The 56123-nt window shown below is 63.3% G+C and carries 57 protein-coding genes, 1 tRNA gene and 1 riboswitch (2 of these 59 running past the window's edge); of the genes, 37 read left to right on the plus strand and 21 right to left on the minus strand.

All coding sequences use genetic code 11. The features are described 5' to 3' along the window. Together FPZ08_RS11300 and FPZ08_RS11305 are read right to left on the minus strand one after the other, a co-directional pair. Positions 1 to 292, minus strand: the start of a protein-coding gene (locus FPZ08_RS11300; protein WP_146290116.1) for a substrate-binding periplasmic protein. Its footprint begins 542 nt before the window's first position; the window shows 292 of its 834 coding nt (coding positions 1-292); the start codon lies at positions 290 to 292; its stop codon lies beyond the left edge, outside the window. A 96-nt stretch (positions 293 to 388) separates the two neighbouring features. Beyond that, a complete protein-coding gene (locus FPZ08_RS11305) occupies positions 389 to 2116 on the minus strand; it encodes a pyrroloquinoline quinone-dependent dehydrogenase (protein WP_146290117.1) in 1728 nt (575 codons plus the stop codon). 315 nt (positions 2117 to 2431) lie between these two features. Here FPZ08_RS11305 and FPZ08_RS11310 point away from each other — a divergent pair, with 315 nt between their 5' ends. The 3 genes from FPZ08_RS11310 (at position 2432) to FPZ08_RS21960 (ending at position 4678) form a co-directional block, all read left to right on the plus strand. Continuing rightward, positions 2432 to 2893: a pseudoazurin gene (locus tag FPZ08_RS11310; RefSeq protein ID WP_146290118.1), complete on the plus strand. Its 462-nt coding sequence runs from the start codon at positions 2432 to 2434 to the stop codon at positions 2891 to 2893. A gap of 250 nt (positions 2894 to 3143) precedes the next feature. Beyond that, a complete protein-coding gene (locus FPZ08_RS11315; RefSeq protein ID WP_146290119.1) occupies positions 3144 to 4229 on the plus strand; it encodes a helix-turn-helix domain-containing protein in 1086 nt (361 codons plus the stop codon). Between the two features lie 299 nt (positions 4230 to 4528). Next, positions 4529 to 4678, plus strand: coding sequence for a hypothetical protein (locus tag FPZ08_RS21960; protein WP_186766952.1), 150 nt, complete (start codon positions 4529 to 4531; stop codon positions 4676 to 4678). A gap of 366 nt (positions 4679 to 5044) precedes the next feature. On the opposite strand, the gene FPZ08_RS11320 is transcribed toward FPZ08_RS21960, so the two are convergent. After that, positions 5045 to 5121, minus strand: a tRNA-Met gene (locus FPZ08_RS11320). 271 nt (positions 5122 to 5392) lie between these two features. Here FPZ08_RS11320 and FPZ08_RS11325 point away from each other — a divergent pair. Further along, positions 5393 to 6343, plus strand: coding sequence for a ring-cleaving dioxygenase (locus FPZ08_RS11325; RefSeq protein WP_146290120.1), 951 nt, complete (start codon positions 5393 to 5395; stop codon positions 6341 to 6343). Positions 6344 to 6484: 141 nt separating this feature from the next. Here the strand turns inward: FPZ08_RS11325 and FPZ08_RS11330 are convergent, their stop codons facing one another. Then, the gene (locus FPZ08_RS11330) at positions 6485 to 8356 is read right to left on the minus strand and encodes a YfbK domain-containing protein (RefSeq protein WP_342780126.1); all 1872 of its coding nucleotides are present in this window, start codon (positions 8354 to 8356) and stop codon (positions 6485 to 6487) included. A gap of 206 nt (positions 8357 to 8562) precedes the next feature. Continuing rightward, complete coding sequence (locus FPZ08_RS11335; protein ID WP_146290122.1) at positions 8563 to 9117, minus strand: RNA polymerase sigma factor; 555 nt, start codon at positions 9115 to 9117, stop codon at positions 8563 to 8565. A gap of 108 nt (positions 9118 to 9225) precedes the next feature. On the opposite strand from FPZ08_RS11335, the gene FPZ08_RS21965 reads away from it, so the two are divergent. Beyond that, entirely contained in the window at positions 9226 to 9402 is a 177-nt protein-coding gene (locus FPZ08_RS21965) for a hypothetical protein (RefSeq protein ID WP_186766953.1), read from the plus strand. A 136-nt stretch (positions 9403 to 9538) separates the two neighbouring features. Here FPZ08_RS21965 and mnmA read toward each other — a convergent pair whose 3' ends face one another. Beyond that, a complete protein-coding gene (mnmA, locus tag FPZ08_RS11340; protein WP_186766954.1) occupies positions 9539 to 10690 on the minus strand; it encodes a tRNA 2-thiouridine(34) synthase MnmA in 1152 nt (383 codons plus the stop codon). Between the two features lie 244 nt (positions 10691 to 10934). Between mnmA and FPZ08_RS11345 the strand changes: the two genes are divergently transcribed. From FPZ08_RS11345 to FPZ08_RS11370, 6 genes are all read left to right on the plus strand, one after another. After that, positions 10935 to 12449 (plus strand): flagellar hook-length control protein FliK, encoded by a 1515-nt coding sequence (locus tag FPZ08_RS11345; RefSeq protein ID WP_146290123.1) that lies wholly within the window; start codon positions 10935 to 10937, stop codon positions 12447 to 12449. A gap of 12 nt (positions 12450 to 12461) precedes the next feature. Further along, a complete protein-coding gene (locus FPZ08_RS11350) occupies positions 12462 to 13187 on the plus strand; it encodes a flagellar hook assembly protein FlgD (protein ID WP_146290124.1) in 726 nt (241 codons plus the stop codon). Between the two features lie 177 nt (positions 13188 to 13364). Next, positions 13365 to 13643, plus strand: coding sequence for a CtrA inhibitor SciP (gene sciP / locus FPZ08_RS11355; RefSeq protein WP_035102845.1), 279 nt, complete (start codon positions 13365 to 13367; stop codon positions 13641 to 13643). Between the two features lie 411 nt (positions 13644 to 14054). Next, the gene (locus tag FPZ08_RS11360) at positions 14055 to 15248 is read left to right on the plus strand and encodes a multidrug effflux MFS transporter (protein WP_146293101.1); all 1194 of its coding nucleotides are present in this window, start codon (positions 14055 to 14057) and stop codon (positions 15246 to 15248) included. Positions 15249 to 15713: 465 nt separating this feature from the next. Next, the gene (locus tag FPZ08_RS11365; protein ID WP_146290125.1) at positions 15714 to 16055 is read left to right on the plus strand and encodes a hypothetical protein; all 342 of its coding nucleotides are present in this window, start codon (positions 15714 to 15716) and stop codon (positions 16053 to 16055) included. A 10-nt stretch (positions 16056 to 16065) separates the two neighbouring features. After that, entirely contained in the window at positions 16066 to 17655 is a 1590-nt protein-coding gene (locus tag FPZ08_RS11370; protein ID WP_146290126.1) for a hypothetical protein, read from the plus strand. A gap of 133 nt (positions 17656 to 17788) precedes the next feature. On the opposite strand, the gene FPZ08_RS11375 is transcribed toward FPZ08_RS11370, so the two are convergent. Continuing rightward, positions 17789 to 18406: a glutathione S-transferase family protein gene (locus tag FPZ08_RS11375; RefSeq protein WP_146290127.1), complete on the minus strand. Its 618-nt coding sequence runs from the start codon at positions 18404 to 18406 to the stop codon at positions 17789 to 17791. Between the two features lie 157 nt (positions 18407 to 18563). Here FPZ08_RS11375 and fliF point away from each other — a divergent pair, with 157 nt between their 5' ends. The 9 genes from fliF (at position 18564) to FPZ08_RS11415 (ending at position 27246) form a co-directional block, all read left to right on the plus strand. Then, a complete protein-coding gene (gene fliF, locus FPZ08_RS22790) occupies positions 18564 to 19265 on the plus strand; it encodes a flagellar basal-body MS-ring/collar protein FliF (RefSeq protein WP_342780128.1) in 702 nt (233 codons plus the stop codon). 28 nt (positions 19266 to 19293) lie between these two features. Further along, the gene (locus FPZ08_RS22795; RefSeq protein ID WP_342780129.1) at positions 19294 to 20196 is read left to right on the plus strand and encodes a flagellar M-ring protein FliF C-terminal domain-containing protein; all 903 of its coding nucleotides are present in this window, start codon (positions 19294 to 19296) and stop codon (positions 20194 to 20196) included. A 5-nt stretch (positions 20197 to 20201) separates the two neighbouring features. Beyond that, positions 20202 to 21290 carry a flagellar motor switch protein FliG gene (gene fliG / locus FPZ08_RS11385; protein ID WP_146290128.1) on the plus strand — a complete coding sequence of 363 codons (1089 nt, stop codon included), beginning with the start codon at positions 20202 to 20204 and terminating at the stop codon, positions 21288 to 21290. 3 nt (positions 21291 to 21293) lie between these two features. Then, on the plus strand, positions 21294 to 21947 hold the full coding sequence (locus FPZ08_RS11390; protein WP_146290129.1) for a FliH/SctL family protein: 654 nt from the start codon (positions 21294 to 21296) through the stop codon (positions 21945 to 21947). Between the two features lie 59 nt (positions 21948 to 22006). After that, a complete protein-coding gene (gene fliN / locus FPZ08_RS11395) occupies positions 22007 to 22297 on the plus strand; it encodes a flagellar motor switch protein FliN (protein ID WP_246132904.1) in 291 nt (96 codons plus the stop codon). 11 nt (positions 22298 to 22308) lie between these two features. Further along, the gene (gene flbD, locus FPZ08_RS11400) at positions 22309 to 23676 is read left to right on the plus strand and encodes a sigma-54-dependent transcriptional regulator FlbD (RefSeq protein ID WP_146290131.1); all 1368 of its coding nucleotides are present in this window, start codon (positions 22309 to 22311) and stop codon (positions 23674 to 23676) included. Between the two features lie 205 nt (positions 23677 to 23881). Continuing rightward, the gene (gene flhA, locus FPZ08_RS11405) at positions 23882 to 26011 is read left to right on the plus strand and encodes a flagellar biosynthesis protein FlhA (protein ID WP_146290132.1); all 2130 of its coding nucleotides are present in this window, start codon (positions 23882 to 23884) and stop codon (positions 26009 to 26011) included. A 1-nt stretch (position 26012) separates the two neighbouring features. Beyond that, positions 26013 to 26960, plus strand: a complete 948-nt coding sequence (locus tag FPZ08_RS11410; RefSeq protein WP_146290133.1) for an aminoglycoside phosphotransferase family protein — start codon at positions 26013 to 26015, stop codon at positions 26958 to 26960. Between the two features lies 1 nt (position 26961). Next, the gene (locus FPZ08_RS11415) at positions 26962 to 27246 is read left to right on the plus strand and encodes a putative quinol monooxygenase (RefSeq protein ID WP_246132632.1); all 285 of its coding nucleotides are present in this window, start codon (positions 26962 to 26964) and stop codon (positions 27244 to 27246) included. 42 nt (positions 27247 to 27288) lie between these two features. Here the strand turns inward: FPZ08_RS11415 and FPZ08_RS11420 are convergent, their stop codons facing one another. Continuing rightward, positions 27289 to 27486, minus strand: a complete 198-nt coding sequence (locus tag FPZ08_RS11420; protein WP_146290134.1) for a DUF2934 domain-containing protein — start codon at positions 27484 to 27486, stop codon at positions 27289 to 27291. A gap of 101 nt (positions 27487 to 27587) precedes the next feature. On the opposite strand from FPZ08_RS11420, the gene FPZ08_RS11425 reads away from it, so the two are divergent. Then, on the plus strand, positions 27588 to 27971 hold the full coding sequence (locus tag FPZ08_RS11425; RefSeq protein ID WP_146290135.1) for a VOC family protein: 384 nt from the start codon (positions 27588 to 27590) through the stop codon (positions 27969 to 27971). 29 nt (positions 27972 to 28000) lie between these two features. Here the strand turns inward: FPZ08_RS11425 and FPZ08_RS11430 are convergent, their stop codons facing one another. Beyond that, positions 28001 to 28702, minus strand: coding sequence for a glutathione S-transferase N-terminal domain-containing protein (locus tag FPZ08_RS11430; protein ID WP_146290136.1), 702 nt, complete (start codon positions 28700 to 28702; stop codon positions 28001 to 28003). A 4-nt stretch (positions 28703 to 28706) separates the two neighbouring features. Beyond that, the gene (locus tag FPZ08_RS11435; RefSeq protein WP_146290137.1) at positions 28707 to 29318 is read right to left on the minus strand and encodes a LysE family translocator; all 612 of its coding nucleotides are present in this window, start codon (positions 29316 to 29318) and stop codon (positions 28707 to 28709) included. Positions 29319 to 29478: 160 nt separating this feature from the next. On the opposite strand from FPZ08_RS11435, the gene FPZ08_RS11440 reads away from it, so the two are divergent. The 5 genes from FPZ08_RS11440 (at position 29479) to FPZ08_RS11465 (ending at position 32322) form a co-directional block, all read left to right on the plus strand. Beyond that, positions 29479 to 29697 carry a BrnT family toxin gene (locus FPZ08_RS11440; RefSeq protein ID WP_342780130.1) on the plus strand — a complete coding sequence of 73 codons (219 nt, stop codon included), beginning with the start codon at positions 29479 to 29481 and terminating at the stop codon, positions 29695 to 29697. Beyond that, positions 29657 to 29914 (plus strand): BrnA antitoxin family protein, encoded by a 258-nt coding sequence (locus tag FPZ08_RS11445; RefSeq protein WP_146290139.1) that lies wholly within the window; start codon positions 29657 to 29659, stop codon positions 29912 to 29914. The genes FPZ08_RS11440 and FPZ08_RS11445 overlap by 41 nt, the downstream gene beginning before the upstream one ends. Next, positions 29911 to 30369: a GNAT family N-acetyltransferase gene (locus FPZ08_RS11450; RefSeq protein ID WP_146290140.1), complete on the plus strand. Its 459-nt coding sequence runs from the start codon at positions 29911 to 29913 to the stop codon at positions 30367 to 30369. The genes FPZ08_RS11445 and FPZ08_RS11450 overlap by 4 nt, the downstream gene beginning before the upstream one ends. A gap of 300 nt (positions 30370 to 30669) precedes the next feature. Then, positions 30670 to 31338, plus strand: a complete 669-nt coding sequence (locus FPZ08_RS21970) for a PRC-barrel domain-containing protein (protein ID WP_186766955.1) — start codon at positions 30670 to 30672, stop codon at positions 31336 to 31338. 66 nt (positions 31339 to 31404) lie between these two features. Next, the gene (locus tag FPZ08_RS11465; protein WP_146290143.1) at positions 31405 to 32322 is read left to right on the plus strand and encodes a PRC-barrel domain-containing protein; all 918 of its coding nucleotides are present in this window, start codon (positions 31405 to 31407) and stop codon (positions 32320 to 32322) included. 5 nt (positions 32323 to 32327) lie between these two features. Here the strand turns inward: FPZ08_RS11465 and FPZ08_RS11470 are convergent, their stop codons facing one another. The 3 genes from FPZ08_RS11470 to fliI all read right to left on the minus strand — a co-directional run bounded on the left by FPZ08_RS11470 (position 32328) and on the right by fliI (position 36841). After that, complete coding sequence (locus FPZ08_RS11470; RefSeq protein WP_146290144.1) at positions 32328 to 34952, minus strand: DUF2339 domain-containing protein; 2625 nt, start codon at positions 34950 to 34952, stop codon at positions 32328 to 32330. Between the two features lie 94 nt (positions 34953 to 35046). After that, positions 35047 to 35460, minus strand: a complete 414-nt coding sequence (gene fliJ, locus FPZ08_RS11475; RefSeq protein WP_146290145.1) for a flagellar export protein FliJ — start codon at positions 35458 to 35460, stop codon at positions 35047 to 35049. A gap of 52 nt (positions 35461 to 35512) precedes the next feature. After that, entirely contained in the window at positions 35513 to 36841 is a 1329-nt protein-coding gene (gene fliI / locus FPZ08_RS11480; protein WP_146290146.1) for a flagellar protein export ATPase FliI, read from the minus strand. A 432-nt stretch (positions 36842 to 37273) separates the two neighbouring features. Here fliI and ctrA point away from each other — a divergent pair, with 432 nt between their 5' ends. The 3 genes from ctrA (at position 37274) to FPZ08_RS11495 (ending at position 40493) form a co-directional block, all read left to right on the plus strand. Further along, positions 37274 to 37981: a response regulator transcription factor CtrA gene (gene ctrA, locus FPZ08_RS11485; RefSeq protein ID WP_146290147.1), complete on the plus strand. Its 708-nt coding sequence runs from the start codon at positions 37274 to 37276 to the stop codon at positions 37979 to 37981. A 332-nt stretch (positions 37982 to 38313) separates the two neighbouring features. Next, positions 38314 to 39180 carry an alpha/beta fold hydrolase gene (locus FPZ08_RS11490; protein ID WP_146290148.1) on the plus strand — a complete coding sequence of 289 codons (867 nt, stop codon included), beginning with the start codon at positions 38314 to 38316 and terminating at the stop codon, positions 39178 to 39180. A 29-nt stretch (positions 39181 to 39209) separates the two neighbouring features. Continuing rightward, entirely contained in the window at positions 39210 to 40493 is a 1284-nt protein-coding gene (locus FPZ08_RS11495; RefSeq protein ID WP_246132634.1) for an RNA polymerase sigma factor, read from the plus strand. A 55-nt stretch (positions 40494 to 40548) separates the two neighbouring features. On the opposite strand, the gene FPZ08_RS11500 is transcribed toward FPZ08_RS11495, so the two are convergent. The 3 genes from FPZ08_RS11500 to FPZ08_RS11510 all read right to left on the minus strand — a co-directional run bounded on the left by FPZ08_RS11500 (position 40549) and on the right by FPZ08_RS11510 (position 42632). After that, on the minus strand, positions 40549 to 40920 hold the full coding sequence (locus tag FPZ08_RS11500; protein WP_146290149.1) for a response regulator: 372 nt from the start codon (positions 40918 to 40920) through the stop codon (positions 40549 to 40551). Between the two features lie 103 nt (positions 40921 to 41023). Beyond that, on the minus strand, positions 41024 to 41692 hold the full coding sequence (gene chpT, locus FPZ08_RS11505; protein ID WP_146290150.1) for a histidine phosphotransferase ChpT: 669 nt from the start codon (positions 41690 to 41692) through the stop codon (positions 41024 to 41026). Between the two features lie 73 nt (positions 41693 to 41765). Next, entirely contained in the window at positions 41766 to 42632 is an 867-nt protein-coding gene (locus tag FPZ08_RS11510; RefSeq protein WP_146290151.1) for a sigma-70 family RNA polymerase sigma factor, read from the minus strand. Between the two features lie 106 nt (positions 42633 to 42738). Here FPZ08_RS11510 and FPZ08_RS11515 point away from each other — a divergent pair, with 106 nt between their 5' ends. Beyond that, positions 42739 to 43218, plus strand: a complete 480-nt coding sequence (locus FPZ08_RS11515; protein ID WP_146290152.1) for a carboxymuconolactone decarboxylase family protein — start codon at positions 42739 to 42741, stop codon at positions 43216 to 43218. Positions 43219 to 43404: 186 nt separating this feature from the next. On the opposite strand, the gene FPZ08_RS11520 is transcribed toward FPZ08_RS11515, so the two are convergent. Further along, the gene (locus tag FPZ08_RS11520) at positions 43405 to 43872 is read right to left on the minus strand and encodes a YHS domain-containing (seleno)protein (protein ID WP_146290153.1); all 468 of its coding nucleotides are present in this window, start codon (positions 43870 to 43872) and stop codon (positions 43405 to 43407) included. Between the two features lie 140 nt (positions 43873 to 44012). On the opposite strand from FPZ08_RS11520, the gene FPZ08_RS11525 reads away from it, so the two are divergent. After that, complete coding sequence (locus FPZ08_RS11525; protein ID WP_146290154.1) at positions 44013 to 44582, plus strand: DUF1134 domain-containing protein; 570 nt, start codon at positions 44013 to 44015, stop codon at positions 44580 to 44582. A gap of 283 nt (positions 44583 to 44865) precedes the next feature. Next, a complete protein-coding gene (locus tag FPZ08_RS11530; RefSeq protein WP_146290155.1) occupies positions 44866 to 46044 on the plus strand; it encodes a coiled-coil domain-containing protein in 1179 nt (392 codons plus the stop codon). A gap of 217 nt (positions 46045 to 46261) precedes the next feature. On the opposite strand, the gene FPZ08_RS11535 is transcribed toward FPZ08_RS11530, so the two are convergent. Next, positions 46262 to 46606 (minus strand): DUF6476 family protein, encoded by a 345-nt coding sequence (locus tag FPZ08_RS11535; RefSeq protein ID WP_146290156.1) that lies wholly within the window; start codon positions 46604 to 46606, stop codon positions 46262 to 46264. Here FPZ08_RS11535 and FPZ08_RS11540 point away from each other — a divergent pair. After that, on the plus strand, positions 46605 to 47645 hold the full coding sequence (locus FPZ08_RS11540; RefSeq protein ID WP_146290157.1) for an RluA family pseudouridine synthase: 1041 nt from the start codon (positions 46605 to 46607) through the stop codon (positions 47643 to 47645). The two genes, FPZ08_RS11535 and FPZ08_RS11540, sit on opposite strands and share 2 nt — an antisense overlap. A gap of 161 nt (positions 47646 to 47806) precedes the next feature. After that, the gene (gene rpoH, locus FPZ08_RS11545) at positions 47807 to 48676 is read left to right on the plus strand and encodes an RNA polymerase sigma factor RpoH (protein WP_146290158.1); all 870 of its coding nucleotides are present in this window, start codon (positions 47807 to 47809) and stop codon (positions 48674 to 48676) included. Between the two features lie 202 nt (positions 48677 to 48878). On the opposite strand, the gene FPZ08_RS11550 is transcribed toward rpoH, so the two are convergent. Further along, complete coding sequence (locus tag FPZ08_RS11550) at positions 48879 to 49559, minus strand: thiamine diphosphokinase (RefSeq protein ID WP_146290159.1); 681 nt, start codon at positions 49557 to 49559, stop codon at positions 48879 to 48881. A 62-nt stretch (positions 49560 to 49621) separates the two neighbouring features. Then, positions 49622 to 49720, plus strand: a riboswitch (TPP riboswitch). A gap of 65 nt (positions 49721 to 49785) precedes the next feature. Between FPZ08_RS11550 and thiB the strand changes: the two genes are divergently transcribed. From thiB to FPZ08_RS11565, 3 genes are all read left to right on the plus strand, one after another. Further along, the gene (gene thiB, locus FPZ08_RS11555; RefSeq protein WP_146290160.1) at positions 49786 to 50790 is read left to right on the plus strand and encodes a thiamine ABC transporter substrate binding subunit; all 1005 of its coding nucleotides are present in this window, start codon (positions 49786 to 49788) and stop codon (positions 50788 to 50790) included. 176 nt (positions 50791 to 50966) lie between these two features. After that, positions 50967 to 52559, plus strand: coding sequence for an ABC transporter permease family protein (locus FPZ08_RS11560; protein WP_146290161.1), 1593 nt, complete (start codon positions 50967 to 50969; stop codon positions 52557 to 52559). Next, positions 52546 to 53184, plus strand: coding sequence for an ATP-binding cassette domain-containing protein (locus FPZ08_RS11565; RefSeq protein WP_186766956.1), 639 nt, complete (start codon positions 52546 to 52548; stop codon positions 53182 to 53184). Before FPZ08_RS11560 ends, FPZ08_RS11565 begins: the two co-directional genes overlap by 14 nt. 206 nt (positions 53185 to 53390) lie before the next feature. Here FPZ08_RS11565 and FPZ08_RS11570 read toward each other — a convergent pair whose 3' ends face one another. Continuing rightward, a complete protein-coding gene (locus FPZ08_RS11570; protein WP_146290163.1) occupies positions 53391 to 55337 on the minus strand; it encodes a hypothetical protein in 1947 nt (648 codons plus the stop codon). A gap of 48 nt (positions 55338 to 55385) precedes the next feature. Next, positions 55386 to 56123, minus strand: partial view of an adenylosuccinate synthase gene (locus FPZ08_RS11575; RefSeq protein ID WP_146290164.1) — the 3' portion only. 552 nt of this gene lie beyond the right edge of the window; only the last 738 of its 1290 coding nucleotides appear in the window; the start codon falls outside the window, past its right edge; its stop codon occupies positions 55386 to 55388.

A 56123-nucleotide genomic window follows, 5' to 3' on the forward strand; every position in this document is an offset into this window, starting at 1 on the left:
GCATCACGGCGTAGATTTTGGTGATGTCCTCGACGACGATCTCGCTTTCCACCACATAGCGCTGCGGTTCGAGCAGCAGGGCGGCGGCAATCGTATCGGCAATGGTGCCGGCCACTTCCCAGTCGGGGTCGCGCTTGTCGATACAGTAGCGAAGCTGGGATTCGTCCAGTCGTCGGCCGATATTCCATTGCCCGGGGGCAAACGGCACATCGTCGAATTCCGCCTCCTGGGCAACAACCGGCGCTGCCAGCGCGAATACCAGCACAGTGACCGCCAGGCGCAAAAGAACCAAACTATTCCGCAAGTTCGGACCTCACCGGAAAAGGCAACCGGGCGGACTGGAAGGTTCCAGGTCCGCCCGGGCCGGTGTCAGGATGCGCTCAGCCGATTATTCGGCGTCGGGCAGCGCGAAGACATAGAGCGTCACCGGATTGTTCGGCGGCAGCTTCACGTCCGGGGTCAGTGACTGCAGGCGACCAAGGCCGTTACCGAAGTTGGCCACGACGGCGATATACTGCTTGCCATCGGCTTCGTAGCTGATCGGGAACGACTCGAGCGAATTGCTCAGCGTCGGGCTGGTCCACAGCACATCGCCGGTTTCGTCGTCGAACGCGATGAGCTTGCGGTCGAGCGTGCCCACGAACACGACGCCGCCAGCGGTCGGCAGGGTCGAGGTGGTGACCGGAGCATACTGCCGGTACTGCCACAGTTCGGACTGGTCATCCACATTGAAGGCACGGACCTGGCCGATATTGCCGTCGCCATCCGGCCGCGGCACCCGCGAGTAGGTCTGCAGGCCGCCGCCGGTATAGATCTGGCCCGGATCGAGCGGGTTGACCGTGGTATTCGAGCAGAATTCCACCGTCGGCAGGTAGATGGCGCCGGTCTTGGGGCTATAGGACGTAGCCTGCCAAGCCTTGCTGCCCGGGTCGGCTGGGCAGTTGAAGGTAGTCTCCCCGATCACCGGAATGACCTCGGGATTGATCTCCTTGGCCCCGGTTTCCGGGTCGATCGACAGCACCACATTCTGCGGCACGGTTTCCTTGGCCCACAGCCATTCGCCGGTATTGCGATCGACCGCTTCCATGATGCCGAGCTTGCCTGTCGTCACCACCATGTCGTCGATGATCAGGCGTTCATAGACATAGTCGAGATCGAGCGAGTCGGTCGGCAGGTACTGGTGGTACCACTTCAGCTCGCCGCTGGTCGCATCGATGGCGAGCGTCGAGTTGGTGTAGAGCGCCTCATTGGTGACGTTGGGGTCCGAGCTCTTGGGCGTGAGGCCCGCGATCTCGACGTTCCACGGATAAGGCTGGCCGACGCCGGCAAAGATCAGGTTCTGCTCGGGATCATAGGAGCCGGTGATCCAGGCCGAAGCGCCGTGGCGGCTTTCGAGCGGAATACCGTTCCAGCTGTTGCCTTCGGGCGTATCGCCGCGGGCAATGGTGTTGACGCGCCAGATTTCCTCGCCGGTCTCGGCATTGTGGCCGGTGAAGAAGCAGCCGCCCGGCTGGGCATTGCTGCAATTGGTCATGCCCTGGATGACGACGCCATTGGCCACCAGCGGACCCGAAGAATAGGCAAAGCCCTTCTTGTAGTCGGCAACCTGCTGATCCCAGACCAGTTCGCCGGTCTTGATGTCGAGCGCGATGATATGGGCGTCGCGCGTGGCGACGATCAGGTTGTTGCCATAGATGGCCTTGGAGCGCTCGCCGCCGGGGCTGACTTCATCGGGCAGCTCATACTGGTATTCCCAGATGAGATCGCCCGTCGCCGCGTTCAGTGCCTGGATACGGTGATCCGAATTCTGGATGAACATGACGCCGTCATGCACCAGCGGCGTTTCCTGAGTGCGGCCGCCCGGGCTCATGCCCCACGACCAGACCAGCTGTAGGTCGCCGACATTTTCCTTGGAAATCTGCTCGAGCGGACTATAGCCCCAGCCATTGAACGTGCGACGCCACATCAACCAGTCGGCATCGGGCGGGTTGAGCAGCATCTCGTCCGTGACGGGCGTGATCGAGTCGATCGGTGCGTCCTGGGCAATTGCGGTATGGACGGCGATCAGCGAGACTGCGACCGCAACGAGCGCAGTTAGTTTCGGACTACTCTTCATGAGCGTCTCCTCTCCTCCAAAAATGCTTGCTAGCGCTCGGGCTGGTCGTTGCCAGGGAATTGTCTTGCCGCAAAATTGTACGCTAGCTTACTATCAGCTAAGCCGATGCGGCGAGGAACGTCAACACGACGCAGACGTTTCAATGTCGATTTTGGGCGAAGCCCGGAATTTTCAGCGCGCTGAGGATTTTGCGCAGGCGCCGCTATTCCAGCGGTGACGTTGCCTATCGGAGATTTGCCCCTCTCTTCGCCCCGCGAAGGAGGGCAGGTATGGAACAACAGGGACGCATTGCGCGTCGATATGAGGAGAAGAATTATGCCCGCAATTTCAAGGCGCAAGTTCGTTGCCGGATCGGTCGCGGCACTGGCCATCCCGGCTGTGCTGACCAGCCGGGCCTTCGCGGCCGAGCACGAAGTCCATATGCTCAACAAGGGCGAGGCGGGCGCCATGGTGTTCGAACCGGCGCTGATCCGGGTTGCCGCCGGCGACACCGTCAAGTTCATTCCCACCGATCCGGGCCACAATGCTGAGACCGTCCGGGGCATGGCGCCCGAAGGGTCCGAACCGTTCAAGGGCGCCATCGGCAAGGAGGTCGATGTGACCTTCACCGTCCCGGGCGTCTATGGCGTGAAGTGCCTGCCGCACTTTGCCATGGGCATGGTGGCGCTGGTGGTGGTGGATGACCCCGCAGCCAATCTCGAAGAAGCCAAGGCCGTCCGCAACCCGCCCAAGGCCAAGGAACGCTTCGACGCCATCTTTGCCGAACTCGAAGGCTGATCCTGCCAATCAGGACCCGTGGGGCAATCGCCCCCGGGTCCGCCGTCGACCGCCTGCCAGCACATCTGGCCGGTCACGGCGCCTTATGCCCCTCGCCCACATGAGTTTTTGTCTTACCGCCGTAGCGCCGGGCGCTCACTGCGGTGTGCGCTCGACATTATGGCATCCATAACCATAGCCATGGTGTGCCTGATGCGGTGATTTGACAAAACAACGAACCTAGGTCGAAATATTGAGCGTTGATCGGTGTTTGGCGATCATCGTTGATGGGTCTGGGGGCCTTGTGAACAGTAACGACCGCAGTGACGCTCAAACAGGCCCGGCACTTCAGTCGTTCCGCATCGACACCGGCAATCTGGCCGGGAAGGCAGGGTTTGAGCTCTGGCAGGAGGAGCTCGTTCCATACTGGGACTCCCAGCCATGCGGTGATGTCCGGGAACATTTTCGAAGCGTGTTCGAAAGCCATCTTTGCGGCGCGGTCATGATCGGCAGGGTGGGTACGCCCGCCCAACGCATCGATCGTTCCCGTTATCGGATCGCCCGCGACGGCTTTTCCCAATATGGCTTGAAGATCGTTCTGCGAGGAACAATCGGGAAGCGGGGCGGCGATCGTGAGTCACGGGCCGATGCGCCTGGAGATGTGTTCATTACAGACCTGTCCCAACCCCAAACGGTTGAATCCGGCGATCTGGACGTCCTGTTTGTAATCATGCAGCGGGATCTGCTGGCGCCGCTGCTCACGCTGCCCGATGAGCATAACCAGCGGGCCATCTCCGGCCAGAACCCGCTTGCACAATTGCTTCGCACGCATCTGACATCGGTCTATCACCTTGCCCCGAGCCTGAATGCCGTCCAGGCCGAAGCCATCATGAAGCCGACACTCGAACTGGCGGCCGCGGCCATCAATGCGCAGGTTTCGGAAACGAATGTCGGGGCAGTCCGTGTTGCGGTAACTCAGGAAATCCGCAGGCATATCGAGAACCAGATTCGCAATCCCCGCCTTCATGCGGAAACGGTAGCCGCGCACTTTGGCCTGTCGCGCCGCAAACTCTATTATCTTTTCCAGCCATTCGGCGGATTTGCCACCTACGTCCAGCAGAGACGACTGCACAGCATTCGTGCCGACATCATCAATCCCGCCCTGCAGAACAGAAGCGTTGCCAGCATTGCCGAGGGTTATGGCTTCGATAACTATCCGAGCTTCGTTCGCGCGTTCCGGCGCACCCACGAGATGAGCCCGCGCGAGGTCCGGACGCTCGGCCTTGAGCGTTGCTCCACCATAGGGGCAAAGCTCACCGCTAATAGCTGGCATAGCTGGTTTTTCCAGACCCGATAGCGCTGCGCCCAAGCCAATGCACTCCCCGGATGATGGCTCCGGCCTCGGGCTGGGGCCTTTTTCGTTTGCGCACAAATCCGGCGGGATGGCGTAGTTCGAATCGGCTGGCTCCGGGTTGAAATCACTGGGTGACCATGGCGCCGCCTTGGCTGAAACGCCTGTCGTCCCAACGTCAAATTTGCACCCACGGAAAACATAATTGCACGCAGGGCGATATTGTCGACCGCAAGCCCGTTTACCTTTGACAGCGACACCCCGTTGCCCGTTCCCTCCCGAATTCTCAACCAAGGGAGTAAAACATGAAGACGTTTCGTGCATTCGCCGTTGCCGCCTTGCTCGGCGCTACAATTCTCGCGCCGACGGTTGCAAATGCAAAGGATGACAGGAGCCCAATTGGCGACCTGTTCTGCTGGATTTTCCCAGAAATCTGCGGCCCGCTGGACCTGTGAGAATGGTCGGAATGAAGAAGCTTCGTACAATCGCCGTCGCAACTATGCTCAGCATGTCAGTTTTTGCGACGTCGAATGCAATGGCAATGCCTCCGCAAGAGCTGGATGATTACATTTGCATAAAAATTCCTTATTCGACTGAATGGATTTGCATCCAATGGCCTTTATGGTGAAGTCTTTCCCTCTATTTTTGGCATAATGAAACGGTGGGCCGGATGTTCTGTCTGGCCCACTTTTTTATTTCCACCTCATGACCTGGGTGGCGTTTTGCCTCCCACCGATCCTGGGGATTTTGCAAACGGGTGAAAATGCCTTGTTGCAGCACTCTAAAATGCAAAAAACCCCCGGTTTCCCGGGGGTTTTGATTGGTAGCGAAGCCCAGATTTGAACTGGGGACACACGGATTATGATTCCGCTGCTCTAACCAACTGAGCTACTCCGCCCCAAGGGGCAGCGCGGGTTTCCCCGAGCGACGCGCACTAACTAAGTTTAGCACGGCGCGGTGTCAAGTCACTCCCAATCGCGCTGACGACAGGGGCGATTGCGTTAGCGTACTGTTAGCATTGACGAAGGCAATCGGTGAATCCCGGCTGCTGCATCGTTCAAAAATCGACACCAGTCTGTCGGAATTGCAGCGCTGCCAAAGCGGCGCCGGGTCCATTACATGTTGGTCAACGCAAGGCGCGATGTCAGCGCCATCAAGGAGACACGATCATGACCATCGAACTCGGAGGCATCCATCACCTCACGGCAGTAACAGCAGAGGCAAAGCAGAACCTGGCCTTCTATACCAAGACCCTGGGCATGCGGCTGATCAAGAAGACGGTCAACCAGGACGATACCACCGCCTATCACCTGTTCTATGGCGACGGCGTGGCCTCGCCCGGCGCCGACTTGACCTTCTTCGATTTCCCCGCCGCCCGCGAACAGCGCGGCAATCACACGGTGGGCCGTACGGGTCTGCGCGTCGATAGCGAGGATAGCCTCGTTTGGTGGAAGGCCCATCTGCAGGAACACGGTGTCGGCACGTCAGCCATCAAGGAGCGCAATGGCCAGCTCTCGCTCGATTTCGAGGATTTCGAAGGCCAGCGCTTCCGCATGGTGATCGACAGCGCCAACAAGGTCGTGCCCTGGGCCAAGTCGCCGGTGCCGGCGGAGCGGCAGATCATCGGGCTGGGACCGATCACCCTGTCGGTGCCGCGGCTCGACCGTACGGAAAAGGTGCTGACCGAGGTCATGAACATGCGCAAGGTGCGCGAATATGCCATGACCAGCCATACGCCCGAGACCCATGTTTATGAAATGGGTCCCGGTGGCCCCGGCGCCGAACTGCATGTGGCGGTCGACCCCACCCTGCCCCCGGCCCGTCCAGGCGCCGGCGGTGTGCACCACGTCGCTTTCCGCACGCCGGACCAGGATGGGCTGCGCCAGTGGATCGAGCGGGTTGGCCGCGCCGGCCTGCGCAATAGCGGGGAAGTGGAGCGCTTCTACTTCACCTCGCTTTATTTCCGCGAGCCCAACGGCATCCTGTTCGAGATCGCCACCGACGTGCCGGGATTTGCCGCGGATGAGCCGATGGAGACGTTGGGGGAAAGCCTGGCTTTGCCGCCGTTCCTGGAGGGTCGTCGGGCCAGCATTGAGGCGGGTTTGAAGCCGCTGGTTTAGATGCATGTGGGTGGGGCAGCATCTGCCCCACCCTAACCGCCGGCCGTCACCCTCGGGCTTGACCCGAGGGCGTTGCACTTACCGGAGCTTGCACAAGTGAAGAGCCCTCGGGTCAAGCCCGAGGGTGACGATCTGTGGGTGTTACTCACAAACCTCGTCACTCGCACTGATATCGCACGGATCGCTGTCGGTATTGGGCTTCAGCAGGCTGGCGGTCTGCACCAGTTGGATGAACTCGGCGCGATAGCCGCTTTCGTCGCTGCCCTTGCCCGAGCGGGCCAAAGCTTCGATTTCGTCCCAATCGATATCAGAGCCGTAATTGGACCCCTTGAGCTTCTGGCCGAAGGCCGCCACGGCTGCGGCGAAGCGCATGTCGTCGCTGACTTCGCCGATATCGCCATAGACCAGATCGGGCGTTACCGGCTGTTCGATCAACTGGCTGACATCGCTTTCCGGCAGCTTGTAGCGCATGCGGAGGAACGCGATCTCGTCATCGCTGCCGGTCTCGGCCTGGGCGCCGTAGCGCAGCGGATCGATCAACTCGCCACCCGAGCCGACCGGGGTGATTTCATAGATCGCGGTCACGGTATGGCCGGCGCCGATATCGCCGGCATCGACCGCGTCATTGTTGAAATCCTCGCGGTTGAGCGCGCGGGTCTCATAGCCGATCAACCGGTATTCGCTGACCACGGCCGGGTTGAACTCGACCTGGATCTTCACATCCTTGGCGATCATGTCGAGCGTGCCGCCCATTTCCTCGACCAGCACCTTCTGGGCCTCGCGGAAGCTGGAAATATAGCTGGCATTGCCATTGCCGTTCTGCGCCAGCGCCTGCATCGTCGCATCATCGAGATTGCCGCGGCCGAACCCCAGCACCGACAAAGTGGTCCCGCTATCGCGCTTGGCCTTGATGAAGGTCTCGAGGTCATCAGGGTTGTCGATGCCGACATTGAAATCGCCATCGGTCGCCAGGATCACGCGATTGGTGCCCCCGGAAACCCGGCCTTGCTCCGCCAGCCGATAGGCCAGTTCGATCCCATCAGCGCCCGCCGTGCTGCCGCCGGCCGCAAGCTGGTCCAGCGCCCCGAGGATTTTGGCCTTTTCGGTCGCCACCGTCGGCTCCAGCACCACGCCGGCCGAACCGGCATAGACCACGATGGACACCGTATCATTGGCCGAGAGCTGGTCGACCAAGAGGCCAAAGGCGCGCTTGAGCAGCGGCAGCTTGTCCGCCTCGTCCATCGAGCCCGACGTATCAATCAGGAACACCAGATTAGCAGGCTTGTCCTCGCCGGCATCGGGCACATAGCCCTTGATGCCGATCTGCAAGAGCTGCGTCTTCGGATTCCACGGCGTCGGATAGACCGCCATTGTCGGCTTGAACGGCACCGAAGCGCTATCGGCAGAAGGATAGTCATAGGGGAAATAGTTGATCATCTCCTCGATGCGCACTGCATCGGGCTCGGGCACATAGCCGTCTTCCAGTATGCGGCGCACATAGGAATAGCTGGCCGTATCCACATCGATCGAGAAGGTCGAAACCGGCTCCTCCGCCACCGCCTTGAGGCGCTGTTCGTCGAAGCTGGTAAAGGCATCCCCGCTCGGCTCGGTGGGCTGCAGGGCGATCGAGGGCATCGGCGCGGGCGACGGCATGTAGAGCGCCTCGCTTTCCGCCATCCGGGCGGCGGGAGCCACACCAACGGACATCTGCTGCTTGGGAACGATGGCGGCATTGCCGCCCGACTGGGGCGCAGCCGCATCCCGCGCCATATCGCTATCGGCAAGACTGTCATTCAGCGGCGCCGGTTCCGGCGCGGCAGCGGTCGTGCTGGTCGCCGGGGGCGGCGCCTGCTCTTCGGTCGCGGCCAGTTCGGGCGGCGGCTCGACCACCACCGGCTGCTGCACGGCAACACCGGTCGGCGCCGTCATCGAGGTGGTCGAATAGAGCTGGTAGCCGAGCGGCAGGATCAGCAGGGCAATGGCTGCAGTGCCGATGGGGAGACGCATGTCCATGATCGTTTTCCCTTTCCAGGAAGTGATGATGGACGTGAGACGCTGGCCCCAATGATTTCCTTGGGGGCGGGTTTCAGTTTTTTTCTGCGCCGCTTCGAAGGCCGCCATGCCAGCCGCCAGCGCGCGCTGCTTCGCTTCGGCACGCGGATCGGGCGCGGATGCCCCTTTGAGCCTCTTCAGTGGATCGTCATGCATATTGTCATCGCTCATAGCAGCCCCCTCAGGGTCTTGCGCGCCTCATGCACATGCCAGGAGACCGTGGCCTCGCGCACGCCCATGATTTCGGCCGCCGCCGCATGGCTCAATTCCTCCGCATAGACCAGCAGCACCGCGTCGCGCTGCTTTTCCGGCAAGGTCCGCACCGCTGCCCAGAGTTGCCGGCTGGTGGCCGCTTCTTCCTGCTCGGCCGGTTGGTCCTCGGGCGCTATTTCGGCATAGGCATCGGCATATTTGCCCCGCCTCTTGCCCGCCCGCTGCATGTCGCGCACCGCATTGAGCGTGATGCGATAGACCCAGCTCGAAAAGGCGCTGCGCCCGTCAAAGCCCGCTATGGCGCCGCCCAGCTTCACGCAGACATCCTGCGCCACATCCTCGGCATCGGCGCGATTGCCGCACCATTTCCAGGCCGTGCGATGGATCAGGTCATAGTGATCCTCGATCAGCTCGGCGAAGGCTTCGGCATCGCCATTCTGCGCGCGCACGACCAGCGCCCGCGTTACCGCCTGCGCCGCCTCGATCGGAGCTGCGGCAGTCAGTCCCATCACCAAGCCATGCACCCCGTGCCTACCTTTGGCGCTATTGTAATGGTAAGACGGCGCCCGAAACGCGATCCTTGGGTCGTATGCGCAGATTTATTTTTGAGGCCGATCATGGACGAACCCAAGCTGAGCCCTTTCGCACTGACCCGCTCGCGCATCGTCCTGCTGGTGCTTGGCGCCATCCTGGTGCTGATCGCCATCTCGACCGCCATGGGCGGGCTGACGTCGTATCAGGAACTCAAGGAAGCCAGCGCCGCGGCAGCGCAGGCGGAGACGCCGGCACAATAGTGCCACGCCCTCGTGGTTCGAGGCTCGCGAAGAGCTCGCACCTCACCATGAGGGCTACTGGGAACTCGGCGTATCAACAGCCCTCATGGTGAGGTGCGCTTCTTCAGCGCCTCGAACCACGAGGGCGTGGCACCAGCTAAGCCGCAAAGACCTGCGGCACGGCCTCGGCGATGAAGCCGCCGCCCCAGACTTCGGACGTGGCGGTATCGTCGGCATAGAATACGCAGGCCTGGCCCGGCGAAATGCCGTATTCGCCACTGACCAGCGTCACATAGACCTCGCCATCCCGGCTCTGGATCACCGCCGGCTGCGGGCCGCGCGTCGAGCGCACCTTGACCTCGACCGGGGCGCCATTGCCTTTGCTCATCTCGCCAAGCGGCCTGGCGCCCAGCCAGTTCACGTCGCGCAGGCGCACCGTATGGGTCTTGAGCGCCTCGCGCGGGCCGACGATGACGCGGCCTGTCTTGTGTTCGAGCTTGATGACATAGAGCGGCTCGCCCGCGGCCACGCCCAGCCCCTTGCGCTGGCCAATCGTGTAGTTGACGATGCCCTCATGCGTGCCCAGCACGCGGCCATCGAGATGCACGATCTCGCCCTGCGCCACCGCTTCGGGATGCATCTTGCGGATGATGTCGGCATACTTGCCCTGCGGCACGAAGCAGATGTCCTGGCTGTCATGCTTGTCGGCGATTTCGAGGCCCATGTCGCGGGCCAGTTCGCGCACTTCGGCCTTGCCCATGCCGCCCAGCGGGAAGCGCAGGAAATCGAGCTGGCTCTGCGTGGTGGCAAACAGGAAATAGGTCTGATCGCGCTCGGCATCGACCGGCCGGAACAGCTGCCGCCGTCCGTCTTCGCCAAGCCGGGACTGGACATAATGGCCGGTGGCCAGAACATCGGCGCCGAGATCGCGCGCCACTTCCATCAGGTCGACGAACTTGACCGACTGGTTGCAGGCGATGCACGGCACCGGCGTCTCGCCCTGCTGATAGGCATTGGCGAAAGGCGCGATCACGCTCTTCTTGAAGCGCTCTTCATAGTCCAGCACATAATGGGGAATGCCCAGAGCCGCCGCCACGCGGCGCGCATCGTGGATATCCTGCCCGGCACAGCACGCGCCCTTGCGATGGGTGGCTTCGCCATGATCGTAAAGCTGCAGGGTAACGCCGACGACGTCATAGCCCTGGCGGGCGAGGAGGCCCGCGACGACCGAGGAATCCACGCCCCCCGACATCGCGACGACGACGCGCGTGTCTTCGGGACGCTTGGCAATATCAAGCGAGTTCAGCATCTTTCCAGTATCCGGTTGGGTTCAAGGGCCAGCGGACGAATTGAATTCGGGCTTCTACGCCTTTCCCCCGCCCCTCGCAACATTTGCCCGGCAGCTTTTGCCGCCTGCGCCATCCGGATGCCTGGCCGATGGCCTTGGATTAGAGTCAACCTATTGAATCAGAACATCTTTTCGTTTCGGCCCGACTTGGCATCCCGCTTGCATCGTCCTTGTCGGATTAGTCTCTTTGCATGGGGCCGCCTTCGTGGCATCACATCTGACCGTTACGACCAGCACTGCCGGCGTCAGCAACAGCAAAAGCCTGAGCGCCCCTGCGGGTGCCGAAGGCCCCATGGATGTCTTTGCGGCTTTGCTCGGCACGGCCGCCCCCAAGACGAATACGGATACGTCGAAATCGTCCGAAGCCGGGCTTGGGCCCGGCAACCTGGTCAACCTGTCGCTCGGCTTCGGTGAAAAGGGCAGCCAGGAGAACGAGACCACCGACGCCGTGGCAGCCGCCATCGACGCGGTCGTGCCCTTCCCGGGGGCGGCGGAGGCCGTGCCTGTTCTCGCCGATATCGCCGACACGCTGGCCGATCTGCAGGCCAGGCTCGATGCGGGCGAGCCGCTTGATCCCGAAACGCTGAAACAGCTCGAAGCCGCGCTGGCCGACCTGGCGACGGCGCTGGATATCGACCTCGATGCCCTGCCCTCGCTCGATGACCTCACCGCGCTCGTCACCGACATCCAGCCCGACGACACCAGCTTTGCCGCCCGCCTGACCGCCGCATTCGGTCCCATGGCCGAGACCCTGTTCAGCGGCTCGGCCGCGCCCGAGGCCGATGCGGACCTGTCGGCGCTGATCAAATCGATCGGCGAAAAGCTCGCGGCTTTGCTCTCCGCGCTCAACAATGGCGAGCTTGAGGCGGACCAGCTGGCGCAGCTCGAACGCGTCGCCAATGCCGATACCAACCTCGAAGCCGCCCTGGCGCGGCTGCTCAAGCCCACGCTCGCCGTCGATGCCAGCGCTGCGGCGCCGGCTTTCGCGACGCCCGAGCTCAAGCTGACCGAACCCGCGCTGACCGGCAAGGCCAGCGCCACCCCGGACACTGCCGAAACGCCTGACGCACCGAAGCCGGCAACCCCAATTGCCGATGCCAGTGGCAAGACCCCCGATCGCGGCAATGACACCGCGGCAAACGACAAGAAGCCGGTCGATCATCGTCCGCTCGCCGCCGCGGTCGACAAGCAGCCCGACGCCCAGACCGCCCCGCAGCCGGCCCAGGCCGCCCGCGTCGATATTGTGGCGGCGCCGCGCGTGGTGCAGGCCGGCTACCAGACCAGCCAGCAGCAGCTCAACCTGCCGCAACTGGCCTTCGAGATCGTCCGCCAGGCCAATGACGGCAATACCCGCTTCCAGATCCGCCTCGATCCGCCCGAACTGGGCCGCATCGACGTCAAGCTGGACATCGACAAGGGCGGCCAGGTGCATGCAAGGCTGACCGTGGAAAAGGCCGAAACGCTCGACCTGATGCAGCGCGACCAGCGCGGCCTGGAACGCGCTTTGCAGCAGGCCGGCCTCGATGGCGCCAAGACCAATCTCGAATTCTCGCTCAAGCAGAACCCGTTCAGCGGCGGGCAACAGGGGCAGGACGGCAGCGATGGCCGCCACTCGCTCTTCGGCGACGAGGTCTCGGCCGATGCCGATGACACACCACCGCCCACAGTCAACCTCTACCGCGGCAGCCTCAGCGCCAGCGGCGTCAACATTATCGCGTAAGGAGCAGGTGCCATGGCAGTCAGCGGCGTCTCCGGGAATTCCACCAGCCAGATGGCGAGCTCGCGCTCGACCATTGCGGACAATTTCGACACGTTCCTGAACATCCTGACCACCCAGCTCAAGAACCAGAACCCGCTGGATCCGCTGGATACCAACCAGTTCACCGCCCAGCTGGTGCAGTTCACCGGCGTCGAGCAGCAGCTCAAGACCAACGAGTTCCTCGAAACGCTGATGCTGTCGAGCCAGAATACCGCCAAATCCGACGCCGTCTCCTATATCGGCAAGGAAGTGACCTCGTCGGGCAAGACCGGCGAACTGACCGACGCCAATGCCGTGTTCTGGGCCTATAGCGCCGCCGCCAACGCCGCCAATGCCACGGTCACCATCAAGGATGCCAAGGGCCAGGTGGTCTATACCGAAACCGGCCCGCTCGCCGCCGGCCCGGGCACGTTCCGCTGGGATGGCATGGGCAGCGACGGCAATCTGAAGCCGAACGGCGTCTATTCCATCGACATCCAGGGCAAGGATGCCAATGGCCAGATCGTCAAGATCAGCACCGCCTCGATCGGCATCGTGACCGCGGTCGACTTTACCGGCGACGTGCCGCTGCTGACCGTGGGCACCCGCCGTGTGGCGATCACCGACGTGACCGACGTTCGCATCCCCGATGTGACCGCGCCGCCCGACCCGACCCCGGAGGAGCCGGCCCCCGAGGAGCCGGAAGAAGACGCGGCCTGACCGCAGGTCTTTTCATCAGACACCCTCGCCTGGCGGGGGTGTCCGCATTTCCGGCATCTGAATCAATGCCTTGAAATCCCAGACCATTCTTAACCTGTTGTAAGTTTCCCCTTAGTCGAATTTTAAGGCCGTTGGCCTACTCTCTTCCTCATATGGTCAGGTTGAGTAGAGAGTAAAATGACCGTACAGATGCGACCTCGCGTTAAGTACGTTATCGGACCGGACGGTAGTCCGCTCACGATTGCAGACCTTCCCCCCGCCAATACGCGGAGGTGGGTCATCCGCCGGAAAGCCGAAGTCGTCGCTGCTGTGCGCGGCGGGCTGCTCAGCCTCGAAGAGGCGTGCGACCGCTATACGCTCAGCGTCGACGAATTCCTCAACTGGCAGGCCGCCATCGACAAACATGGCCTCGCTGGTTTGCGGACCACCTGGATTCAGCACTACCGAGAGGGGTGAGGCGCGACCCGTAGGGACAAATCGTTCCGGTGGAACGATTTGAGCGTCGAACGCCCTGAGCCTTGCGAAGGGTCGGTAGCTGGATTCAGTACAGTTTCAAAGCCCGCCGGGGAAACTCGGCGGGCTTTGTGTTTTGAACATTGGACTGGCGGTATGGGGGTGGAAGGGGACTGTCTGGTTCTGGCGTAAATGAGCCATAGCCTGCCCTTGTCGCCAAAAGCCTATATTGACCAGATACAGGTGACGGCCTACCAATTGCTGCATGACGATTGAACAAGGCTTTGTTGTAGTAGGTGGGCGCATGGGCATGGCAGCGTAGCTGTCAAGCGAAAGCACCCATGCGCGGTCAATCCAGCCCCAAACGGGGCTTTTTTATTGCCCGTCCACTCTTCAAGTTTAGCGGTCATCATTGTGCGAACTGCATCATCCAAGCCCCGTCTTTCGACACTGATCCTGTTGTCGGCCCTCGCCATTCTACCGATCAATTTCTTTCTCCCATCCCTGCCAGGCATGGCCACCGAGTTCGATGTCCCCTACGGGATCATGGGCCTGTCCCTGGCAGCCTATGCTGGGGTGTCGGCATGCCTTCAACTTGTTCTTGGTCCGCTTTCTGACCGGCTCGGTCGCCGCCCGGTGATCCTTTGGGCACTGGCGATTTTCATCGTCGCGACGATCGGATGCGCCATGGCTCCCGATGCCTGGACCTTCCTCGCCTGCCGGATGGTCCAGGCCATAATTGCCCCGACATATGCGGTGTCGCTTGCCACCATCCGCGACACCACCAGCAGGGAGCAGGCCGCAGGTCAGTTTGGCTATCTGGCCATGGCGTGGGCCATAGCGCCCATGCTCGGGCCAACGGTTGGTGGACTACTGGATCAGGCGTTCGGTTGGAGAGCCAGCTTCTATATGCTCGCATTCTTCGGAGCTGCGGTTCTGCTCCTGTGCTGGAGCGATCTGAACGAAACGAACCGCACGCCGTCGAACACGATAGCCGAACAGTATCGGGCCTATCCTGAACTTCTCGGCTCGAAGCGCTTCTGGGCATACTGCATCTGCATGGCCTTCTCGGTTGGTGCCTTCTACGCCTTCCTTGCCGGTGCCCCGCTGGCTGCCTCGGCCTTTGATCTGTCGCCAGCGGTTCTGGGTCTTTACATGGGCTCGATTACCGGTGGCTTCATGGCCGGCAGCTTTCTCGCCGGGCGGCTTGCCGGCAGGATACCCGTGACCACCATATTGGTTGCCGGACGGATCGTAGCCTGCGCCGGCCTTCTGTTCGGCTTCGTCCTGTATGTTGCGGGCATCGGGCATGTGCTGGCATTGTTCGGGCCCTGCCTGTTTGTTGGCGTGTCGAACGGCCTTACGCAACCGAGCGCTAACGTTGGAGCGATTTCTGTGCGCTCGACCCAAACGGGAAGTGCCGCCGGTTTGGCCGGTGCGATTACAGTCGCTGGTGCCTCCATCATGGCTGCGTTCGCGGGCGCGGTTTTGACCGAGGAGAATGCTCAACCTGGCCTGTTCCTCGTGATGTTAGCCTCAGCGGCCATTGCCCTAAGCGCAGCCCTACTCGCCCGAAATCTCGAGAGCACTGCGCCCAGTTCAACATAGTCGAGGCAGAACCCGCCAATGTCTGTTCAATCCTCCGCACATCCTGTCGCTTCGGTTCTCAGCGTGGTCGTCCATGATGCCAACGTGCTTTTGGTTCGGCGCATCAATCCACCTGATGCCGGAAAATGGGGCTATCCTGGTGGTTGGGTTGATCCAATCCTTGCCGCGTTCCGGACCGCCCGCGCACCAACGTAGCTTATGGCTGCTTGGGGGGTGGATAGCTGCCATTCAGACAAAGAGACGCCAATGGCAGCTACGCACCAACAGAGGACATTGGCATGTCTGCGCCGCGTCCGACCTAGACATACGGTTATCTCCGGGAATGCTGTGGCTCCGGTCACGGCCGGCGGCAGCACGATCCGGCATACTATCGACACGAACGTCTCGACTCCCGGACAAGAGAATTGACAATCATTTAGAGCGCTTTAACTTCCAGCATTGTCATGCTCCCTGCAAGAGGTCCAGATGCAAGTTCCGAGTACCTTGGTAGGTGAAGAAGCTGTCCTTCTTGAGATAGTCGAAGCGTTGCGAGGGGCAGGTATCAAGGGGCCGCTCGACGTGAAGCAAGACTCGAGCCTTAGCAGCTTGAGCTTTGATCTAGGCGTCGTGGCCACGATGGTGTCGATCATTGAGGTAGGTATCTTCTCCGTCACCATGTCGGCGACAATTTTCAACGCGCTGAAAAAGAACCAGGGCACTCATATTGAGATTCGCCTCGCCAACGGAAAGCGGGTCACTTTCTCGTCTTCCGAGGCCCTTACTAGCGAGCAGATTAAGGACGAGTTGGTTCTGCTACTGGGTCAGTAGGCGAATCTCGTTGAAGAAGACAAGACTTAACTTCGGCACGTACGATCCTCGTTTTTTAGGAACCCAAGTTTACCTCGACACGCCAGAAGCGGTCGAGGTTTTCCACGATTTCTACCTGCGAAAGAAGGTTTATCAGCACGATTTTGAGGATCCTGAATCGATCAATGCCGTATGGCTTGGTAGCGTCATCGAGCATGAGACCCGACATTATCACGACGCGTTAATCAGCCCGTACTCCTCGAAGCTTCTGCGGCTTCGGGTCGAGATCATGGCCAATTTCGATCAGATATTTCATGAGCTGACCGCTTTCGGCATTGTTACGGGCTCTAATTGTATGCCTGTGCCCCTGCAGACATGGTTGGAGGTTCCGGCGGCAGAGCGACGCGCCAGAATAAATGAACTTGAGGCGACAGGCTTTTTTGGGCCGGGGCTTCGTCCGTTCCCTTTGCCTGTGATCCCCAATCAAATTGCTTCGCCAGCCCCCTTGAGAGGCCACGATCCCGAAGTCCCCTTCGACTATGATATCTACCCACCACTCGAAATACATGAATCTTTGCGGGTCGATCCATCGCATGTCCTCCCCAAAAAGCTCTACACGCCCAGGTTCATATATCGGCTCACGGCTATCAAGGAACACTACGACCAAATCGATCATTTACTTCGCGGTGCCCCTTGGACGGAGACCTTCCAACCGTGGCAGGTCTTTGAAGCCTCAGCAGTCATGGTTCAGATGAAGGCGGCGCACGAATCCTGTACCGGACTGTCCCCGCTCGAGTTTCTTGCAAGCCTCGACAAGGCCAGTCCGCGATATACGCAGGGCATCGCCCCCTTCTTTCAATGCGATCAATCCGACCTACCGAGGGTCCCTCGAGCGATCCTGCTATGCGCCACATGGGCAATGTTGGCAGGGACCGTCCTCGGCAAATACATGAAAGACTGGACCACTGAGGACCTTCACGGTGCTCCGGGGCCTCGATTCAGCGCGGCATTGTCCTACTGTCGACAGTTTGGCATGCCGGCCCTAACGCAGCGAGCATCGGCTTTCTTTGCCGCTCTTGACCAGTACTACGGCTGCCCGACCTGGCAAGAGAATCTTCAACTATCTTTCGCGCTAGACGCCAACCTTGCCGAGAAGCTATCCTCATCACGCTCGGACAAGGCGAGCGCCGCCGCGAACGCGTCTATCGACGCGTTTTTGTCATTTGTAGACACTCGACGTCAGCTGTTTGAGAACGGCTTCGACCTGGAGCGGTACGTGGACCCCCACGAGTACTTGCCGCTGGCCAACACCCTTCCCCTACCTCCGATGCTAATTCACCTGGATAGGCTGGGCTGGGATCCCGACGAGTTCGATAGACGCAACGCGAAAGCAGGCTGGATGGCCGTCGATTCGTTGGACACAAATCTCGGACCGATCGTCTCTCGTGTACTTGCTCCTCATCCGACGCGGCCACCCGACGAGTTGAGAAAGTTCTGGCACCTTTTCAATTCCCTTCGTGAAATCGACCACCTCTTCTGCCGACACCATCGCAAGGAAACGCGCGAGGTGCCCTTCGGGTCGATGATGGGAAGCGAAAGGTTCCAGTGGTTAGAAATCTGACGAGGGGCTGCGGCGTTCGGATCGGGTCGTACTGTCCGCTTTGGGCAGAGGCGGCGGTGCGGATGCGAAGCGCCAATGGCAGGAACGGGGGTCGGAAGCTGCCAATGAACACCAGTGCGCGATATCGTAATCGCTACGGCGTCTCCGGTCCCATCCACCTCGCCCCCGCTTCCCGGCTCATCAGGCGCTCGTAATAGTCCGCCACGGCTGGCAATTCCTTCTTTTCGACCGCTATCGACATCCAGCGATGTACCGACAGGCCAAGCGCGATGTCGGCAATGGAGAAGCCGGCGCCGATATAGCCCGTATTGGCGCCAGCCAGGGCGGCTTCCAATATGTCCATCTTGAGCGTCCACCGGGCCATGGAATCCGCGATCCTGGCCGGATCGTCATAGCCGGGTGTCTTGCGGATCAGTGCATTGACGGCATAGCCCCAGGGTGGATTGAGTTCGCTGGCCTGCCAGCCCAGCCATTGCAGCGCCAGCGCCCGCAATTCGAGCTGTTCGGGCAGAAGCCCACCCTCGCGCTCGGCCAGGTAGATCAGGACGGCATTGCTTTCCCACAGCACGAAATCGCCTTCGATCACCACCGGCACCTGGCCATTGGGATTGAGCGCGAGGAATTCGGGCACTTTCGGGTCGCGCAAGGGCAGGCCCCAATCCTCCCGTTCATAGGCCAGCCCCAGTTCATCGAGCGCCCACAGCACCTTGCGCACATTGATGGACGTCACCCGCCCCAGCACTCTCAGCATGAATTCATCCTTCTTTTACCCCGCCCGGCATTTTCTGCCGGAATTCGCAAACTGCAACCGGGAGTTAAGACAATCTTTACCATCCGCTAGGTAATTTTTGCCCAGCGGTCGCCACGCAGTTTGCGTCGGCATGGCCACCCCTGAATAGAGTGCCGGCGTGGACAATCTTACCCAGCTGATCAACCGCATAGGCCTGCCGCGGCTGGCCGCAATGGCGGTAGTCGCCATCCTCATGCTCGGCTTCTTCGGCTTCCTCGTCATGCGGGCGCAGACCCCGAATCTGTCGCCGCTCTATAGCGGGCTGAGCCTGGAAGACTCTTCGGCAATTGTGACCGAACTGCAGACGCTCAACGTGCCCTACGAGCTGCGCGGCGACGGCGACACCATTCTCATTCCGCGCGACCAGATCACCACGGTCCGCATGACCCTGGCCGGTTCCGGCCTGCCGCAGCGCGGCCAGGTCGGCTACGAAATCTTCGACGAGCAATCGACGCTGGGCGCCACCAGCTTCGTGCAGAACATCAACAATGTCCGGGCGCTGGAAGGCGAACTGGCCCGCACCATCGCTTCGCTCACCCGCATCAAGTCGGCCCGCGTGCATCTGGTGCTGCCCGAGCGCGAACTGTTCCGCCGCGAACGCACCGATCCGTCCGCCTCCATCGTCCTGTCGGTGCGCGGCGAACTCTCCTCCGGGGAAATCCGCGCCATCCAGCATATGGTGGCCGCTGCCATCGAGGGCCTGACGCCAACCCGCGTCTCCATCGTCGACGACCAGGGGGAACCTGCTGGCTTCGGGCAATGGCGACGATGCCGAAGGCGCCCTGGCCGGGGAAGCCGCCGAACGCACGCTGAGCTTTGAAAACCGCCTGCGCACCCGCGTCGAGGACATGCTGGCCAATATCGTGGGCGCCGGCCGGGCGCGCGTCGAGGTCAGTGCCGAGATCGACTACAATCGCTCGACCACCACCCAGGAAACCTTCGACCCGGAAAGCCAGGTCGTCCGCTCCAGCCAAATCCGCGAGACCGAAAATCTCAGCGCCGGCGCCAATGGCCAGGTCACCGTGGCCAATGAACTGCCCGGCGCCAGCCAGAATAATGGCGCGGCCGGCCCGACCGAACAGGGCACGTCGAGCGAGGAAGTCACCAATTACGAGATTTCCAAGACCACCCAGACCGCCGTTACCGAAGCCGGCGCCATCAAGCGCCTGTCCGTTGCCGTGGTCGTGGATGGCGTCTATGCCGCCGCGCCCAATGGCGATCCGGTCTATACCCCGCGCAGCGCCGACGAGATCGCCCAGATCCTGACGCTGGTCCGCTCGGCGGTCGGCTATTCCCAAGCGCGCGGCGACAGTGTCGAAGTCGTCAACATGCAGTTTGCCGAGCGCCCCGAACTGGCCGTGCCCGGCACCGATGCGACTGGCGGCCTGCTCGATTTCACCCGCGACGACGTGATGAACGGCGCCGAAATGGCCGTGACCCTGCTCATCGCGCTGGCCCTGATCTTCTTCGTCATGCGCCCGCTGCTCAAGAAGGTGCTGACGCCCGAAACCCAGGCTTTGGCTCTGCCCAGCGGCGCCGAACTCGGCCATCACGGCGTGCTCGCCGCCGATGGCCAGGTCATCACCGACGAATCCGACGAGCCGCGCGACAAGACCCCTGCCTGGGTCGCCAATGCCAAGTCGATGGGCGAGACCCAGCTCCAAACCCTCAAGACCGTCGGCACTCTCGTCGAAGAAAATCCCAAGCAGGCCGCGCTGATCGTGCGCGACTGGTTGGGTAGCGCAGCGTAACCGCCATGGCCCTTGTTTCCCAATCCGCCGAAACCTCCGACCTGCCGACCCAGGTCGCCTCCGGCAAGCAGCTTATCGTTGGCGACGCCACCAACCAGCGCCTGCTCAAGGGCGACGAAAAGGCGGCCGCGCTCCTGTTGGCGCTCGGGCCTGACTATGGCCGGCCCATTTTCGACGAGCTGGACGAACTCGAGGTCAAGCAGCTCAGCCGCGCCATGGTGCGTCTGGGCCCGATCACCCAGGAAATGCTCGACGACCTGATGGTCGAATTCGTCACCACCATCTCGTCCAATGGGTCGCTGTCGGGCAATACCGACTCCACCGAACGCCTGCTGCTGAGCTTCCTCAGCCAGGACAAGGTGGACGCGATCATGGAAGAAATCCGCGGGCCGGCCGGCCGCAACATGTGGGAGAAACTCTCCAACGTGCAGGCCGACGTGCTCGCCGCCTATCTCAAGAACGAATATCCCCAGACCATCGCCGTGGTGCTGTCCAAGATCGCCACCGACCATGCCAGCAAGGTTTTGGCCGTCCTGCCCGAGGAACTGGCGATGGACGTGGTGCAGCGCATGCTCGGCCTCGACCCGGTGCAGAAGGAAATCCTCGAAAAGATCGAGACCACTTTGCGCACCGAATTCATGTCGACGCTGAACCATTCCAAGCGCCGCGACAGCCACGAGCAGATGGCCGAAATCTTCAACAGCTTCGACCGCCAGACCGAAGCTCGCTTCATCACCACGCTGGAAGAGCAGAACCGCGACGATGCCGAACGCATAAAGGCGCTGATGTTCACCTTCGAGGACCTGGCCAAGCTCGAATCCTCGGCCATCCAGACCTTGCTCACCAAGATGGACAAGAAAGAACTGGCCATGGCGCTCAAGGGCGCCAACGAGACGGTCAAGGAGACCTTCTTCAAGAACATGTCGGGCCGTACCGCAAAGCTGCTCAAGGACGACATGGAAGTCATGGGCCCGGTGCGCCTCAAGGACGTCGACGAGGCGCAGGGCCGCATGGTCTCGACCGCCAAGGATCTCGCCGCCAAGGGCGAAATCCTGATCATGAAGTCCAAGGCCGACGATCAGATGGTGGCGTAACCCATGGCACAGCCCGCCCGCTTCACCTTCGACCTGGACCTCGGCAAGCGCACCACGCCCATGGCGCCGCCCGAGCCGACCATGCCCGAGCGCCTGGTTGCCGAACTGCTCGCCCAGGCGCGCGAGGAGGCCTATGCCGAAGGCGTGGCTGCCGGCGAGCGCAACGCCACGTCCATTGCCGCCCAGACGCTGGCTGCCGCCGCGGCGACGCTGGCGACCCAGAGCGCCGAAATGGCCGCAGCCCTCGACACTGCCGCCGAGCAGGCGCAGCGCGAAGCGGTCGAGCTGGCCGCCAGCATCGGCCGCAAGCTGGCTTTGCACCTGCTGGCGCGCTACCCCTCGGTGGAGCTCGATGCGCTGATCGCCGAATGCATGCAGAGCCTCAATGGCGTGCCGCATCTGGTGGTGCGCTGCCACCCCGACATTGCCAACGGCATCCGCGATATCGCCACCGCCCATATGCAGACATCGGGTTTTGCCGGCCGGCTGGTGGTGATGGGCGATCCCGAACAGCGGCTGGGTGACGGCCGACTCGAATGGGTCGATGGCGGGCTGGTGCGCGATATCGGCGCCATCGCAAAGGATATCGACCTCAAGATTTCAGCCTATCTCGCCGCGCGCAGCGGCCAGTCCAGACACGAGGAGAGCGACCAATGAGCGCTTCCGAACCCGGCGACGACGACATCACCACCCAGGAGAGCATCTCCTTCGAGGAAATGCTGGCGCCTGACCGCGATGATGGTCCCGAGGCGCATATCGAGCGCAACGCCGCCGACCTCGAAGCGGTGTTCGACGTTCCCGTCCGCATCTCGGTCGTGCTCGGCCGCACCAAGATGCCGGTCAGCGAATTGCTGCGCCTCGATACCGGCACCGTCATCGAACTCGATCGTCAGGTCGGCGAAGCCGTCGAGATTTTCATCAATGAACGCCTCGTCGCCCGCGGCGAAATCGTGCTGGTCGAAAACAAGCTCGGCGTCACCATGACCGAAATCATCAAACCACAGTAGGGGAGTAGAGGATGCGTCTGCTCATCATCGGAGCCCTCGAGGGCCAACTCAGCACCGCCACCAAGATGGCGATGAATGGCGGTGCCAAGGTGGCCCATGCCCCCTCGGTCGAGATCGCGCTGGCCGCCCTGCGCGCCGGCCGCGGCGCCGACCTGCTGCTGGTCGATGTCGTCATGGATATTGCCGGGCTGATTGCCGGGCTCGAAGCCGAGCGTATCGCCATTCCGGTGGTGGCCTGCGGCGTCGAGGCCAATGCCGCTGCCGCCGTCAACGCCATCCGCGCCGGGGCCAAGGAATATATCCCCCTACCCCCCGATGCCGAGCTGATCGCCGCCGTCATCGCCGCTGTGGCCCGTGACTCGTCCGAATTCCTGTTCCGCGACCCGGCCATGGAACGCGTCGTGCGCATGGCCGACCAGATTGCCGGTTCGGATGCCTCGATCCTGATCACCGGCGAGAGCGGCACCGGCAAGGAAGTCATCGCCAAATACGTCCATGCGCGGTCCAAGCGCGCCAACAAGCCCTTCATCTCGGTCAATTGCGCCGCCATTCCCGAAGCCCTGCTCGAATCCGAGCTGTTCGGGCATGAGAAGGGTGCCTTTACCGGCGCCATCGCCCGCCGCATCGGCAAGTTCGAGGAGGCCTCGGGCGGTACGCTCCTGCTCGACGAAATCAGCGAAATGGACGTGCGCCTGCAGGCCAAGCTGCTGCGCGCCATTCAGGAGCGGCTGATCGATCGCGTCGGCGGCGGCAAGCCAGTGCCGGTCGATATCCGCATCCTCGCCACCTCCAACCGCAATCTCGGCGAAGCCGTGCGCGAAGGCAGCTTCCGCGAGGACCTGCTGTTCCGCCTCAACGTGGTCAATTTGAAGCTCCCCGCTTTGCGCGACCGCCCGGGCGACATCACCGCGCTTTCCGAACACTTCGTCGGCAAATATGCCAAGGCCAACGGCCTGCCGCCGCGCGAACTCTCGGCCGAAGCGCGCACCACTTTGCTGAGGGCGCCGTGGCCCGGCAATGTGCGCGAGCTGGAAAACACCCTGCACCGCGCCGTGCTGCTGTCCTCCGGCGACATTATCGGCCCTGAAGCCATCGTGCTGCCCGACGGCATGGGTCTGGCCGAAGCCGCCGCCGCCAATTCGCTCTCGGCCCAGCTCGCCCAGACCGCGCAGACCATGTCCGCCGCCCTGGTCGGCCGCACCGTGGCCGATGTCGAACGCGACCTGATCCTCGATACGCTGGACCACACCTTGGGCAACCGCACCCATGCGGCCAATATATTGGGTATCTCGATCCGCACCCTGCGCAACAAGCTCAACCAATATGCCGACGAAGGCACGAATGTGCCCGAGCCGGGTGAGAGGCGGGGCGCGGCTTGAACCACCAACCGCTCACCACCCACCGGATCACCCCTCTCCCCTTGCGGGAGAGGGTGGTTTCGTGCGCGTTCAGCGGACGAAACCGGGTGAGGGGTTCTGCGCCATCCCATGCTTCAATGATCGTGGATAGCGCAGGACCCCTCATCCGCCCTTCGGGCACCTTCTCCCGCAAGGGGAGAAGGGGGGCTCAGCGCAGGACTAGACCATGACCGACGTTCCCACCAGCGCCCGCCCTAGCTTCAAGGTTCCATCCGCTGCGTCGGTCTTCGACCTGCTGCGCTCGGGCGATATCGCGCTCGCCGCCGGCGTTATGGGCCTCATCGTCATCCTCATCGTGCCGATGCCGGCTTTGCTGGTGGATGGTCTGCTGGCCATCTCCATCGTCTTCTCGGTGATGATCCTGATGACGGCCCTGTTCATCCAGAAGCCGCTCGAATTCTCGGCCTTCCCCACGGTTCTGCTGATCGCCACGATGCTGCGGCTGGGCCTGAACCTGGCCACGACGCGCCTGATCCTCAGCGAGGGCCATAACGGCACGGCCGCCGCCGGCCACGTCATCGAAGCCTTCGGCAATTTCGTCACGCGTGGCAATTTCGTCATCGGCACGGTGATCTTCATTATCCTCGTGATCGTGAATTTCATCGTCATCACCAAGGGTTCCGGCCGTATCGCCGAAGTCGCCGCCCGCTTCAGCCTCGACGCCATGCCCGGCAAGCAGATGGCCATCGACGCCGATCTCTCGGCCGGGCTGATCGATGAAGACACCGCCAAGCGCCGCCGCGCCGATCTCGAAGGCGAAAGCGCCTTTTTCGGCAATATGGATGGTGCCAGTAAATTCGTGCGCGGCGACGCCATTGCCGGCCTCATCATCACCTTCATCAACGTCGCCGCCGGCATGTTGATCGGCATGATGCAGGAAGGCCTCAGCGTCCAGGAAGCCGGTAGCGTCTATACACTGCTCACCATCGGCGATGGCCTCGTCTCCCAGATCCCGGCGCTGATCGTTTCGACCGCCGCCGGTATCCTGGTCTCCAAATCCGGCGTCACCGGCTCGGCCGACAAGGCTCTCTCGGCCCAGTTCACCGGCTATCCGCGCGCTTTGGGCATGTCCTCGGCCGTCATGGGCGCCCTGGCCTTCCTGCCCGGCATGCCGATGCTGCCCTTCCTGGCCCTGGCCGGTGGCGTCGGCTACGTGGCCTGGCGCGCTGCCCGAACCAAGGACGTTCGTGATGCCGAGGCCGCGACCAAGACGGCGCTGGATGCGGCCGTCAGCCAGCCCAGCGCCGCTGCCGCGGAAGCGCCGATCACCGACAGCCTCAGGATCGATGAACTCAAGCTCGAGCTCGGCTATGGCCTGCTGAGCCTGGTCAAGGAAGACGAGAACGGCTCGGACCGCTTGACCGAGCAGATCAAGGCTTTGCGCCGGCAACTGGCGCTCGAACTGGGCTTCGTCATGCCGCCGGTGCGCATTCTCGACAACATGCAGCTCGAGCCCAATGTCTATAAGGTCCGCATCAAGGAGGTCGAAGCCGGCACCGGCGAGATCTATGCCAACCAGCTCATGGTCATGGACCCCTATGGCAACCAGATCGACCTGCCCGGCACCCATACGACCGAACCCACTTTCGGCCTGCCCTCCACCTGGATCGAGCCGGCTCTGCGCGACGAGGCCGAATTGCGCGGCCTCTCCATCATCGATCCCTCGACCGTCATTTCGACGCATCTGACCGAAGTGCTCAAGGCCAATGTCGCCGACCTCTTGAACTACGCCAATGTGCAATCCTTGCTCTCGGGCCTGCCCAAGGAGCAGCAGAAGCTGGTGGAAGATATCGTGCCCGGTCTCATTTCGGTCTCCGGCGTGCAGCGCGTGCTGCAGACCCTGCTCAACGAACGCATTTCCATCCGCGATCTGTCGACCATTCTCGAAGGCATTGCCGAAGTGGCCGGACCCGGCCGTTCGGTGCAGATGATATCGGAACATGTCCGCAGCCGCCTCGCCCGCCAGCTCTGCGCCGCCAATCTGGGGCCCGACGGCAACCTGCCGCTGCTGACCCTGGGCCCGCAATGGGAGCGCGACTTTGCCGAGGCCATGGTCGGCGATGGCGACAACCGCCATCTCGCCATGGCGCCCAGCCGGTTGCAGCAGTTCATCGGCGCCATCCAGACCGCCTATGAGCGCGCCGCCCAGCAGGGCGAACTGCCTGTGCTCATCACCTCGCCATCGATCCGCCCGCATGTCCGCTCCATCATCGAGCGCTTCCGCCCGCAGACCATGGTGATGAGCCAGAACGAGGTCCATCCGCGCATTCGCCTCAAGACCGTCGGGAGTGTCTGACATGGCCGACAATGTCCGGTTCCCCGTTCCCGACATTGTCCGCCGCCGCGCCGAGGTCGAAGGCCTGCCCGGGCGCGACTGGCTGGCCTCGCTCGACGACAACCTGCACGAGCTGGAGCATGACTGGGGCCTGACCATCGGCCAGGCCATTGCTGGCGGCAGCACCGCCTTCGTCGCCGAAGTGGTCGATACGGCCGGGCAAATCTCGGTCATCAAGGTCTCGACGCCGGGCAGCGCCATCGGCCGCCGCGAAGCCGAAGTGCTGACCGCGGCCGGCGGCAAGGGCTATGTGCAATTGCTCCGCCACGACCCCGCGCGCCACGCCATGCTGCTCGAACGGCTCGGCGCGCCGCTCCACGAGTTCGACATGCCCTATAGGGACAAGATCGACATCCTGTGCGGCACCCTGCTGGAAGCCTGGATGCCGGTGCCATCAGGCGCCGCCTACACCACCGGTGTCGACAAGGCCAACAGCCTCGCCATGGCCATATTGGAAAGGTGGCAGCAGCTCGGCCGCCCCTGCTCGCAGGCCGTGCTGGACACGGCCCTGATGTATTGCCGCGACCGCGCCGCCGCCTGGCGGCCCGAAAATGCCGTGCTGGCCCATGGCGACCCACACCCGGCCAATATTCTCGAAGTGCCCGAAACCGACGGGCGGCGGTGGAAATTCATCGATCCTGACGGCCTCGCCATCGAGCCGGCCTATGATCTGGGCGTGCTGCTCCGTGCCTGGCATGAAGGCATTGCCGGCCGCCACGCGCATGACATTGCCCGCAGCCATGCCCGGCACCTGACCAGCCGCACCCAGGTTCCCGCCGAGGCCATCTGGCAATGGGGCTATATCGAGCGCCTCTCCACCGGCCTGCATTTGATGGAGCTGGGCGAAATGGAGCAGGGCCAGGCGTTTCTGACCGTGGCCGAAGCGCTGACGCAGCCGGAGGGCCACTGACTTGGCCGGTCGCGTGCTGCTCGATGGCTATATGGAGGTTCCGCCCGAACGGCTCGCGGCGGTCACCAGCGCCTTGCCCGCCCATATCGCCCTGACCCGCGCCGAGCTAGGCTGCCTCGCCTTTGACGTCGTCCCAAGCCCCGACGATCCCGGCCGCTTCCTCGTTTCCGAGATATTCAGCGACCAGGCCGCCTTCGACGCACATCAGGCGCGCGCCAAATCCTCCGCCTGGGCCGAGATCACCGCAGGCCTGCACCGCCATTATACTGTCCGCACCGAACGCTAGCCGCAGATCAACTCCGCCCGAAAGGCCGCAGAGCCTGTCCTGTCAGTGCGTCGGCAATCCGGCAGGCGGTGTCGGCTGATCGACTTCTGCCGCTTCCTCAGACGTATCGACATCAGCTTCTTCGTTCAGTTCGCGCTCGGCACGGTACCAGTAGGCGTGATCCTGCCCCTCTGGCGCCCCATCGCGTTCCCATAGGGCATAGGCGCGGGCACGGATATCATTCTCGTGTGGCGTGTGCATGCTGATCTCCTCCATGACCAGCCATAACGGCGCAGGTCCGGCCATGGTTGCGGAACCGCGCCGCCCACGTCGCGTTCTGCCCACAACCAACGAGGTTCCCCATGTACAAGCCTGCCGGCCACAACAGCCTTTCGCCCTATCTTATTGTCGAGAACGCCCAGGTGACGCTCGATTTCATCGACGCCGTGTTCGGAGCCAAGCCGGAAATGGTCCATCGCATGCCCGATGGCAGCATCGGCCATGCCGAAGTGCGCATAGACGACACCATTCTCATGGTCGGTCAGATGCCTGATGGCGCCACCGGCGCCCATGTCCACGTCTATGTGCCCGATGTCGATGACAGCTTCGCCCGCGCTAGAAACGCGGGCGGCAAGGTCGTGCAGGAGCCGGTGCAGAAGGATGATCCCGACAAGCGCGGCGGCGTCACCGACCCCTCAGGCATCACCTGGTGGCTAGCCACCACGCAGGGCGTCAACAAGCAATAGACCGCTGCCGATCTTCGGCGGCCGATCGATCAGCTGCGCGCCGGGATTTCCAGCCCGCGCTGCACGGCCGGCCGGGCCAGGCCGCGTTCCAGCCAGGCCGGTACGTTCCTGAGGCTGGCATAGTCCACCAGCTCGGCCGCGCCGTAGAAGCCGACGAGGTTGCGTACCCAGCCGAGCGTGGCGATATCGGCGATGGAATAGTCGTCCATGATCCAGTCACGGCCGGCCAGCCGGTCTTCCAGCACACCGAGCAGGCGTTTGGATTCGGTCGCATAGCGGTCGCGCGGGCGCTTGTCCTCATAGGCCGCGCCGGCGAATTTGTGGAAGAAGCCGAGCTGCCCGAACATCGGCCCGATCGCCGCCATCTGGAACATCACCCACTGGATGGTCTCGTAACGCTGCGCCGGATCGGCCGACAGGAACTTGCCTGATTTCTCGGCCAGGTAGATCAGGATGGCGCCTGACTCGAACAAGGCCAGCGGCTTGCCGCTAGGTCCGTTGGGATCGATGATGGCTGGGATTTTCCCATTGGGGTTCAGCGCCAGATATTCCGGGCCCCAGGTCTCGTTCTTGGTGATGTCGATCAGGTGCGGCTCATAGGCCAGCCCGGTCTCTTCCAGCATGATCGAGACTTTCACCCCATTCGGCGTCGGCAGCGAATAGAGCTGGATCACGTCGGGATTGGCCGCCGGCCAGAGTTTGGTGATGGGAAAACCCGAAAGGTCGGCCATTAGTCTATCGCTCCGTCAAAGCCAGTTTCGCGCCGAGCAGCACGAAGGCGCCGGCAAATGTGCGGCGCATCCATAGCATGATCGCTGGCTTGGAAATCACCTGTCCACGGATCGCGGCAGCGAACAGTCCGTATGCTGCAAACACCACAAAGGTCACCACCATGAAGACACCGCTGAGCTCCAGCATCCGCATGACCCCATTGGGCGTGCTCGCCGGCACGAATTGCGGCAGGAAGGCAAAAAAGAAGATCGAGAGCTTGGGATTGAGGATATTGATCAGGATCGACTCCACGATCACCTTGCCCGCCGATTTCTCCACCCGGTCCGCCTCGACGCTCAGCGCCCCGGTCTCCTTGAGCGTCGCCCAGGCCATGTAGAGCAGGTAGATCACGCCGAGATACTTGATGATCTCGAAGGCCAGCGCGCTGGTATGCAGGATTGCCGCCAGCCCGGTAATCGCCGCCAGCATATGCGGCACGATGCCCAGAGTGCAGCCGAATGCCGCCCACAGGCTGGCTCTGCGGCCCCGGCTCAGCCCTGCGGCAATGGTGTAGAGCGCGCCGGTGCCGGGCGAAATCACCACGATCAGCGTGGTGACGAAAAATTCGATGCTCACGTCCTTGCCTCCAGATCCAACCGCAATCGCAGCCCGCCATTTGCCCGCCCTTCTCTGCGTCGCGCAACCCCGTTGAAGTTTCGTTTTTCTGTGGCTACATTAAAGCATGCGTCTGAGCTTCGACCCCACCAAGCGAGACCGTACGCTTGCGGAAAGAGGCTTGGACTTCGCCGCTGCCGCCGAAGTTTTTGCCGGTCGAACCTATGACAAGCAGGACGACAGGTTTGACTACGGCGAGCTACGCATGATCACCGTCGGCCATATGGCCGGTCGAATGGTTGTTGTGGTCTGGACGCAACGCGGCGACATAAGACACATAATTTCGATGAGGAAGGCCAATGAGCGCGAGCAAGCCCGGTACGCCCAATTTCTCGCCTGATCCGGATGATGCACCTGAACTGGACGATGCATGGTTCGAATCTGCGGACCAGCATGACGGTGGTAGCTTGGTAAAACGCGGCCGACCCGCGCTGCCCCATCCCAAGAAGCACCTCAACATCAGGCTCGACGCTGACGTCGTCGATCGCTTCAAGGCCTCCGGCCCCGGCTGGCAAAGCCGGATGAACGATGTCTTGCGCAAGGCTGTCGGCCTGTGACCCCCATCACCATCCTCATCGTTCCGCCCTTTTCCACCCTCTGCAACGCTGCCTTCGCGCTGCGGCGCGAGGTCTTTGTCTGGGAACAGAAAGTGCCCGAGGCGGAGGAGAATGATGCCGACGACATCACCGCCACCCACTTCGTGGCCATTGCCCAGGGCGAGGTGGTCGGTACGCTTCGGCTGATCGACAAGCCGGAACACATCAAGATCGGCCGGGTGGCAGTGCGGCAATCCTTCCGCGGCCACGGCATTGCCAGGCAGATGATGCTGGCGGCCATGGAGCATGCCCGTGCCCAGGGCCGCGATCGCTTCTACCTCACCGCCCAGTCCGACAAGCTGGGCATGTATGAGAAGCTGGGCTTCGCCGCCTTCGGGCCGGAATTCCAGGATGGCGGCATGCCCCATCGCGCCATGCGCAGCTATGACCGCGACACGGCCGCATTAACCAGTTAGCAGCCTCTTAAGCCTGTTGCCCGTCGATAGGTCCCTTGCCCCGCCAATTGCGCTATTGTCAGCGATGTCGGGAGGCCTGCGCACCATGTTGCGCGGCGCCCAGCACAATACCGCCAGGGAGGCGGAGAAGGCCGGCCTCGTTGCGAGAGCCGGCCTTTTCAATTGATCCGCGACAAATCGGCCCGGAACGTCTGCGCTTGTCGCTGCGTTGTCGAGACATCATGGGCCGCACGATGCGCCACCTGCAAGTTTTGCACCGCGCGGCCCGTTCACCTCAACGATGAACCAATGGAGCCTACTATGATCCGCACCCTTCTGGCCACTACGGCCCTCGCTGCGTTGCTCGCCACCGGCGCCATCGCCCAGGACGCCGCGCCTGCCGATCCGGCTGCGCCGCCCGCCACCGAGGCACCCGCCGAGCCGGCCGCGCCGGCTGAACCTGCAGCACCCGCTGAGCCTGCTGCCCCGGCCGAACCCGCCGCGCCGGCCGCTCCCGCTGCCACCGACGTTGCCCCGGCCGGCGATGTCGAGTCCGGCGCCGTGGAAGAAACCGAGGTCAACGAACCCTGGGATATGTCGGCTGGCTATGTCGCTGCCGATACCGATAATCTCGGCACGCGCCTGATCGGCCAGCCGGTCTATTCCAGCGCCGGTGACGATGCCGAGGAAATCGGCAAGATTTCCGACCTGGTCTTTGATGAAAACGGCCAGATCACCGCTGTGATCATCGGTGTCGGCGGCTTCCTCGGCATCGGCGAAAAGGCCGTTGCGGTGGACTTCCAGTCGCTCGAATTCACCGTGGCTGCCGACAATACGGAACGCTGGGTCGTGCCCACCACGGCCGATGCCCTGACCGCCGCCCCGGACTTCGTCTGGGAGGAAGATGAGCCGGCCGATGCGGCCACCGACCCCATGGCCCCGGCCGATCCCATGGCCCCGGTCGAGCCGGCTGCTCCGGCAACCAACTGATCCCTCGCGGATTGTTTCTGGAAGGGCCGGCCTGTGGGCCGGCCCTTTGCGTCACAGGAGATCGCTATGCTGCGTCCGTTTCTCACCGCCTCGACCCTCGCCTTGCTGCTTTCGGCGCCGGCGCTGGGGCAAGTGCCAGCCCCGACCACCGAGCTCGAACAGAGTGGCTTGACGCCTCCCACGCTGCTCTCGGAAGGCTATACGACGGGCGGCGAGGACGTGCTGGTGACCACCTTGCTGGGTGAAACCGTCTATGCCGCGGTGGAAGACCCGGCCGAAGAGATCGGCACCATTACCGACATGGTCGTCACCTCGGGGCTGGGCATTTCCGCCGTGGTCATCAGTGTCGGCGGTTTCCTGGGTATTGGCGAAAAGGAAGTGGCGGTCGATTTCGCCCAGCTCGAATGGGCTACCCGCCAGGACGGCTCGCGCCGCTGGGTGCTGGCCACCACCGCCGAAGCCCTGTCTGCCGCGCCGGCCTTCATCTGGTCCGACAGCGAGGAGGCAACCGGCCAACCGGCGCTGACCCCGCAGCAGGAGGAGGACCAACTGGTCGATGGCGACCCCAACGACACCACTATCGATCCTGCTCTCACCACCGACCAGCCCGAGCGGCAGACCATCACCACGCCGCTGGATCGGGAGGGCCTGAGCCCGTTCGACGAGACGGGGCTGACCGCGGACGAGCTGCGCGGCATCGCCGTCTATGGCATCAATGACGAGCAGATCGGCGCCATCAGCGACGTCCTCATCGACCCCGATGGCGGCTTTGACGCCGTTATCGTCGATGTCGGCGGCTTCCTGGGCCTGGGCGCAAGGCCGGTCGCCGTTGCCTCGGACAATCTGGTGTTCTCCGCCGATACCTTCGGCAATCGCTACCTGTTCCTCAACACCACGCGCGAGCAGCTCGAGGCGCAGCCGGCCTATGACCCGGCCACCTATGCCGACGAGCGGGCAAGCCAGCGAACCATTATCACGCCGTAACCCTGTTAAGGGGCGGCTGGCGCCTCGTCTTCGGCTGGCTTGCTCCGGCTGCCGAAGACATGTCGGCCATAAAACCAGCTGGTCGCCAGCAGGGCCAGCCCCATGCCCACGAAGGACGCGACGCGCCAGAGTCCTTCCAGCCCGCCGATATCGAACAGGAAGACCTTGGCCACCGTCGCCAGCATGATCGCGAGCGAACCATAGCGCAGCGGCTGGCTGTCGAGGCGCGTGCCGATCAGCAAAGCCGCAAAAGCCAGCAGCAGCATGCCTGCCGAATAGGTGTAGCGTTCGATGGCGCCGCTATCGCCCTGCAGCATGTCCGGATGAAACAGGTGGCGGATATCGACCAGGATGCCGGTCAGCACCAGCACACCGCCGGCAATGGCGAACAGCCATCGCATCCATTGCGCCGTCCCCTCGACACCGCGCATCACCCAGGCCAGCGCCAGCGCAAGCAGCCCCGGCAGCACAATCCCGGTCAGCGATACGTTGAGCAGGGGCAGGCCCGGGACATGCCATCTTGGCCAGAAACCATAAACCGGCAGAACCACAGCCAGGCCGATTATGGCCAGCATGACCAGCGACACCACCAGCCCCGCCTCCCGCAAGCCCTGCCGCGCCAGCCACGTTCCCGCGGCGACGGCGGCGAGGCTCAGCAGCAGGATCGCATTGCCCCAGAGCGAGCTCCAGATCAGCGTATCCGGGGGAATGATCTGGCCGGGCTCGGGCAGGATCAGATAGGTCAGGCCGAATGCGCCCAATGCCACGGCCGCATTGTCCAGAACCCTGACCAGCCAGGCGGGCGTGCCGCGCAGAATGGTGGCCGCCAGCAGGAAGGCCAGCGCGGGCAGCAGCAGCGCCACGACAGGCGCATCCCATGGCGGGCTGCCGGGAACATAATCGGCAATTTCACGCAGGCTTCCCGGCTCGGCCCAGGCGAGTATCGAAAGCGCCAGCAGCCCGAAATAGACCCCGATATAGAGCCCGGCGACGAGCGGCAGATGCTGCAGGGGATAGCGCCGTTGCACCAGGGCCAGACCCAGCACCTGCAAGGCGGCCGCCAGGGCGAAATAGTTGGGATCGACCACCGCAACGATCGCCAGTGACACATAGCCCGAGGCCGATGCGCTGAATATCCCGCGCACGCCATCGGCGGCTTCCGGCGCGACGGCACGACCGAGGAACAGCGCGCCGGCAACGGCTGCCGCCGCAAACAGCAGGGCCAGGGCGGCCCACATAGTGGGCAGGTCGCGCACCCCGATCCAGCCGTCGAGATCCACCATGGTCGACACGAAGCTCAGCGTGACCGCTACGCAGAGCACGCTCGCCGCCCGCAGTGCAGGCCTGCCGCGCAGCATGCCCACGACCAGCGGCACGGCGATGGCAGCGAGCATGACGAGGCCGACAACGAGCCGTGCCGGCCCGTCCGGTTCGCGCCAACTGGCCATCATCAGCAGCCAGCCGGCCACCGCGATATAGGTGGGGGTGAGCGTTCCGGATCGGCCGAACACGGTCATGAGCGCCGTGCCGAGGCCAAGCGCGCAGACACCGACCAGATAGAGCGGGCTGAAATCCGTCCAGCTTGCCCCCGCCAAGACAAGGAACATGGCCAGCGCCGTCGACAACTCCGTCGGCCCCCAGCCCCGCGCGGTTGTTTCCGGCCCCCGTTCGACCAGCAGGAACAGCACCAGCGGCGAGACAACCAGCGCCACCAGGGTCGATAGTTCGGGCGCGTCGGGCGGCGCACCGATATAGAGGAATGCCGCCAGCCAGGCGAAATGCAGCAGGACGACCGGCGTCAACAGCGACCACCATCCCAGCCGGATGCAGGTTGCAGCGCCCGCGATCAGCAGCGCGGCCAGATAGAGATGGAATACCAGCGCCTGGGGCGCATCGGCCAACAGGAAGAACGGCGCCAGATAGCCGCCCAGCAGGCCAACGATCAGCACGGGCCGGCCGAAGATGAAGGCAATCGCGAGCGCCAGGGCGGCCGTTCCGGCCGAAAGCAGGAACCCGGTCAATAGCGAGGTCAGGCCGAAAGCGGCACTGGACAGGAAGGCTGTTGCGTAAAGCGTGCCGATGGCGGCCGAAGCCAGGGCCGCCGAAATCTGCTGGTAATTGGTAATCTGCAGCCGCCGCACGACAAAGGCGCCCGCCAACGCCAGCAAAGCACCAATGGCGCAGACGATCACCCCGAGCGTGGGCGTGAAGAAGCCGTTGTCGGCCGCCATGCGCGCCAGAAAGAAGCCGGCGATCAGCAGCATGATCGCCCCGCCCCAGACCGGCGGCTGCACGCCCATGACGCGTTCCATGTCGAAAACACGGGCCTTGCGGCTGCGCGGCTCAGGCTCCGGCGGCGCGCTCTGGCGTACCCAGCCCTCGTCCAGCGTCGAGGCGGCAACTAGGTCTTCGACGGGCTCATCGACATCAGGCGTCGGCTGGGCAGCGACCGGATCGGTGGCGGCAGGCGCCGCCGGCGCGGGTTCGGCGGCATGCTCCCGCACAGCCGTGCCCGGTGGTACGCCCCGCTCCAGCGACTGGATGCGGTGGGCGAGCTTGTCGATCTGCTTCTGCTTGCCATGGGCGATGAACAGCGCCACCGCCGCCAGGACAAAGGCGATTACCTCCACGCGTCAAAGCTCCTTGTTGAAGAGAGCCGGCCGTGGCCCGCAAAACCGATCGATCCGGTCGCCATGAGCGACCGGCATGTTGCCGTCGGGAATCCTATTGCCGCGAAAAGCGCAGTCGGCCGATCTCGTCATATTCGGCCTGCTCGACCTTGAGCTGTTCCTGCGCCTCGCGCTGATGCTCGCGCTGATCCAGCAATTCGACCTTCTTGAGGTCTTCGAGCGCCTCGGCCAGGCCATCCTGGGCCACTTCGAGCTTGCTCTTCATGTCATTGGCGGAATTGAGCAGGTTGTCGCGCCTTGTCAGCGCGGCCTTGGCAAAGGTCGAATAGGCGAAATGCGCCACATCGGAAATGCCGGTCTTGGTGTGCTCGATTTCGATCTGCTGGTCGAGTTCGGACGCCATGCGCTCGAAATCGGCAACCATCATCTCGATCTGCGCAACCTGACGGCGCTTCTCGTCCACCTGGAACTTTTTGAGCCGAATGAGGCTCTCGCTGCGCGATTTCAAGACCTGTACTCCTTACACATCAAGTCAGTTCCGGGACCAATACGCGGCCCCATCAGTCTGCCGCACCCGCCTCGGCCACGATCGCTTCGAGCATCTGATAGCCCTCGGCGATACCGGTCGTTTCTTCCCGCTCCTGCCCGAGAAAAGCCTCGAGCGCAGGATAGATGGCGATCGCGCGGTCCACTTTCGGATCTGACCCTTTCCGGTAAGCCCCAAGCCGGATCAGTTCCTCCATGTCCGAATAGATGGACATGAGCTCTCGCGCCTTGACCAGGACCGGCCGGAAATCGACCGGAACACACCCTGGCATGGTGCGCGAAATGGACCGGAGCACGTTGACCGCCGGGTAACGCCCCCGCTCGGCAATTCCGCGCTCCATTACGATGTGCCCATCAAGAATGCCGCGTACGGCATCCGCAATGGGCTCATTGTGATCATCACCTTCCACCAAAACGGTAAATAGACCGGTAATAGAACCTGTCGTCGGCGTTCCCGGCCCCGCGCGTTCCAGCAGGCGCGGCAGCTCGGTGAAGACGGTGGGCGGATACCCCTTGGCGGTTGGCGGTTCGCCAATGGCCAGCCCAATCTCGCGCTGCGCCATGGCAAAGCGGGTCAGACTGTCCATCATGCACAGCACGCGCTTGCCCTGGTCGCGGAAATATTCCGATAAAGCCAGGCTCATATAGGCCGCCTGCCGCCGCATCAGCGCCGCCTCGTCCGATGTGGCCACCACGACCACGGCGTGCTTGAGGCCTTCCTCGCCCAGATATTCCTGGATGAATTCATGCACCTCGCGGCCGCGCTCGCCGATGAGCCCGATGACGGCGACATCCACATTGGTATTGCGCGCCAGCATACTCATGAGCACCGACTTGCCGACGCCCGAGCCGGCAAAGATGCCCAGCCGCTGCCCCTCGCAGACCGTGGTGAAGGTATTGAGACAGCGCACGCCCAGGTCGAGCGGATCGCCGACCCGCACCCGGTCATGCGCCAGGAGCGGATTCTGTCGCAATGGATAGGGCGTGGCGCCGCGCGGCAATGGTCCCTTGCCGTCGATCGGCTCGCCATTGGCATTGATGACGCGGCCCAGCCAGCCTTCGGAGGGAAAGGCCGCGCCGTCATGACGCTGGAACACCGCCTTGCAGCCCAGCCGCACGCCGGACAGTTGCCCGAACGGCAGGCACAGGGCATGGCCATCCCTAAAGCCGATGATTTCGGCGGCCAGCAGGTCTTCGTTGACCGTCTCGATCTGGACCCGGCCGCCGACGCGCAATTCCCGCACTGGCCCGACGATCTCGACCAACAGGCCCTGCACCGACTTGACGCGGCCGAACACCTCGATGTCGTCGATCGCCTCGATAGCCGATATCAGCGCTTTCATCGCCAGCTTATCCCCGTTGGCGGGACCACAATTATGGTTTCCACGTCTGTCGAATCGCGTCGGACCACGAATCACACAGTAACCGATCGTTAAGCAAAAGGCGCTATTTGAGGGGTTGGCCCGGTCTGTCCGCAGCATTGCGTTGACTTCCCGCCAAACCCCTTACATAGCCGCGATTGCTTGAGTCGAAAGAGTCGGTTGAAACGGCTTCTTAAACCATTTTCTTAAGAAAAATTGATAAGATTAACCTTTAAATTTCAAAGACTTAGACTAAATTCATCCTAACGCCGTTTGCGTATTGCCGAACCGAATTAAACTTTGTTAACTATTTGGGCTTAGGGTTCAGTCATATCCAGTAGGGTTGGAGTGAGGCAGCGTCTTGGTCGCTCAGCCACACGGGTTCCAGCAGGAACGAATGGCAAGGGGAATATAATGCGGGTACTCCTTATTGAGGACGACAGCGCGACAGCGCAGAGCATCGAACTGATGCTCAAGTCCGAAAGTTTCAACGTCTACACCACCGATCTCGGTGAAGAAGGCGTCGATCTCGGCAAACTCTACGATTACGACATCATCCTTCTCGACCTGAACCTGCCCGACATGAGCGGCTATGAGGTGCTCCGCACCCTGCGCGTCGCCAAGGTTCAGACACCGATTCTCATTCTATCCGGTCTTGCCGGCATCGAGGATAAGGTTCGTGGCCTCGGCTTCGGCGCCGACGACTACATGACCAAGCCGTTCCACAAGGACGAACTCGTGGCCCGCATCCACGCCATCGTCCGGCGCTCCAAGGGCCATGCCCAGTCGGTCATCTCGACGGGCGACCTGACGGTCAACCTGGATACCAAGACGGTCGAAGTGCAGACCCAGCGGGTGCACCTCACCGGCAAGGAATACCAGATGCTCGAGCTGCTCTCCCTCCGCAAGGGAACCACGCTCACCAAGGAAATGTTCCTCAACCACCTTTATGGCGGCATGGACGAACCCGAGCTCAAGATCATCGACGTGTTCATCTGCAAGCTCCGCAAGAAGCTCAGCGTGGCCACCGGTGGCAAGAATTACATCGAGACCGTCTGGGGTCGCGGCTATGTGCTGCGCGAGCCCGACGAGAGCGAAGTCTACAACGAAAACGTCGCCTGATCCGTCAGGCTCCACCGTCACAAGACCCCGCGACATCGTCGCGGGGTTTTTTGTTTTTGGTCATCCCACCCACCCGCCAGCCGTCACCCCACCCTCATTCCCTCCCCATCAAGGGGAGGGAAGCCCGTTCCGTGGCCACGGACCTATCGAGCGAAAACCCGGAATGATGTCATGCGCCTCCCTCCCCCTTGTGGGGAGGGAATGAGGGTGGGGGAAGCCACAAGCGCGAACGCACGAAAAATCCTTCATCCGATTTGTCGAAGCCGACCCACATCACTCGTCGTCAGGTCAGAAGCGCAGTTGGATGCTGCGTCCCACCGAGGAGACGACCCATGTTCCGCACCGCAATCATTGCTGGAGCCCTGCTTATGACCACCACCGCATTCGCCCAATCCGAGCCTGTCGGCACCACTGTCGAAATCAACGGCATGCAGATGTATTACGAAGTCAGCGGCGAAGGCGATCCGCTGGTCGTGCTGCACGGCGCCTATATGAACATCCCGTCCATGGGCGAGATCGTTACGAGGCTCGCCGAGACGCACACGGTCTATGCAATTGAATTCCAGGGCCATGGCCGCACCACCGATATCGATCGCCCCATCACCTATCCGAACCTGGCCGGCGATGTCGCCGCCTTCATGGATGAAGTGGGCCTCGAAAAGGCCGACGTGTTCGGCTATTCCATGGGCGCCGCCACGGGCCTGCGGCTGGCCATCGACCATCCCGAAAAGGTCGACCAGCTTGTCGCGGCCTCGGTCGCCTATGATGCCACGGGCTGGCAGCAGGCCTTCCAGGACTTCATCCCGCAAATGGTGCCGGAAATGTTCGTCGGCACCCCGATGGAAGACGAATGGAAGAAGCTGGCCGCCAATCCCGACGGCTTCCCGGCCCTGGTGGACAAGCTCATCGCGCTCGAAAAAGAGCCGATGGCATGGGAAGACGAGGTCAAGGCGCTCAAGACGCCGATACTGATCATTGCCGGCGATGCCGACGTGTCGACACTGGAGCACAATCTGGCGCTGTTCCGCCTGCTGGGTGGCGGTGTGATGGGCGACATGGGCGTGCCCCTGCCCGCCTCGCGCTTCGCTGTGCTGCCCGCGACGTCGCACACCGCCGTCATCGGCCAGACCGACCTGCTCTATGGCTTTATCGAGCCCTTCCTGCAGGGCGAGACGCCGGTCGGCTTCATGGGCGAATAGCTGCACGAAGCGGTTGCGGGGGACGGAGGATGCTGGTTTCATCCCCCGCCATGACCAGCGAATCCGAAACCCACCGTGCGATAAGCACTGTCTGGAAAATCGAGCAGCCCCGCCTGATAGCGGGGCTGACGCGCATGGTCCGCGACATCTCGCTGGCGGAGGAACTGGCGCAGGACGCGCTGATCATCGCGCTCAAGACCTGGCCGGAATCCGGCGTGCCCCGCAATCCGGGCGCCTGGCTGATGCAGACTGCCAAGCGCCGCGCCATCGACTATTTCCGCCACCGCAAGATGGCCGCCACCAAGCTGGAAGAGGTCGGCCGCACCATCGAGGACGAGGCGCCCGACCACGAGGCCGAAATCGTCGAGGCGATGGATGACGATGTCGGCGACGACCTGCTCCGGCTGATCTTCACGTCCTGCCACCCCATATTGCCGGCCGAATCCCGCGTGGCGCTGACCTTGCGCCTGCTGGGCGGCCTCACCACCGAGGAAATCGCCCGCGCTTTCCTCGCCGCCGAGCCGACCATCGGCCAGCGTATCGTGCGGGCCAAGAAGGCTATTGCCGATGCCGGCATTCCCTTTGAAGTGCCGCGTGGCGAGGAACGCCAGGAGCGGCTGAGCTCGGTGCTGGGCGTGCTCTACCTCATCTTCAACGAAGGCTATTCGGCCACCGCCGGGGACGACCTGATCCGCCCACAGCTCTGCGAGGAAGCCATGCGGCTCGGCCGTATCCTGGCGCGGCTGTCGCCTGACGATTCCGAGGTCCATGCCCTTGTGGCGCTGATGGAAATCCAGGCCTCGCGCACCAATGCCCGCACCAACAAGCAGGGCGAGCCGGTACTGCTGCTCGACCAGGATCGCTCGCGCTGGGACCAGTTGCTGATCCGCCGCGGACTGGCGGCGCTCGACCGCGCCATCGCCCTGGGCGGGGCGGATGCGCCCTATGCCCTGCAGGCCGCCATCGCCGCCTGCCATGCCCGCGCCCGCAAAGGCGCCGATACGGATTGGTCAAGGATTTCAGCGCTTTACGCTGCACTGGCCGAGGTATCGCCGTCGCCGGTGGTCGAGCTCAACCGGGCCGTGGCGGTGTCGATGGCCGATGGGCCGGCGGCAGCCCTGGTGCTGATCGACGCCATCAAGGACAATCCGGCGCTGAAGAATTACCACCTGCTCTATGGCGTGCGCGGCGACATGCTCAGCAAGCTGGGCCGGCACACCGAAGCCATGCTCGAATTCCGCCGCGCGGCCGAGCTGACCCGCAATGAACGGGAAAAGGCCTATCTGCTTGGAAGAGCCGAGCAGTCCATCTGACGGCAAAAAGCAAGAAAACCGCAGGCATTCTTGCGGCAAATCACCTGCAGGCTGGCTACGCCGCCAGTGGTGCGCCGGGATCGAACTTGGCTTCGAGAATGGCGCGGTCGAAGGGCTTCATCATGTAGTCATTGGCCCCGGCCTTGAGCGCCAGCGCGATGGCGCCGATGTCGTTTTCGACCGTGCAATAGACCACATGCGGCTTCTCGCCACCGACGTAAGCCCTTAGCAGCTTTAGGAATTCCAGCCCGCTCATGATCGGCATGTTCCAGTCGAGCAGGATCGCGTCCGGCATTTCCTGGCGGCATTTATCGAAGGCATCCTGCCCGTCTTCGGCTTCCTCGACGATATAGTCCATGTCTTCGAGAATGCGGCGCGCGACTTTGCGCACCACGCTCGAATCATCGACGATCAGGCAGGATTTCATCGCCAGAAGGCTCCGCAGGGGCAAACGCTCGCCCCGATTATGCGGTCACACTTCCTAGGAATTCGTTAGCGTACTGCTAACATTGACGTGGAACACGCGTGACTCAGGCGGCTGCCGGTTTGGGCGTGGCGGTGAGGAAGAACATGTCGTTCTCGAGCCCGATATCGACCTCCATATCGGTCATGCGGGCCAGCAGGCCCGTGTAGAAGGGCTGGATGCCCCGCGCATCGACAAAGCCCTCTTCCGGCGTGCCGGCGAGCAGGCCGGCCGAGCCTGATGGCACCAGCGTCTTCTGCCGCTTTTCGGGATCGCTTTTCGAGGTGAACTCGAACTTTTCATTACCGGCGTCGCCGGTGATGGAGGCCGTCACCACCCCGCCACGCGGCACCGACATGGCCGCGATCAGCAGCAGGTTCATGAACAGCTTGGCCTTGTGCTTGGGCAGCAGGATCAGCGGCACATTCCATTCCAGGTCGGCCTTTTCGATCTCGAACAGGATGCGCGCCACGCGCTCGCATTCGCGCGTGTCGATATCGGTGCCCGAGGTCGAGGAGGCGCCATAGGCCAGGCGCGCGAATTCGAGCTTGGCACGGCTCTGGCGGGCAGCGCTGGCGATGAGGTCGCGCGCGCCTTCGGCCATCTCGGTCTGGTTGGGATCAGCAAGCACTTCGAGCCCGTTGCCGATCGCGCCGATCGGATTGATCAGGTCATGGCAGACCCTGGAGCACAGCATGGCCGCCAGGTCCGTTGCCTTGAGCTCAATGATGTCCATCCCGGGTCTCCGTAAGAATCAGTTTTGCCGACATTAGAGGGTGATCGGTAAAAATGGACAGATGATTTACGCCTCAATCGAGAACGGTCAGATCGAGCCCGGCAAGGCGCCCCGCATCGGCGACGACATCGATTTCCACGATCCTGTCGCCCGCGACCCTGAAAATGAGCACGGTCGGGCGGCCCTGCGGTGCAGCCACGATGCCGATGGCGCCATTGACCACGACAAGCTGCGCCACATGGCCCCTCGCACCGGCCAGGGCCCGACCCGAAACCACCCCGGCACCCCGCACCTCCAGCGGCTTTCCCCTGGCCGCGCCGGGATCGGCCCGCAGCACGACGTCGGGATCGAGCACCGCCAGCAGCGCCTGCATGTCGCCGCTGCGCGAGGCGGCGAGATAGGCATCGACCACGCGGCGCTGGCTGGCCAGATCGACATCGAGCTTTGGCGGCCCCTGCACGCGGCGCCGGGCCCGGCTGGCCAGTTGCCGCGCCGCAGCCGACGAGCGCCCGACAATGGGGGCGATTTCGTCGAAAGGCAGGTCGAACATGTCATGCAGGACGAAGGCGACCCGTTCGGCCGGGTCGAGCATCTGCAGCACGACGAGCAGGGCCACCCCGACGGCGTCGCCCAATAGCAGGTCCTGTTCGGGGTCGGCTCCCGCGGCGTCGATGGAGGGCTCGGGGACACCGGGCTCCAGCGGGTCCTCGCGCCGCGACTTGCGCGAGCGCAGCATGTCGAGGCTGACCCGGGCCACGACAGTGGTCAGCCAGCCGCCGAGATTGTCGATGCCATCGGCACCGCTGCGGCTGAGCTTCAGCCAGGCTTCCTGCACTGCATCGTCGGCCTCGGCGCGCGAGCCGAGCATTCTATAGGCGACACGCTGCAAATGCGGCCGGCTGGCCTCGAACCGCCCGGCCAGGAAACTTTCTTCGTCCATCGGTCACATTCCTTCGTCGCGTTCCGTCACACCACTGACGGATGCAACCGGGCCGATGTGACAACGGCCGGGCACGAGCCGTCGATAACCGACGAAGGACAATAAAATGCAAGCCCGAATGAAACACCCCGTTTTTGTAATTCCCGAAGCGCTGCAGGCCCTGCAGACGCTTGGCCGGACCACGGCGGCAGCGGGACCGAGCGCCCAATTGCTGGAACTGGTCAACCTGCGCGCCAGCCAGATCAATGGCTGCAGCATCTGCGTGCAGATGCATAGTGCAGCGCTGCGGCAGCATGGGGAAACCGACGAGCGGATATTTGCCGTCGGTGCCTGGCGCGAAACGCCGTTCTTCACCCCGGCCGAACGCGCCGCCCTGGCTTTGGCCGAAGCCGGCACCAGGATTGCCGATCACCCCGAAGTGGTGACCGACGAAATCTGGGAGGAGGCGGCTCGGCACTATGACGAGGCCGAACTTGCGGCACTGGTGCTGGGCATTGCCGGCATCAACCTGTGGAACCGGGTCAACGGCATGACAAGGCAGCCGGTGCAGGAGTCGCGGCCGGTGGTCGAGGCGAAGTCGGCTTGAGGCGAGGCGTCTCCTCGGTTCTTTCTTCCTTCTCCCCTTGAGGGAGAAGGTGCCCGAAGGGCGGATGAGGGGTTGGTTCCGCCAGCAATGAAGCATGGGCGAGCGCAGGACCCCTCACCCGGAAATCCGCTGAACGCGGATTTCCACCCTCTCCCTCAAGGGGAGAGGGAAAGGGGGGGCACAGCCCTACCGGATCGACAGGTCCTTGGACAATTCCACCCAGTTGGCTTCGGCGGCGATGGCGGCGGCGTCCGGGGCCAGCAGGAAGGCTTCGCGGTTGGCGGCGGAATAGAAGAGATAGAGCCGCTGCTTGAAGACGGTGTAGATGGCCGGATTGCTGTCCGACACATAGCCGCGGGCCACGCCCATGGCGCCGTGCCCGCCGAATTGCGGGGCATAAATCTCGGGCGAGCCCTTGAAGATATCGCGATTGGCGGCACTGGCGAAATGCCAGGGCACGTTCTGCCAGATATATTCGAAATCCCCCCTGCCCTGCTGCGGATCGGGCTCGGTGAAATAGCTGACCGGGTCCATGCCATAGATGCCGATGCCAGTCAGCGGATCGGTGACATACAGCGTCACCACCGACTGCGCCTGTACCGGCGCGACGGCCAGCCAGGCCATGCCGGATAACGGCAAAACAAAGGCAAGCATGGTTAAGATTTGTTTAGAGGTTTGCTTCATCATCGACCCAAATGATCGGCGTGCCGGCGACCCAGTCTGTCGTGCAAAACTACGGTTCAAGCCTTAACGACTCCGTAACCGCCGGCCTCTGCCTCGCCCGGGAGATTTTGATGTTCAAGCGCCTCGCCCTCCTCATCGCCCTCGTTTCTGCCCTGGCAGTGCCGGTGCCATCAGCCTTCGCCCAGGGTTCGCTCAGCGATACCTATGAAGGCGCCGACCTCATCGACAGCGGCAAGGCCTTTTTCGGTTCGGCAAGCCAGGGGCTGGCCTCGCTGGTCGAGCAGGCGGTGAGCCAGTTCGGGCTGCCCAATGGCTATATTCTGGGCGAGGATGCCGGTGGCGCCCTGTTTGCCGGCGCCCGCTATGGCGAGGGCGTGCTCTATACCCGCAATGCCGGCGAATACAACGTCTACTGGCAGGGCCCCTCGGTGGGGTTCGACGTGGGCGGCGACGGCTCCAAGGTCATGATGCTGGTCTACAATCTCAACCAGATCCAGGACGTGCTGGGCCGCTTTGTCGGCGTGGATGGCTCGGCCTATATCGTCGGCGGCTTCGGCATGACCGTCATCAAGCGCTCCAATATCGTCATGGTCCCCATCCGCTCCGGCGTGGGCGCGCGCCTGGGCGTCAATATCGGCTACCTCAAATTCACCAACGAGCCGACCTGGAACCCGTTCTGATAACGGCTTAGCGCTGGAAGCAGCCCTCATGGTGAGCTTGTCGAACCACTGACGCGTGGCACGACAGGCGCCACTCGCTCGACCTCGTGGTTCGACAAGCTCACCATGAGGTCTCATCGGGTCGCGGTTCTCCCGATCACACTTGCGATCAACGCCTGTGCTGCCGGTGACTGATGGCGTCAAACCCGTTAGGGTTAATGTCCGGCAAATGTAGCGGCGGCGCTGCCTCTGCCGGATAAGAGATTGCCCGTATTGCGTGCCGATGCGGTCTGGAGTTTGGCCGATGGTCATCGAGAACATCATGTATTTCGCGCTGGGCCTGCTGGTGGCCGGCCTGGTGTCGCTGATCATCCTGCCCGCCGTGTGGAAACGCGCCGTGCGCCTGACCAAGCGGCGCATCGAGGCCGCCACGCCGATCACCATGGCCGAATTCCGCGCCGACAAGGATCAGTTGCGCGCCGAATTCGCCCTCTCCACCCGCCGGCTGGAGATGAATGTCGAAACGCTGCGCAAGCGGCTGGCCGAGCAACTGGGCGACGTCAACCAGAAGCGCAGCGATCTCGGCCTGCTCAAGGCCGAACGCGACCAGCACCTGCTCATCGTCAAGGAACTGGAGCAGCGCGAGGAGGAATTGCGCGCCCGCGTCGCCGAGTTGGAGCGCGACGGCACCGACCTGGCGCAGCGCCTGCGCATGCGCGACCGCGAACTGGAAACGCGCAGCGACGAACTCGGCAAGCTGCGCGACACGGTGCGGGGCGGCCTGCCGCGCGGCACCGATGCCGACGGTACGCCCCTGAGCGGGGATTATGACGAGGATGTGGACCGGCTGACCACCGCGCTCGCCATCGAACGCAAGCGCGCCAGCTTCCTCGAAGAGCAGGCGAAAAGCCTGATCACGCGGCTCGAAAGCTCGGACCGCCGCAGCGCCGAGGCCACGGCTGCCATCGCCCAGATGCGCGAGGCGCTGGCCGGCCAGGACGACAGGAAGGCGGCCGACGCGGAGAACCTCGTGGCCGCCGAGGCGCGCATTGCCAGCGCCGAAAACCGGCTCAATGCCCTCCTGGCCGAAACCAACCAGGTGGTGGAGCAATCCGAAGGCCGGGCCGAGCAATTGCTGGCCGACAAGCTGAGCCTCGAAGCCGAGGTGGAAGCCTTGCGCAAGCAGGTAAGTGGCGTCGAATCCACCATTCTCGCCGATTGGGACACCGAGCGGCTGGAAGAAGCCTTCCTGCGCGAAAAGCTCAACGACATCGCCGCCAGCGTCAGCCGGCTGGTCTATGCCGTGGACAATGAGACCCCTGTCGTTGCCAGCAATGAGGAAAGCCTGTTCGACCGTGTGCAGCGCTTTGCCGATGACGGGGAAGGCGAAGACGCCCTGCCGGTGAAGCCGGCCAGAGGCGAACGCAAGGGCGGGTCGGTGACCGACCGGATGGCGGCGCTGAGGGAAATCCAGGGGCGGTAGCGAAGCTGCGGCGGGCCTGCAAGCAAAGAGCCCCCCTTCCGAGCGCCGCTAAGGTCCTTCGGACCTAAGCTATGCTTGCCTTCCCCTCGAAGGGGGAAGGTGAACTCCGCGTGTTTGAACAGACAGTGCCACAAGGCGATTTTCACCCTCCCCCTTGAGGGGAGGGTAGCGTCGCTAGGCCCAGAAAGGGCCGTAGCAGAGCTAGGGAGGGGGTAGCCTACCTCGCCCCCAGCACCACTTCCCGCGTCAGCTCGCCCGTCGCCTGGTCGAACAGCGCCAGGGTGGTGACCCCATTCACGGTATAGGTCACGTTGATCGCGCCATCGCTGACCAGCGCCGAAACAACCTCGGCCCCAGCCGGCAGAACCACGTTCTCGGCCACCGTGGGCGGCGGGGTGTCGCGCATGGCGCGATAGACAAGGGCGAAGCCAATCGCCATAAAGCCCAGCAACAGGATGCCTATCGAGATTGCGAACGAGCGGCGTGCCTTCCCCAATATGGCAAGGGCTTCGGGCGTCAGGGGCGCATCGGCCTTCTGTCCAGTCTGATCAGGATCGCTCATGGTCGAAAATACCGCTGCAGAGTTCGAGGGCGAGGAAGGCGAAGTCCAGGTCGTGGTCGTCGTCGATGCCGACATGGCCGGCGGACGGCTCGATGCCACCCTGGCCAAAGTTCACACCGTGCTGAGCCGCAACCGCATCAAGGACCTGATCCTGGGCGGCGCCGCCAGCATCGACGGCAAACCCGTCAGCGAGCCCAAATACCGGCTAACGGCGGGCGAGACAATCACCCTTCTTGCCCCACCCCCGGAAGATGCCGAGCCGCTGCCGCAGGATATCCCGCTCGACATTCTCTATGAGGATGACCAGCTCATCGTGGTCAACAAGCCCGTGGGCATGGTGGTCCACCCTGCCCCCGGTTCGCCCGATGGCACGCTGGTCAATGCGCTGCTTTTCCATTGCGGGGAGAGCCTGGTGGGTATCGGCGGGGTCAAGCGGCCGGGCATCGTGCACCGGCTGGACCGCGACACGTCGGGCGTTATGGTGGCCGCCAAGACCGAGACGGCGCATCGCCATCTCTCCGAGCAATTTGCCGATCATGGCCGCACCGGGCCGCTGCATCGCGCCTATATCGCCTTTGTCTGGGGCATGACCGAGACCGGCAAGGGCACGGTGGATGCGCCGCTGGGTCGCGACCAGAACAACCGGCTGAAACAGGCAGTGCGCAAGGACGGACGCGAGGCGATCACCCACTATTTCGTGGAAGCCCGCTTCGGCGACGAAGGCTGGGACATGACAAGGGTGCAGTGCCACCTCGAAACCGGCCGCACCCACCAGATCCGCGTGCATATGGCCCATATCGGCCATCCGCTGGTGGCCGACGCGGTCTATGCCTCGGGCTTCGCCACCAAGATCAACCGGCTGCCCCCAGACGTGGCCGAGCCTGTGCAGGCGCTGGGACGGCAGGCTCTGCATGCGGCCGAGCTGGGATTCGAGCATCCCGTGACGGGCGAGGAAATGCTGTTCGAGGCACCACTGCCCGATGATTTGCAGGCGCTCGAGGATGCGCTCGAAGGATATGACAAGGCCTTTGCGCGCTAACAAGGAACCTTTCGCCAACATTTCGCATTTGTAAGGATTCACCGCCCTTACAATCGCCAAATTGCGGCCTATATATCCATCGTAGTCTGCCGATGGGCCGAATGGTCATCGCGGACTCGTCTCCGCCCGCGCCATGTGGGGGAAAAAGAAAGGGGTGCGCCATGGCCCAGACCAATCTTCCTGTCCTCTCCGCCGAAGGGGGGCTCAGCCGTTATCTTCAGGAAATCCGCAAGTTCCCCATGCTGGAACCGGATGAAGAATACATGCTGGCCAAACGCTACAAGGAACATCAGGATCCCGGCTCGGCGCAGAAGCTGATCACCAGCCATCTGCGCCTCGTAGCCAAGATCGCCATGGGCTATCGCGGCTATGGCCTGCCGATTTCCGAAGTCATTTCGGAAGGCAATGTGGGCCTGATGCATGCGGTGAAGCGCTTCGAGCCCGAAAAGGGGTTCCGACTGGCGACCTATGCCATGTGGTGGATCCGCGCCGCCATCCAGGAATATGTGCTGCGCAGCTGGAGCCTGGTCAAGATCGGCACTACCGCCGCCCAGAAGCGCCTGTTCTTCAACCTGCGCAAGGTGAAGGGGCAGATCGCGGCGCTGGACGACGGCTCGCTGCATCCCGACCAGATCAAGCAGATCGCCACCACGCTCAAGGTGAGCGAGGACGATGTCGTGTCGATGAATGCCCGCCTGTCGGGCGATGCATCGCTGAATTCGCCCATGCGGGCCGATGAAGGCTCGTCGGAATGGCAGGACTGGCTGGTGGACGACACCCCGAGCCAGGAAACTACCCTGGGCGAAAGCGAGGAATTTTCCGAGCGCATGGGGCTGCTGAACAACGCCATGGACGTACTGAACGAACGCGAACGCGCCATCTTCCAGGCCCGCCGCCTGCAGGACAATCCGTCCACGCTCGAAGAGCTGGCCCAGCAATATGACGTCAGCCGCGAGCGCATCCGCCAGATCGAGGTCCGCGCCTTTGAAAAGGTGCAGGACGCCGTGAAGGAAGCGGCACGGGCGAGCTGAGGGCGTAGAGAAGAATGCGGAAGGCGGGCTTTTGGCCCGCCTTTTTGTTTGTGGGGTACCCCCTCCTAGCCTCCCCCCTGATAGGGGGAGGAATCTGGCCGGTGGGTGGGCATGCAGGTGCCATAAACGCAGAACGTCACCCTCGGGCTTGACCCGAGGGCACTGTACTTACGGCAGGTTCAGCAAGTGTAGAGCCCTCGGGTCAAGCCCGAGGGTGACGTTCGAGTTCTGGGTGACGCACGGCGATCAAATCCCACAACCGCTCCTTGCCCAGGATCAGCAGCCATGGCGTGTCATCGGCCGGTTCCACCTCCACCGGCCCGCCGGTGCCTTCGTTCGACGTACCGATCAGGGCGCCCGGCGCCAGCGTCAGCCCGTCCATGGGATAGAACAACCCGCTCGAGCGGGTGAAGCTGATCGGCAGCAGCGGGTGGATGGACACCCGCTCGCGTATCCCCGCCGCGAATGCGATGGGGCCGACTACGACCACCGCCACATCCACCTCATCCACCAGCAGCAGTTTTCGCGTCGGGGCGTATTGCAGCACGGCGCTGAGGGCGGCGAGCGTATGGTCAAGCCGTTTGCCGGTCATGCCCAGGGCCAGCGTCACCGGCGCCTGCGTCGAATAGAGCGCTTTCTGGAAATCGGTGGTGATCTGCTCGGGGATGTGGAGCACACGCGTGCGCCCCTCCCATGAAGCGCGGTCGCGCAGCGAATCGAGATCGCCGATAATGGCGGATGGGGTGAGGCCGGCATCGCCGATGGCATCGGCGCCGCCATCGGCCCCGACCAGGGCCACGCCGCGGTCGGCCAGTTCCACCAGCAGGGCCGGATCGACGGCGCCGCCGCCGACAATGGCCATGGGGGTGTCGAATACGACCAAGGGCCTATCAGCCTTCGGCGCCGAAGTGTCTTGCACTGTCACAAAGCTCTCATTAAGTGTGGGGCGTCTCGCTGGGGTGTTCCGGGAAACCGGAGCTGAGAGTTACCCATTGAACCTGAACCAGGTCATGCTGGCGGAGGAAGTTCGAGATGGCAAGGGCATCTCGACGCCCTTCCATTGACACAATCCCTTCACTCATGGCCGCAACCAATGAAGGGAATGACCCATGGTCAAATCCACCCGTCTGGCGCTTGCGGTCCTTGTTGGACTGTTCGCTGCACCGGCATTCGCCGAAGACGTGCCGACCCTGACGATCTACACCTATGACGGCTTTGCCGCCGAATGGGGCCCCGGCCCCGGCCTCAAGGCAGGCTTCGAGGCCACCTGCGGCTGCGTGGTCGAATGGGTGGCCGCCGACAGTTCCATCGGCACATTGCGCCGCGTGCAGCTCGAAGGCGACACGACCGAAGCCGATATCATCGTGGGCCTCGATACCGCCATATCAGGGGAAGCCCGGGCGACGGGCCTGTTCGCCGATCATGGGCTCGATCTTTCGGGGCTCAAGCTGCCCGAACCATGGACCGATGCGCAGTTCGTGCCCTTCGACTATGCCCATTTCGCCTTTGTCTATGACACCGATACGGTCGCCACGCCGCCGACTAGCTTCGAAGAGCTGATCGCCCTCCCTGATAACTTCAAGATCGTGGTGCAGGACCCGCGCTCGGCCACGCCGGGGCTGGGTCTGGTGCTGTGGATCGCTGCTGCCTATGGCGACCGCGCGCCCGAAATCTGGGCCGGGCTGAAGCCGCATATCCTGACGGTGACGCGGGAATGGAGCGAGAGCTACAACCTGTTCCTTGAGGGAGAGGCGGACATGGCGCTGAGCTATTCGACCTCGCCGGCCTATCACATCATCGCCGAGGGCGATGACACGATCCATGCCGCCATGTTCGAGGAGGGCCACCTGGCCCAGACCGAAGTGGCCGGCATCCTCAAGTCCTCGGAGCATCAGGAACTGGCGCGGCAATTCCTGGCCTATCTGGCTTCGGTGGATGGGCAGAAGGTTATTCCGAGCACCAACTGGATGTTCCCGGTGGTGGATCTCGGTGCCGATATCGACCCGGCTTTCGCCACGCTGCCGCAGCCTGAGAAGACGCTGGTGCTGAGTGATGAAGAGATCGCGGCCAACAGCCAGCGCTGGATCGACGAGATGCTGGCGGCGGTGCAGTAGGCGAGGATTGCGGTCGTGAGAACCCCCATCCTCACTTCCTCCCCGCAAGGGGGAGGGAAGCTTGCCCGGCGCAAGGACGCAATCTGTGCCAAGATGGTTGGTCTGGCGTCTCCCTCCCCCTTGTGGGGAGGGACCAAGGGTGGGGGTTGTTTGGCCACCGGCCTGTGGGTGGGGCCATGCTGACCCTGCCCCATCGCCCACTGCGCATTGCGGCGGCCATCACACTGGCCACGGGCATCGCCGTGCTCATCGCGCTCGTGCTCTGGGCCATCCTGGCCGCTGCGACCGGCGGCGAGGGCAGTGCGTCGCGTATCGATATTGCCCACCTGCTGCGCATGACCTCCATCCAGGCGGGGCTGACGACAGTGCTGTCCATCACCGTGGGCATGGCTTTGGCCTGGGCGCTCAACCGGCTGCGCTTTCCGGGGCGGGATCTGGTGGTGGGGCTGTTCGCCTCGGCCATCGTCACGCCGGGCATGGTGGTGGCTTTCGGGCTGTTGTCGATCTGGGGGCGCAATGGCTGGATCAATCAGGCGAGCGAGGCGCTGTTCGGCTTTTCCATCGGCAATCCGGCCTTTGGCCTCTCCGGTATTCTCTTCGCCCATGTTGTGCTCGACGGGGCCTTTGCCGCACGCATCATGCTGGCGCGGCTCGACGCCATTCCCACGCCGCGCCTCAAGACCGGGCAATCGCTGGGGCTGACGCCGTGGCAGCGCTTCGCCATTATCGATTGGCCTGCTCTGCGCGGCACCGTGCCGGGACTGGCGGCGATCATCTTCCTGCTCGCCTTTACCAGCTTTCCCATCGTGCTGATGCTGGGGGGCGGACCGGCCAACCAGACGCTGGAAGTGGCTATCTATGCCGCGGTGCGGCAGGATTTCGACCTGGCCGGCGCGGTGCGGCTGGCCGCGACGCAGATCGCGGTCTGCTCGCTGGTGATCCTGGCCGCTTCGGCTCTGGCGCCCATTCCCACCAGCTTCGGCGCTTCGGCGGCACCACGCTGGCGCGACCGAGGGTTTGCACGGCTGTTGCAAATGCTCGTGCTGACACTCTGCACCATCGGCTTCGTGCTGCCACTGCTTTCGGTGCTGATCGACGGGCTGGGCGCCGGGATCGGGCGGGTCGTGGCGCAACCGGCCTTCTGGTGGGCCACGGCAAGCAGCCTTGTCATCGGCACGGCCTCGGCTCTGTTGACGCTGCTGCTGGCTTTGGCGCTGGCATTGGGGCGGGGTGCGACCGGCAATGGATTGCTGCGCACGTTGCTCGGCATGCCGGCCTTTGCCTATCTGGCCGTGCCGGCCGTGGTGCTGTCGCTCGGCTTTTTCCTGCTGGTGCGGCAGCTCGGTTTTGCCCCGTCCGTGGCGGCGCCCTATGTGGTCATTCTGGCCAATAGTCTGCTGGCTTTGCCCTTTGCCATGGCGACCCTCGGGCCGCCGCTGGAGGCCATTGCCCGATCGCGCGGCAAGCTGATCCGTTCGCTCGGACTTTCCGGTTGGCGGCAATTCACCCTGGTCGAATATCCGCTACTGGGGCGGGATATCGGCGTCATGCTGGCTTTGGCCTTCTGCTTCTCGCTCGGCGATCTCGGCGTTATCGCGCTGTTCGGCACGCAGGATTTCCAGACCCTGCCGCTGATGATGTTCCGCGCGCTCGGCTCCTATCGCGGCAATGACGCGGCGGCCATTGCCGCCATCCTGCTCGTTGGCACGATCGTGGCCTTTGTCGGCCTGCCCAGACTGTTCGAAAGGATCGCCGATGCTGCGCGTTGAGAACCTGACCTTTGCCCATCCCGGCCAGGCGACGCCCTATGTCTTCTCGATGGTGGCCCATGACGGCGAGGTGACCGCCGTGTCCGGCGCCAGCGGCTCGGGCAAATCAACCTTGCTCGACCTGCTGGCGGGCTTCCTGACGCCGAGCGGTGGTAGTATCGAGCTCGACCATCGCGACCTGCTGCCGCTGCCACCAGAGGCGCGGCCGGTTTCGCTGCTGCTGCAGTCGGAAAGCCTGTTCGAGCATCTGAGCGCGGCCAGGAATGTGGCGCTCGGCCTGCCACAGGGGACGCCCCGGGCAGAGGCGCAAAGGCAAATCGGGGAGGCGCTGGCCGAAGTGGGGCTGGAGGGGATCGGCGAGCAGCTTGCCAGCACATTGAGCGGCGGCCAGAAGCAGCGCGTGGCTCTGGCCCGGACGCTGCTGCGGGCGCGGCCGGTGCTGCTGCTGGACGAGCCGTTTTCGGCGCTGGATGACGAGACGCGGGTGGCGGTGCGCGAGCTGGTGCGGGTGCTGACCATCCGCCACAGCTGGCACACGATCCTGGTCAGCCACCATGCCGATGATGTGGAGGCGCTGGCCGGGCGGAAATATCTGCTGGTGGAGGGGCTGCTGGAGGCGGTTTAGGTGTCACTTCGGACTTCCGTGGCTCCCGTCACCCCACCCTCAATCCCTCCCCATCAAGGGGAGGGAGGCGTCAACTCAAACGCCCGTGTTCATCGTCTCCCTCCCCCTTGTGGGGAGGGATCAAGGGTGGGGGTGGGCCACAAACGCCGAACTAGGAAAGAGCTCGACGTAACACTACGCCCTTAAGGGGTAGGAGGGGGTATCCCCTACTCCGCCCAGGCGGTGAAAACTTTTTCGAACAGGGCCTGCGCATCCTCATCCTTTTCCAGGGTGATGATGGCGTTGCGACCCGTGCCATAGACCACGGCCAGGTCCATCCAGCGGCGGCTTTCCAGCAGGTTCGTATTGGTTTCGGCATCGGTCGGGGTGGCGCTGAGCGCGAAGAGGAACGAATTGCCCACAACGCGCGCCGAGGCCCCGACCAGGGCCGTGCCCGGCACCAGTTCCTGATCCTTGAGCAGCACGCCCGGCAGGGTGGAGATATTGCCGCCGATAAAGGTGTCGCTCACCTTGAAGTCGACCTCCATCAGGTGGCTGGCCGGCAGGCTGGGATCGGAATTCTTGCGGATGGTCAGGTCGACGCCCAGATTGCGCGCCGGAATGCTGGCCGTACCGACAAGCGTCGGCAGGCCGAGTTCATCGACACCTTCGCTCCACGACACCGTGCCCGAGAAGGGTACGGCGCCGGTCGTGCCATCCTGGCTGGCTTCGAGCAGCAGCGACTGGCTACCGGCCAGCACGGCCGGATCGACCGAGGCGGCCGGATCGGTGGCTGCCAGCGCTTCTTCGCCAGGCAGGCGTTCCTCGCTCTTGACCTCGTCGGAATTCACCTCGGGCAGCACGGTTTCGTTGCCGGTCGGCTGCACCGGTTCCGGCGTCGGCTCGAGCCGGTCTTCGATCTGCAACCCGCTGAGTTCGGCATTGGGCTGGCCATTGCTGGCCGCCGGCGTGGTATTGCCCGGCCCTTCCGCTGTCCCCGGCAGGGGCACCGGATCGAGCGTCGGCGTGGTGGGCGAGGTCACTTCGGCCGTCGTGGTCACCGGCGCCGGGGTCTGGGCGAACAACTGGTCGAGATCGACATAGCCCTCGCGCCAGGCCCAGAAGCCCGCGCCGCCGACCCCGGCGAGCAGGATGGCAAAGACCACGAGGAAAATCGTCAGGCCCGCACCACCGCGCTGCGACTGATCGGCAAAGCCGGCATCGTCATTTTCTTCGCTGCCCTTGGCCGGCGGCGGCGCGACGGGATCGGGCAGAGCGGGCGTGGATTCGCCGCGCGCTTCGCGGTCCAGCACCTCGATGGCGCGCTCGATGACGTCCTGCGCCTCGCTGGCATCGGGTTCGACATCGACTTCGCGTACGCTGGACAGGGCCGTCTCGACCGGCACGGGCGCTGCCACCGAAGCGGGCACCGTCACCTGCTGGCGGGCCACCGCGTGATGGCCCATGGACGGCTCGATCCGGCCGCTGACGCGCACCGGCTCGGTGGTCGAATTGGCCGCCAGCGGAATGGCGTCGCGCCGGGGCTCGAAACTGGGTCCCTTGAGCGGGGCATCCATCGGGCGGACATTGGACGCCGGAGGAATGGGCGAGGTCGGCCCGGCCTTGGGTGCATGGACCCGGCCCACAATGGTGGGGACCGGCCGGGGTTCGGGTTCGGATTTGGCTTCCGGCTTGGGCTCCGGCGCCGCTTCGGGCGCGGCTTCAGCTTCATCGGCCGGCTTTACCGCCGCGCCTGACGTGGCCGAGGCCTCGCTGATAATGTCCTCGATGGACATCTTGCCGGTTTCGGCCGGCTTCGGCGCGGGTTCGGCAGGCTCGACAATGGCGGGAGCGGGTTTGGGTGCTTCGGCCACCGGCGCTGGCGCGGGTTCGACCGGCTTGGCCGGCTCGACGGGCGGACGGGGCGGCGTCAGGCTCTGCTCACGCCCCAGCGTGATGACGGCCTCGCTGGCTTCCTGCTCGACCTGGCGGATGCAATCTTCGAGCTGCAGGCGGTGCTGGGTGATGTCGCGCGCGGGCAATGGGGGCGTGATAGCGCGCAGCTGCCCGACCAGGGCCGAACGCGCCTTCTCGTAGACGGCCCGCCGGGCCGCCCCATTATTCTCCGGCAGCGCCGTGATGGCGCGGCGCAACAGCTCCTTGTAGTCCGCCATTGGCTAGTTGGTACTCACAATTGCAGCGACACGTTGTAACAAAAAATCTCAATCTTGGAATGGGTCATGGACAAGGATGGTATCCACTCGCTCCGGGCTCGTCGACAGCATGGCGACCGGCGCCCCGATCTGCTCCTCGATATAGCGGACATATTTGACCGCCTGGGCCGGCAATTCGGCCCAGCTCCGGGCGCCTGCCGTGGTCTCGGACCAGCCTTCAAGCGTCTCGTAGATCGGCTTAACGCGGGCTTGTGCCCCCATTGAGGCAGGCAAATAATCAATCCGTGATCCGTCAAGCTCATAGCCGACGCACACCTTGATCTCCTTGAGGCCATCGAGAACGTCGAGCTTGGTCAGCGCGATTCCCGATATGCCCGAGGTCTTGACCGTCTGGCGCACCAGCACGGCATCGAACCAGCCGCAGCGGCGGGGCCGCCCGGTATTGACGCCGACCTCGCGGCCAACCGTGGCCAGATGCTTGCCGACCTCGTCATCGAGCTCGCAGGGGAACGGGCCTTCGCCGACGCGTGTCGTATAGGCCTTAGTGATGCCGAGTACATAGCCGATGGCGGTGGGCCCGAGGCCCGAACCGGCCGCGGCCTGCCCGGCGACAGTGTTGGACGAGGTGACGAAGGGATAGGTGCCGTGATCGTTGTCGAGCAGTGCACCCTGCGCGCCCTCGAACAGGATGCGGGCGCCGGCCTTGCGCTGGTCATCCAGCACTTTCCAGACCTGGTCCATGAACGGCAGGATTTCCGACGCGACGGCGGTCAGCTCGTCGTAAAT

It is taken from the genome of Devosia ginsengisoli (assembly GCF_007859655.1).
Lineage (GTDB): Bacteria > Pseudomonadota > Alphaproteobacteria > Rhizobiales > Devosiaceae > Devosia > Devosia ginsengisoli.

Coding starts and splice junctions, on each gene's coding strand:
- FPZ08_RS11350 (WP_146290124.1), top strand. CDS start 12,462: ATGGCAGTCAGCGGCGTCTCCGGGAATTCCACCAGCCAGATGGCGAGC.
- mnmA (WP_186766954.1), bottom strand. CDS start 10,690: ATGCTGAACTCGCTTGATATTGCCAAGCGTCCCGAAGACACGCGCGTC.
- FPZ08_RS11365 (WP_146290125.1), top strand. CDS start 15,714: ATGCAAGTTCCGAGTACCTTGGTAGGTGAAGAAGCTGTCCTTCTTGAG.
- thiB (WP_146290160.1), top strand. CDS start 49,786: ATGGTCAAATCCACCCGTCTGGCGCTTGCGGTCCTTGTTGGACTGTTC.
- FPZ08_RS11325 (WP_146290120.1), top strand. CDS start 5,393: ATGACCATCGAACTCGGAGGCATCCATCACCTCACGGCAGTAACAGCA.
- FPZ08_RS11510 (WP_146290151.1), bottom strand. CDS start 42,632: ATGGACGAAGAAAGTTTCCTGGCCGGGCGGTTCGAGGCCAGCCGGCCG.
- chpT (WP_146290150.1), bottom strand. CDS start 41,692: ATGGACATCATTGAGCTCAAGGCAACGGACCTGGCGGCCATGCTGTGC.
- FPZ08_RS11570 (WP_146290163.1), bottom strand. CDS start 55,337: ATGGCGGACTACAAGGAGCTGTTGCGCCGCGCCATCACGGCGCTGCCG.
- flhA (WP_146290132.1), top strand. CDS start 23,882: ATGACCGACGTTCCCACCAGCGCCCGCCCTAGCTTCAAGGTTCCATCC.
- FPZ08_RS11495 (WP_246132634.1), top strand. CDS start 39,210: ATGCTGGTTTCATCCCCCGCCATGACCAGCGAATCCGAAACCCACCGT.
- ctrA (WP_146290147.1), top strand. CDS start 37,274: ATGCGGGTACTCCTTATTGAGGACGACAGCGCGACAGCGCAGAGCATC.
- fliN (WP_246132904.1), top strand. CDS start 22,007: ATGCTGGCGCCTGACCGCGATGATGGTCCCGAGGCGCATATCGAGCGC.
- FPZ08_RS11560 (WP_146290161.1), top strand. CDS start 50,967: ATGCTGACCCTGCCCCATCGCCCACTGCGCATTGCGGCGGCCATCACA.
- FPZ08_RS11425 (WP_146290135.1), top strand. CDS start 27,588: ATGTACAAGCCTGCCGGCCACAACAGCCTTTCGCCCTATCTTATTGTC.
- fliG (WP_146290128.1), top strand. CDS start 20,202: ATGGCCCTTGTTTCCCAATCCGCCGAAACCTCCGACCTGCCGACCCAG.
- FPZ08_RS11565 (WP_186766956.1), top strand. CDS start 52,546: ATGCTGCGCGTTGAGAACCTGACCTTTGCCCATCCCGGCCAGGCGACG.
- FPZ08_RS11375 (WP_146290127.1), bottom strand. CDS start 18,406: ATGCTGAGAGTGCTGGGGCGGGTGACGTCCATCAATGTGCGCAAGGTG.
- FPZ08_RS21965 (WP_186766953.1), top strand. CDS start 9,226: ATGGACGAACCCAAGCTGAGCCCTTTCGCACTGACCCGCTCGCGCATC.
- FPZ08_RS11410 (WP_146290133.1), top strand. CDS start 26,013: ATGGCCGACAATGTCCGGTTCCCCGTTCCCGACATTGTCCGCCGCCGC.
- FPZ08_RS11390 (WP_146290129.1), top strand. CDS start 21,294: ATGGCACAGCCCGCCCGCTTCACCTTCGACCTGGACCTCGGCAAGCGC.
- fliI (WP_146290146.1), bottom strand. CDS start 36,841: ATGAAAGCGCTGATATCGGCTATCGAGGCGATCGACGACATCGAGGTG.
- rpoH (WP_146290158.1), top strand. CDS start 47,807: ATGGCCCAGACCAATCTTCCTGTCCTCTCCGCCGAAGGGGGGCTCAGC.
- FPZ08_RS11335 (WP_146290122.1), bottom strand. CDS start 9,117: ATGGGACTGACTGCCGCAGCTCCGATCGAGGCGGCGCAGGCGGTAACG.
- FPZ08_RS11490 (WP_146290148.1), top strand. CDS start 38,314: ATGTTCCGCACCGCAATCATTGCTGGAGCCCTGCTTATGACCACCACC.
- FPZ08_RS11535 (WP_146290156.1), bottom strand. CDS start 46,606: ATGAGCGATCCTGATCAGACTGGACAGAAGGCCGATGCGCCCCTGACG.
- FPZ08_RS22795 (WP_342780129.1), top strand. CDS start 19,294: ATGCTGGCCAATATCGTGGGCGCCGGCCGGGCGCGCGTCGAGGTCAGT.
- FPZ08_RS11515 (WP_146290152.1), top strand. CDS start 42,739: ATGCAAGCCCGAATGAAACACCCCGTTTTTGTAATTCCCGAAGCGCTG.
- FPZ08_RS11305 (WP_146290117.1), bottom strand. CDS start 2,116: ATGAAGAGTAGTCCGAAACTAACTGCGCTCGTTGCGGTCGCAGTCTCG.
- sciP (WP_035102845.1), top strand. CDS start 13,365: ATGACCGTACAGATGCGACCTCGCGTTAAGTACGTTATCGGACCGGAC.
- FPZ08_RS11430 (WP_146290136.1), bottom strand. CDS start 28,702: ATGGCCGACCTTTCGGGTTTTCCCATCACCAAACTCTGGCCGGCGGCC.
- FPZ08_RS11525 (WP_146290154.1), top strand. CDS start 44,013: ATGTTCAAGCGCCTCGCCCTCCTCATCGCCCTCGTTTCTGCCCTGGCA.
- FPZ08_RS11445 (WP_146290139.1), top strand. CDS start 29,657: ATGAGCGCGAGCAAGCCCGGTACGCCCAATTTCTCGCCTGATCCGGAT.
- FPZ08_RS11310 (WP_146290118.1), top strand. CDS start 2,432: ATGCCCGCAATTTCAAGGCGCAAGTTCGTTGCCGGATCGGTCGCGGCA.
- FPZ08_RS21960 (WP_186766952.1), top strand. CDS start 4,529: ATGAAGACGTTTCGTGCATTCGCCGTTGCCGCCTTGCTCGGCGCTACA.
- flbD (WP_146290131.1), top strand. CDS start 22,309: ATGCGTCTGCTCATCATCGGAGCCCTCGAGGGCCAACTCAGCACCGCC.
- FPZ08_RS11530 (WP_146290155.1), top strand. CDS start 44,866: ATGGTCATCGAGAACATCATGTATTTCGCGCTGGGCCTGCTGGTGGCC.
- FPZ08_RS11540 (WP_146290157.1), top strand. CDS start 46,605: ATGGTCGAAAATACCGCTGCAGAGTTCGAGGGCGAGGAAGGCGAAGTC.
- FPZ08_RS11500 (WP_146290149.1), bottom strand. CDS start 40,920: ATGAAATCCTGCCTGATCGTCGATGATTCGAGCGTGGTGCGCAAAGTC.
- FPZ08_RS11420 (WP_146290134.1), bottom strand. CDS start 27,486: ATGCACACGCCACACGAGAATGATATCCGTGCCCGCGCCTATGCCCTA.
- FPZ08_RS11330 (WP_342780126.1), bottom strand. CDS start 8,356: ATGGACATGCGTCTCCCCATCGGCACTGCAGCCATTGCCCTGCTGATC.
- FPZ08_RS11520 (WP_146290153.1), bottom strand. CDS start 43,872: ATGCTTGCCTTTGTTTTGCCGTTATCCGGCATGGCCTGGCTGGCCGTC.
- FPZ08_RS21970 (WP_186766955.1), top strand. CDS start 30,670: ATGATCCGCACCCTTCTGGCCACTACGGCCCTCGCTGCGTTGCTCGCC.
- FPZ08_RS11465 (WP_146290143.1), top strand. CDS start 31,405: ATGCTGCGTCCGTTTCTCACCGCCTCGACCCTCGCCTTGCTGCTTTCG.